Source organism: Sphaerisporangium sp. TRM90804 (assembly GCF_029846175.1).
GTDB lineage: Bacteria > Actinomycetota > Actinomycetes > Streptosporangiales > Streptosporangiaceae > Sphaerisporangium.
Genome location: NZ_JARWAC010000016.1, coordinates 344,941 through 402,611, shown reverse-complemented (window position 1 = coordinate 402,611; position 57,671 = coordinate 344,941). Strand labels below are relative to the sequence as shown.

The window sequence follows — 57,671 nt, the reverse complement described above, 5'->3', positions numbered from 1 at the left end:
GCCTAGACCCGCCCCAGGTAGGCGAGCACGGCGAGGACCCTGCGGTGGTCGTCCGGGGCCGGATCGAGACCGAGTTTCCCGAAGATGCTGGAGATGTGCTTCTCCACGGCCCCCTCGGTGACGTTGAGGCGCGCGGCGACGGCGTTGTTCGAGCGGCCCTGCGCCATCAGCCCCAGGACCTCCGACTCCCTGGAGGTCAGCGCGTCGAGGGGGTGCCCCCGGCGCCGCCGGCTCAGCAGCTGCTCCACCACCTCGGGGTCGATGACCGTGCCGCCGGCCGCGACCCGCCGGACCGCGTCGAGGAACTCGCCGACGTCGGCGACGCGCTCCTTCAGCAGGTAGCCCACGGCCGCCGCGCCGCGGCCGATCAGCTCGGTCGCGTAACGCTCCTCCACGTACTGGGAGAGCACCAGCACGGGCAGGCCGGGCCGGATGGAGCGGGCGGCCAGCGCCGCCTTGAGCCCCTCGTCGGTGTGGGACGGCGGCATCCGCACGTCCACGACGGCGAGGTCGGGCTCGTGCTCGCGCACCGCGTCGACCAGCCCCGGGCCGTCGCCGGCGGCGGCCACCGTCTCGATGCCGCCGTCGGCGAGCAGCCTGATCAGCCCCTCCCGGAGCAGGACGGAGTCCTCGGCGATCACCACGCGCACCGCGCCCGCCCCCTCAGCCCACCGCCCGGTCACCATTCGTACGGTAGCTCGGCGCGGATCAGCGTGGGCCCGCCTTCGGGGCTCCGGATGATAAGCGCGCCGTCGATGGTGGCGGCGCGGTCGGCCAGGCCGGCCAGCCCGCCGCCCGGGCGCGCCAGCGCGCCGCCCACGCCGTCGTCCCGCACCTCGACGACGACCCGCTCGTCCTCACGGGCCACGCGCACCGACGCCTGGGTGGCCGCCGAGTGCTTGGCCATGTTGGTGAGCGCCTCGGCGACGATGAAGTACGCGATGCTCTCGACCGCGGCCGGCGGCCGGGTGGTGATCTCCACCGTGACCTCCACCCTGACCGGCGCGCGGGCGGCGAGCGCCGACAGGGCGGCGTCCAGCCCCCGGTCGGTGAGGATGGCTGGGTAGATGCCGCGCGCCAGGTCGCGCAGCTCGGTGATGGCCGCCTTGGTGCCCGCGTGCGCCTGCGTGAGCAGCTCCCGGGCCTCCTCGGGGTCGGAGTCGAACTTGGAGCGGGCCCTGCCCAGATCGAGGACGACCGCCAGCAGCCGTTGCTGGGCCCCGTCGTGCAGGTCGCGCTCGATTCTGCGCCGCTCGGCCTCGGCCGCGTCCACGCCTCTGGCCCGGCTCGCCCGCAGGTGGGTGACCCGCTCCTCGTCGCCGGCTCCGAGCAGCGCCACCGCCAGCAGCCCGTGCAGCCAGCCCATGGCACGCACGACGTAGAGCGTGACGATCGTGAGCAGCGCACCGACCAGCACCCACGGCAGCGACTCGGGGATGGTGTCGATCACCAGCCGCTCGGTGATCGACGTCGGAACACCCAGCAGCACCAGGATCGGCTGACCGAGGAGACCGGCCGAGCAGATCCACAGGACCACCGTCACCCCGGCCTCGACCATGCCCAGCGGGAACAGCAGGAGCAGGTAGCCGAGATCCTTCCAGGTGGCCGGGTCGCGGAACAGCCAGCCGAGCTGGCTCATCACCCCCGAGATCGGCCGCGGCCGGTACGGGTCCGGGATGGCGACGCCCAGGGCCAGCCGCAGGAGGCGGCGCTCAAGCATCGCTCCCGCGCGCCATAGGAGCATCGTGAGCACCAGCAGCGGCAGGCCGACCCACACCCCGAAGAGCACCAGCGAGACCGGGACGGTCACCGCCAGCACGACGAACCACACGAATCCGGTGACGGACGCCAAGATCAGGTAGGGGGCGGTGCGCCACGTCATCGGGTCGACCAGCAGGCCCAGCGGCCCTCGGGGGCCGAACGGCACACGTAGTCGTAACGGTGCGCGCCCCGGTGCCGCCGCCTCGGCAGTCATGCTTCCCCTCCCGTCGAGCCCTCACCCGGGCGCGTTCGGTGGAACCGCTGAGACCGTGACGTGGGCCGGACGGCTTGAAGCCTGCCAAGCCCGCGCGCCCGGCGCCATGGGGCGGGCGCCAGTGCCCGGGGGTGGGGGTAGCCCCACCCCCGGGCATGACAGAAGGGCGAGGCCCACGGCCCCGCCCTTCCGCCGGGCCCGCGCCGGGCGCGGGCCCTCATGCGTCGATGCCGCCCTCGCGCTAGTCGCGCTCGGAGCTGACCGTCGTCTTCTGCACCTGCAGCAGGAACTCCGCGTTGGACTGGGTCTCCCGCATCTTCTCCAGGAGCAGCTCAAGCGCCTGCTGCATGTCGAGCGCGTGCAGCACCCGGCGCAGCTTCCAGACGATCTGCAGCTCGTCCTTGGACATCAGGATCTCTTCCTTGCGGGTGCCGGACGCGTCGACGTCCACCGCGGGGAAGATGCGCTTGTCGGCCAGGGAGCGGTTGAGCTTCAGCTCGGCGTTGCCGGTGCCCTTGAACTCCTCGAAGATGACCTCGTCCATCTTGGAGCCGGTCTCCACCAGCGCCGTGGCGAGGATCGTCAGCGAGCCGCCGTTCTCGATGTTGCGGGCGGCGCCGAAGAAGCGCTTGGGCGGGTACAGCGCGGTGGAGTCGACACCACCGGACAGGATGCGTCCGGACGCCGGGGCCGCCAGGTTGTAGGCGCGGCCGAGGCGGGTGATGGAGTCGAGCAGCACCACGACGTCGTGGCCCAGCTCCACCAGGCGCTTCGCGCGCTCGATGGCGAGCTCGGCGACGGTGGTGTGGTCCTCGGCGGGGCGGTCGAAGGTCGAGTGGATGACCTCGCCCTTCACCGACCGCTGCATGTCGGTGACCTCTTCGGGACGCTCGTCGACCAGGACGACCATCAGGTGGCACTCGGGGTTGTTCCTGGTGATCGCGTTGGCGATCGACTGCAGCACCATCGTCTTGCCGGCCTTGGGCGGGGAGACGATGAGGCCGCGCTGACCCTTGCCGATCGGGGCGACCAGGTCGATGATCCTGGTCGTCAGGATGTTGGGGTCGGTCTCCAGGCGCAGCCGCTCCTGCGGGTACAGCGGGGTGAGCTTGGAGAAGTCGGGACGGTTGCGCCCCTGCTCGGGATCCATGCCGTTGACGGTGTCGAGCCGCACGAGCGCGTTGAACTTCTCGCGCCGCTCGCCGTCGCGGGGCTGGCGCACGGCGCCGGTGATGACGTCGCCCTTACGCAGGTTGTTGCGGCGGATCTGCGCCAGCGAGACGTAGACGTCGTTGGCGCCCGGCAGGTAGCCGCTGGTGCGCACGAACGCGTAGTTGTCGAGGATGTCGAGGATTCCGGCGATCGGGATGAGGACGTCGTCGTCGCCGATCACGGGCTCGTTGCTGTCGAAGCGGTCGCGGCCCCGGCGGTTGCGCTCCCTGAACCGGCCGCGGCGGCCACGACGGTCGTCGTCGCCCTGCGGGTCGCGGGACTGGTCGCCGCGGGACTGGTCGCCGCGCGACTGCTCGCGCACCTGGTCGCGGCCCTGGTCGCGCACCTGGTCGCGGCTCTGCTCACGACCCTGGTCGCGGTCGCGGCCCTGCTCACGGCGGGCGTCGCCGGCGTCGGCGGCGCGCTGCTCCGGACGGCTGTTGTCGTTGCGGTTGTCGGGGCGGTTGTCCCCGCGGTCGCGACGGTCGCCGCGTCCGCGGCGCTCCCCGCGCTCGCGGCGGGACTCGCCGCGCTCGGGCCTGCCCTCGGCCTGACCGGGGTCGGCGGCGGGAGCGGAAGCCGCGGCGGGAGGTGCGGAGACGGCGGCGGGAGCCTGCTCGACGGGCGGCGCCTCCACGACGGGGGCGCGCTCCTCGCGGGGCTCTACGACGGCCTCGACCGGCGCGGGACGGGAACGTTCCCTGCGCGTGCGGGCGGGGCGCTCGGCCACCGGCTCGGCGGTCGCCACGGGCGCCGCGACGGGAGTGGGCTCAGCGGGTGCGGAGGAGGGCGCGCCTTCGGAGGCCACGCCCTGCTTCTCCTGGATGGCCGCGATGAGCTGGCTCTTGCGCATGCGCCCGATCCCGCTGATGCCGAGGCTCGACGCGAGAGCCTGCAGCTCAGGGAGCACCATGGCGGACAGGCCGGTGCCGGAGCGACGGCGCGGCCGGGCCGCGGCACGGGTGGGGGTGTCGCCGGCGGTCGGCGGCACTGCGCCGGAGGCGTCGGAGAGGAGTTCGGTGGTGTCGCTCAACTAAAAGGTCCTTCCCAGGGGTCGGGCGCCGGCCATGATCAGCGAGGCGTCCCGGTGGTTCGACCCGGCGGGACAGACCGGGTCGGGCTGGACGAATTTCCAAGGTGTCGGGAAGCCGGTGCGTCGAACCGGCACAGAGCCGTCACCGTAGAGATTCGCGAGCCGTTGGGGGCCCGGGGGTCGCCCCCCGGCTGGTTACCGCCGCCCAGATGTCGATGTGATTCGAACGCGCATGTCCCCGATTACGCCGCTTCTCGACGCGCCAACCGGATGTGGACCAACCGGAGGCGATGGATTCGGGAAGCCCGCTGTGCGGCTCACGTCTTGCGACGAGAGGCGCGACCCAGCGATGTATGGCTGACAAGCACGCACCCGCAACGGGGGCATCTGGTGCGGCTATCAGCCTAACATCACCAGCGCACACTGCTATTCCTTGAGGGTCGAAGATGCATCAGCGTGTCTCGGGAAAATGACGCGCGCACCAGACTGGTCGACGTCCAATGGCTGGATGTGCCAGTCACTACCCGCTTTCGACGCGATCAAATCATGGGTATCCGCTGCTCCGAGCGCCAGCACCGTGGGCCCGGCCCCCGACACGACGGCGGGAACCCCCGCCTCGCGGAGACGTTGTACCAGCTCCGCGGTCCGCGGCATGGCAGGCGCGCGGTAGGCCTGGTGCAGTCGGTCTTCCGTGGCGGCGAGCAACAGCCCCATCTCGGGCCGCTGGGTAAGGGCCGCGATGAGCAGGGCCGCGCGTCCGGCGTTCGCCGCGGCGTCGGCATGCGGCACGTCCTTCGGCAGGAGCCCGCGCGCCTCCTCGGTGGAGAGCCGGGTTCTCGGCACACACACCACTGGTCGGACGCCCCCATGCGGGCTCAACTTCAGCTTACTCGGATTTCCCGACAAGTCGCTCCATGCGATGGTAAGGCCGCCAAAGAGACAGGGGGCGACGTTGTCGGGGTGCCCCTCCATCTCGGTGGCCAGGGCGAACACCTCGTCGTCGGACAGCCCGGGGGCCGCCAGGGCACGGGCGGCGAGGATGCCGGCGCAGATCGCCGCCGAGGAGGAGCCGAGGCCGCGCGCGTGCGGGATGCGGTTGAGGCACCGCAGGCGCAGGCCTGTCGGCTGCGGCACGCCCGCCCGCTCGAAGGTGGCGCGCATCGCCCTGATGATCAGATGGCCCTCGCCGGTGTCGAGCTCCCCCGCGCCCTCGCCCTCGACGCCGACCTCGACGGCGGGCGCGCCGGCCGGCTCGAAGACACTCGCCTCGACCTCGTCGTACAGGCACAGCGCCAGGCCGAGGGAGTCGAAGCCCGGGCCGAGGTTGGCGCTGGTCGCGGGCACGCGAACGACGACGGTGCTGCTGGATGACATTCGTACCTCGGTTCGGTGCGGGCGTCGCGGCGGGTCAGGCGAGTTCGAGGGCGCCGGCGGCGGCGAAGGCGTCGACGGGGATCGTCACCGGTGTCGGGGCACCGGAGATCGCCCAGTCGGGATCCTTTAGGCCGTTGCCGGTGACCGTGCACACCACACGCCGCCCCGGGGTGACCAGGCCCTGCTCGTGGGCCTGGAGCAGGCCCGCCACGCTCGCGGCCGAGGCCAGCTCGACGAACACGCCCTCCTCTTGGGCCAGCAGCTTGTACGCGGCGGCGATGCGGCGGTCGGTGACGGCCTGGATGACGCCGCCGGACTCGTCGCGCGCGGCTTCGGCGAGCTTCCAGGAGGCCGGGTTGCCGATGCGGATGGCCGTGGCGATCGTGTGCGGGTGGGTGACGGGGGCGCCGTTGACGATGGGCGCGGCGCCGCTGGCCTGGAACCCGAGCATGCGCGGGGTCTGGGTGGCGACGCCGTCGGCGGCATACTCGCGGTATCCCATCCAGTACGCCGAGATGTTGCCGGCGTTGCCGACCGGGATGCAGTGGATGTCGGGCGCGTCGCCCAGGGCGTCGACGATCTCGAAGGCCGCGGTCTTCTGGCCCTGCAGGCGGTGGGGGTTGACGGAGTTGACCAGCGCGATGGGGTAGTTCTCCGCGAGCTTCCGCGTCATGTCGAGGCAGTCGTCGAACGAGCCGTCGACCTGGATGAGCTTGGCGCCGTGCACGAGCGCCTGCGCCAGCTTGCCCATGGCGATCTTGCCCCGGGGCACGAGGACCGCGCAGGTGAGCCCGGCGCGAACGGCGTAGGCCGCGGCGGAGGCGCTGGTGTTGCCGGTGGAGGCGCAGATGACCGCCTTAGCGCCCATTTCGAGCGACTTGCTGATGGCGACGGTCATGCCGCGGTCTTTGAAGCTGCCCGTGGGGTTGAGGCCCTCGACCTTCAGGTGGACCTCACAGCCCGTGAGATCGGAGAGGCGCCTCGCGGGGACCAGCGGCGTGCCGCCTTCGAGCAGGGTGACCACGGGGGTCGTGGCGGTCACGGGAAGCCGGTCACGGTACTCCTCGATCAGCCCACGCCATGCCCTCAACATCGCTGCTCCTCCCGCGCCCGGCCCGGCGTGACGCGTTCTCGACGGCGCGTAACTCGCCGGTCCACGACCAGCGGTATCAGATCCCGAGTCTACGGCCGCCACCGCCCCCGCCGTTCCGTTGTCCACAGGATGGAACCCGGCCGGGCGCCGAGGGGTCGTCCCAGCACTCACACGAAGCTCCCAGATTCCTTGTATAGGGTCGAATCGCCGGCCGCGAACGATGCGAAAAGGACATCGATCATCTCGACCTCCCCCCCACGGGCGGAGCCGGAGGCCACCCGCCTCCGCGAGGCCGGAGGTCCGTGGGGGAGGTGTGGACTTGCTTCTCATGGCTGAAACCAGGAGCTCCGGCTCCAGCGGACGGGAGCCTGGCGGCGTGCACGACCGGCCCAGGCTCCGCCACAACGACTACTCGCCGCTCGTCCCTCCCCCGCTCGGGGGCTGGACGCCCACCCTGACGGTCAGCGTGGTCGTCCCCGCGCACGGCGCGCAGCACCGCCTCGACCTGACGCTCGCCGCGCTCGCCGCGCAGACCTACCCGTCGGGCCTCATGGAGGTCGTCGTCGTGGACGACGGCAGCCGGCCGCCGCTGCGCCTGCCGGAGATCCGCCCCGAGCGCACCCGCCTGGTGCGGGCCGCGCCGGGCGGGTGGGGGGCCTCGCACGCCCTCAACAGCGGCGTCACGCTCGCCGAGGGGGACGTCGTCCAGCGGCTGGACGCCGACATGGTCACCGGCCGCGAGCACATCGAGGCCCTGATGCGCTGGCACCACCTGGCCGACTACCTGGTGACGATCGGCGCCAAGAGCTTCGTCGAGGAGCCCGAGCTGACGCCCGCCCAGGTGCACGCGGGCGTGCGCGCGGGCGCGCTGGACACGCTGTTCGACCTGGAGCGGGCGGTGCCGAGCTCCACCGAGGCGACCATCCGGCGCCTCGACGGGCTGCGGGCGAGCAAGAACCCCTACCACGTGGCCACCGGGCCGACCGTGTCGTTCCGCCGCGCCCTGTTCCACCGGCTCGGCGGGTTCGACACCGACGTGCTGCGGGGCCAGGACACCGAGTTCGCCTACCGGCTGGCCATGAGCGGCGCCGTCTTCGTCCCCGACCCGGAGGCCCGCGCCGTCCACCTGGGCCTGCCCGCGCAGCGGGTCGACGGCGACGCGATCGTTCGCGTGGTCTCCCCGTTCCTGGCCCACCGCGTGCCGCTCCGCCGCGACCTGCGCAAGGAGCCGGGCCGGCGCTGGAAGGTGCCGTACGTGGAGGTCGTCCTGGACGCCGCCGGCCGCGGCGAGCCCGAGGTGCGGGCGGCGGTGAGCGCGGCGCTGAGCGGCAGCGTCCCAGACGTGCGGGTCACGCTCACCGGCCCCTGGGCCGAGCTGCCCGCGGGCCGTCACCCCCTGCTGGGCGACCCCGGCTTCGAGGCCCGCCTGATCCGCGAGCAGTTCCAGTACGACGACGCCGTCCACCTGGTCTCCACCCCCGCGCCCGACGCCGCGCCGGTCCCGTTCCGCTACACCGGCCCGGTCGACGTGCCGCTGGGACGCCGTTCCCTGGAGCTGATGATCAAGGCGGTCACCGAGGACCGCTCGGGGCTGCTGCTGGTCGGCCTGCCCGGCGGCCGGACGGCCCGCCTGGAGCGCACCGACGCCGTGAACCGCGCCCGCCTGCTCGCCGGCCCCGGCGAGGACCTGACCGAGGTCGTCGCCCAGACCCACGGCGTGCGCCGGGCCCAGGCAGCCGAGTTCTGGCCTCCCGCCCCCCAGCGCGGCGACGCCGCCTCTTCGGCCCGCCGCGCGGCGGCGGCGCCGCAGGACCAGCCCGCGGCCGGGCGGGGCGGCACGGCCCCGCAGGCCCCGGGCCCGGCGAGCGCAGCCCCGGCGTCGTCGCGATCGGCCCGGGACGCGCTGATGAGCCGGCTGCGATCGGCCATCGGCGGACGCTGACCGCCGGTCGCCGCCGGCGGCGGCGTCGCGTGGCCCCTCCGGCGGATCGATCGTCAGGGACTCTCGGTGCCCGGCGCCACGGGCTCGCCGTCGGCGCCCGGCGGGCGGGCGCGCCTGGCGGAGATCTTCTTGATCGCCGCGCGGAGCCGGCCCGCCTTCAGGGCGGCCACCTCGCGGCGCAGGGTGCCGACCTCGCGGCGCAGGTCGACGGCCGACTTGCGCCAGCGCCCTGACTCCTCGCGCCACTTGGCCACCTGGCCGCGCAGGCGCTCGGCCTCCTTGGTCAGCCGGACGACCTCGGCCTCGGTCTCCAGACGGGCGCGGTAGGCCGCCCTGCGCCCCTTGCCCGGGGCCGCCTCGGAGGCGGGGACGAAGCCCCAGGTCTCGCCGTCGGTCCACAGGCTGCCGTAGACGTCGTCGACGACGTCGTCCAGGGTGTCGCCGCGCCCGGCGACCAGCGCCGCGCGGGCGAAGGCGGCGCGGCGCTCCAGCCGGGCGGCGACCACGCCGCCGGCGCCCTCGGCGAGCAGCACCTCCACCAGGCCGTGCTCGCCGTCCACCGCGAGGTCGAGCAGCCGGGCCAGGGTGTCCTCCCCCGGCACCCAGCCGGCAGGCAGCCGCAGGCGGAACGGCGCCAGGCGCCCGGTCTCGGCCGGCGTGGCGCGCACGCGCCCCTCGTGGGCGTAGTGGGCGTGGATGAGCGTGAGGTCGAGGTGGGGGTCCTTGAGCGGCGCCCGCCGTTCGGGGACGAGGGTGTCCCAGGGGCCGACCAGCAGCACCGAGACGTCGGGCACGGTGCCGGCGAGCACGGCGTCCACGGTGGCGCGGGTGTCCTCGTAGCCGGCGGCCTCGACGACGACCTCCAGGTAGGGCACCTTCCACTGCCGGGTGGGATGGGTGCGCAGCCACCGGTACTGCGGGACGCGGTCGCCGATCGTGGCGTGGCTGACGCGGTCGATGAGCTGCTTGTCGCGCATGCGCATCGACGGCCCCAGGTGGTAGCCGCGGGCGCGCGGCTCGGGGACGAAGACGGCGCCGGCCTGGGCCAGCCGGTACCCCATCTCGGTGTCCTGCCCGAGGACCAGGTCCTCGTCCATGGGGCCGGCGTCGTCCAGGAGTCGCCGGCTCACCGAGGTGGCGCCGCCGACGTGCAGGCTGAAGGCGCGGTTGGCCGCCCGGGTCAGGCCGTTGGTGCGCTCCACCAGGTCGACGAGCCACTCGTGGGGCTCGGCGGGCTCGAACAGCTCGGCGAGGTCGGCGGCTTCGGCCACGGCCTCCGGGCCGGGCGGCGTGCGGGCGGTGAAGCGAAGGTAGCCGGTGACCACCAGGTAGGGGGCCAGGTGGTGCCAGCGCATGTGCGCCTCGACCTCGTGCCGGTCGGGGACGACGTCGGAGTCGAGCCAGTGCACGACCTCGCCCTCGGCGGCGGCCAGGCCGGCGTTTCGGGCGTCGGCCCGGCCGGGCGTGTCGCACACGACCAGCCGGGTGCGCCGGGGACGCAGCTCCGGCAGGCGCAGGGGCGGGCTGCTGCCGTTGTCGACGACCACGACGTCCATGAGCCCGGCCGGGTAGCTCTGGACGGCGAGGCCGGCGAGCACCAGGTCGAGCTTGTCGTGGCCGTTGTAGGCGGGGACGACCACGCTGACCGTCAGGCCGGGCGTCCAGGACCCGAGCTCTGGAGGGTCGAGCACGGTGTAGTCGTTGGCGCGGATCAGGGGGGTCATGAGGCTTCCAGGATCAGGCTCGGGCGGAAGCCGCGCCACTGGTTCGCCGCGACGCGTATGAAGTGGGCCAGCGGAAGCCGCCAGGTGTGGTCTTCGGCCAGCGAGCGGCGCAGTACGTATCCGAGGCCCTGGGTGCGGTAGATGCGGCCGCCGGCCGCGTGGGCGGCCTTGAGGAAGTGGGAGTCCACCCCGCGCGCCACCTGCCCAAAGCCCCCTATTTCGTGAAATTTCGCCCGAGCAACGAAGATCGTACCGCCCGCGACGTGGTCGGACCACACCTCGCTGGTGTAGTCGGTGCGCCGGACGGTGAGGTCGAGCGGCTCCAGGTAGAAGAACTCGGCGGCGGTGCCGACGATGTCGGCGCCGGAGTAGTCGCGGGCCATGATCAGGTCGCCGAGGTGCTCCGGGGAGTACCAGTCGTCGTCGTCCCACTTGGCGATCTCGTCGCCGGCCGCCCTGGACGCCACCTCGTTCAGCACCGCGCCGAACGGCGTGGCCGCCTCGGCCTCGACGACGGTGATCGGGAGCGGGAAGGCGTCCAAGGCCCGGCGCACGTCGTCGTGCGAGGCCGGCACGCCGTGCAGGCCGAGCAGGACCTCGGCCTCGACGTGCCGCTGCCGCGCGATCTGGGCGAGCGCCGACCCGAGCAGGTGCGGCCGCTTGCTGCACATCACCACGCTGACCTTGGGCGCGGCGGCCGGACGCCCGGCCCGCGCGCCGTGGCGCCGCAGCCGCACGCTGTGCTCCTCCCTGCGCAGGTCGCCCACCGAGCGGAGGGACGCCTCGGCCGGGCCCGGCGCCCACGAGGTGAGCAGCCCGGCCAGCTCGGGATCGGCCTCCTTCACCCAGGCCGGCGCATCGGCGGCGTACAGCGGGACCCCGGCGGCGGCCAGCGGGAGCAGCGTCTCGATGACGCCCGCCGGAGACCCGGGCCAGCACACCCGCAGCCCGTCGAACGAGCGCAGCCGCGCCACCGCGGCGGCCGTCGGCGGCGCGCCAGACGGCTCGCCGGCGAGCACGGGCCGCCCTCCGTCGAAGGAGAGGTCGGCGGACCCTCCGGTGGGCGTGCGCACGTAACCGAGCGGGGTGGCGGCACCCTCGGACGACACCCGTCACCTCCTGCCAGGCCGATAGGCGCAGGTCAGTGGTTGTCCTCGCCTTCCACACGCATCACACTCGGCACGTCTCTGACGATGTCGAGCTCGCGCAGGCCCTCTATTGTGGCCGACAGCGCGGAGTCGGCGGCCCGGTGGGTCACGAGCACGAGCTGTGCCTCGTCGCCGTGCCCCTCCTGGCGCACGGTCTGGATGGACACGTCCTGCTTGGCGAACATGTCGGCGACCCTGGCGAGCACGCCGGGCTTGTCGGCGACGTCCAGCGACACGTGGTAGCGCGTGACGGTCTCGCCCATCGGGTGGACGCGAAGGTCGGCGTAGGTGGACTCCTGCGGCCCGTGGGTGCCCGCCAGCCGGTTGCGCGCCACGGCCACCAGGTCGCCCAGCACGGCCGAGGCGGTCGGCGCGCCGCCCGCGCCCTTGCCGTAGAACATGAGCTGCCCGCCGGACTCGGCCTCCACGAACACCGCGTTGTAGGCCTCGCGCACGCCCGCGAGCGGGTGGCTCCTCGGGATCATGGCCGGGTGCACCCGCACCCCGACCGAGCCGCCGCCGTCGGAGCGCGCGCAGATCGCCAGCAGCTTGATGACGTACCCCATCGCCTTGGCGCTGGCGACGTCGGTCGCGGTGATCTCGGTGATGCCCTCGCGGTGGACGTCGGCCGCCGTCACCCGCGTGTGGAACGCCAGGCCGGCCAGGATGGCGGCCTTGGCGGCGGCGTCGAAGCCCTCGACGTCGGCGGTCGGGTCGGCCTCGGCGTACCCGAGGGACTGGGCCTCGTCGAGGGCGTCGACGAACGAGGCGCCGCTGGTGTCCATCTTGTCGAGGATGTAGTTCGTGGTGCCGTTGACGATGCCGAGCACGCGGTGCACGCGGTCGCCGGCCAGCGACTCGCGCAGCGGGCGGAGCAGCGGGATCGCCCCGGCCACGCTGGCCTCGTAGTAGAGGTCGGCGCCGTGCTCCTTGGCGGCGCCGTGGATGACGGCGCCGTCCTGCGCGAGCAGGGCCTTGTTGGCGGTGACGACCGACTTGCCACCCGCCATGGCCGCCAGGATGAGCGACCGGGCCGGCTCGATGCCGCCGATCACCTCGATGACGATGTCGACGTCGTCGCGGGTGACCAGCCCCTCGGCGTCGGTGGTGAGCAGGGCGGGGTCGACGTCGCTGTCGCGCTTGCGGCCGAGCCGCCTGACGGCCACCCCGGCGAGCTCCAGCGGCGCGCCGATGCGGGCGGCGAGATCGTCGGCCTGCTCGTGCATGAGCCGCACGACCTGCGACCCGACGACGCCACAGCCCAGCAGCGCGACCTTGAGCGGCCCCTCGGAGCGCCCGGTTCCCAGGCGCTCGTGCCTGCCCCGCCGTTCGGCCGCGGCCGCTCCGGCGGCGCCCGGCTCCGCGGAGCCCCCAGGGGCGACGGGTTTCACACTTGCCCCCTCAAGAGGTCTTCCTCGGTGTCGCGCTGCATGATCACCCGTGACTCGCCGTCCTTGACCGCGACCACGGCGGGCCGGGGCAGGTAGTTGTAGTTGTGCGCGAGCGACCGGCAGTAGGCGCCCGTCGCCGGGACCACCAGCAGGTCTCCGGGCACGACGTCCCCCGGCAGCCAGACGTCGCGGACGACGATGTCGCCGCTCTCGCAGTGCTTGCCGACCACCCGCGACAGCGCGGGCGGGGCGTCGCTGACCCGCGACGCCAGCACGCAGGTGTACTCGGCCGCGTACAGGGCGGTGCGCAGGTTGTCGCTCATGCCGCCGTCGACGCTGACGTAGGAGCGGATGCCCTCGACGTCCTTGACCGTGCCGACCTCGTAGACCGTGACGCCGCCGGGGCCGACGATGCCCCGGCCGGGCTCGACGGTCAGGCGCGGCACCGGCAGCCCGGCGTCCTCGCAGACCCGGGCGACGATCTGGCGCAGGTTGTCGGCCACGATCTTGATGTCGGGCGGGTCGTCGCCCTCGACGTAGGCGATGCCGTACCCGCCGCCGAGGTCGAGCTCGGGCAGGATGACGCCGTGCTCCTCCTTGACCTGGGTCAGCAGCACCGCCAGGCGGCGGGCCGCGACCTCGAAGCCGGCGGTGTCGAAGATCTGCGAGCCGATGTGGGAGTGCAGGCCGACCAGCTCGAGCTGGGGCAGCGCCAGCACGCGGCGGACGGCCTCGGCCGCCGCGCCGCTGTTGAGGGACAGGCCGAACTTCTGGTCGTCGTGCGCGGTCGCGATGAACTCGTGCGTGTGCGCCTCGACGCCGGTGGTGATGCGGATCTGCACCTTGGCCCGCACGCCCAGCTCGTCGGCGAGATAGCCGACGCGCGCGATCTCGTCGAAGGAGTCGACGACGATGCGGCCCACACCGGCGCGCAGGGCGCGCTCCAGCTCGGCGTACGACTTGTTGTTGCCGTGCAGGGCGATGCGCTCGGGCGGGAAGCCGACGCTCAGCGCCACGGCGAGCTCGCCGGCGCTGCAGACGTCGAGGCCCAGGCCCTCCTGGTCGACCCAGCGGGCGACCTCCTTGCACAGGAACGCCTTGCCCGCGTAGTAGACGTCGTCGCCGGCGAACGCGGCCTTGTAGTCGCGCGCGCGGGACCGGAAGTCGGCCTCGTCGACGACGTACAGGGGCGTGCCGTACTCACGGGCGAGGTCTCTGACGTCCACGCCGGCGATCGTCACCGCGCCGTCGGCGCGGCCGGACGTTCGCGGCCAGATGGACGGCACGAGCGTATTGAGATCGGCGGGAGCCCGGGGAGGCCGCTCTTCAGGCATTACCTCGGCGTGGCGGTCACCAGCGGGATGGGCGAATCGGCTCACCCGAACGAGGCTATCCGACCCTCTGATCCCCCCGCGCCCGTTGCCCACCCTGCGAGACGGCCAACAGAAAGATCTCCCCGGCGCCCCGTCCCACGATGCGCCCGTTGTGATCGTTCGCCGCTTTTCGATCACCCTCCGTATGGGCGTTCGACTCCCCGCGACCGGACCCGATGGCCGGGCCCGATGCCCGGACCGGATGGCCGGATCCGGCGACCAGGCCGATGATCGAATCCGACGACCGGGCCCGGTGACCGGGCCGGGCGATCAGATCCTCGCCGGGGGCGGGACGCCGAGCGCCGCCATGCCCTCGGCGAGCACCTCGCGCACGGCTCGCGCCGTCCACACCCGCGCAACGTGGGTCGCGGACGGCGCCTCGTCCCCGCGCGGCAGCGCCGGAGCCCGCTCGAACGCGTCGTGGTAGGCCGCCGCCAGCCGCTCCAGGTAGGCCTGCCAGCCCGGGTCCCGGCTCTCCCGCCTGCTGGGCAGCTCCGCCAGCACCCGCAGCACCGCCCGGTCGGTCGCGTCCGCCAGCAGCTCCGGCCGGAACCCGGCGGCCCCCTCCACGCCGAGCTCACGAGCCCAGCGGGCGACGTCCCCGGCCCGCACGTACGCGTACCTGACGGCGAACCCGGGGTTGCTCCAGGTGCGCGGGAAGTCCGGCCAGGGGCCGCCCCGCTCCTCCCCCTCATCTGCGGAGCCCACCCCTGCCGCCCCCGTGCCGACGCCCGTCCCGTCCGCCTCGCGCGCCCGCTCCCCCGCGCCCGCGCGCGTGAGGATCTCCCGCACGATCTCCCCCGGCACGGCGACCTCGATCACCAGCAGCCCGTCCGCCCGGACGTCCACCTTCCGGACGCCGGGCACGGCGCGCACCCGCGCCGCCAGTTCCCCCGCCCCGCTCGCGCCGTCACCGGCCGCCGCCGACGAGACGAACGCCGCCGTCCGACCCCAGCCGCCGCGCGGCACCGGGGCCGCCCCGAGCGCCGCCGTCAGCGCCTCCACGCACATGCCCGCAGGATAGAGGCCGGGCCGGGGTGTCCGCCGTCCCGCTCGGGGGCCGATCTCGCCGGGCTACAGGGTGATGTCGAGGGCGAGGGCGAGCGGCCCGAAGTCGGAGGCGTACCCCGTGGTGGCGTCCCCCGCGTGGTGCAGGCCGATGATCTCGTTGGCCTCGTTGACCACCACGGAGCCGGAGTCCCCGGAGTTGGACCAGATGCCGTCGGGGTTCAGGCTCGCGTCGTCGATGACGTCGATGGCGATCTGCCCCAGCATCCACCACTGGAAGGCGCCGTTGGAGTCCCACACCGCGTAGCTGCCGAACAGGCCGACGACCGTGCCGAAGGTGAGCAGCGTGCGGTGGCCGCGCTTGCGCACGGTCTCGCCGAGGCGCGCGGTGCCGATGCCGGTGACCGTGCCGATCTCGGCGATCTCGCCGACGCTCGCGCCCCGCCCCTCGTCGATCGAGCAGACCGCCGCGTCCCAGAAGCCGGACACGCCGCCGCTGCCCGGCGACGGGAACAGGGCCGGGGTGTCGGGGAACCGCCAGCGCAGCAGGGTGCCGAGGCGCTCTGCGGTCGGCGGCGGGTCGGTGGTGGGCGCCGGCTGCTGGATCACGTCGCCGACGGCGAACCCGCCGCTCGTGATGTCGCCGAGCAGCACGTGGGCGTTGCTGATCGCGACCGGTTCGCCGGAGAACCCGTCCCGGAGGACGCAGCCGAGCGTTCCGGTGGTGGCGAGCCCGCCCACGATCTCCCGGCGGCCCAGCTGGATCCCGCCGAGCACGGGGGCGTGCTTGCCGGCGTCCGGGGTGACGGCCTCGGTGATCGGCGTCCCGGCCACCAGGATGACCGGGAAGCCGGCGAAGCTGCCGGGCAGCCCGCCCGGCGGGTCGTCCGGGTCGGTGACCAGCAGGCGGATGGCGGGCTCGCCGAACGGGTCGAGCCCGATGTCCATGCCGTTCACGCCGTCGAGCGGCAGCACTTCGGCCCCGAGGGCGGGAAGGGCGTCCACCATTTCCTGGGGTATGTCCATTTCGCACCTGTCTCGTGTAGGTCGTTGGGATGGGCGGGGCCCGGCTCACCGCGGGCGCAGGTCCTCCACCTCGATGGACACCGCGCGGTCGTTCCAGTCGGCGGGCAGTTCGACGACGTCGCCGAGGAACTCGGTGGACGCGCCGGTGAACCCGGGCCCGTCCCAGAGCCGGACGAGCATTCCCGACGGGATGAGCAGCGCGCCCAGGTGCCCGGCGCCCAGCGGCGTGCCGCCGAGGTCGGGGTAGCGGCCCGGCTTGAGCACCAGGGCGCGGAGCGTCCACGCGAAGTCGAGCGCCACGATGTGGTCGACCCGCGGGGGCTGGCCGGCCGCCGGGAAGATCACGAGCGAGGAGATGCGGTCGTTCCAGTCCATCGGCACGGCCGGCACGTCGGTGGTGAAGTCGATGAACGCGCCCTGGAACCAGGCGTGCTCGTACGCCCTGACCGCGAGACCCTCCGGCACCTTCAGCGAGCTGATCTGGTCGTTGCCGACGAGGATCTGGCTCTTGGCGTCGTCGTACCAGCCGGGCGCGAGCACCTGCTTGCGGCCGGGGATGCCCTGCCACGGCTCCATCTGGTAGTCGGCGTGCGTGTAGATCTCCACCTGCGCGCTGGAGTGCAGCAGCCGTTCGGGGATCGCCAGGCCGTCGGGCAGGACCAGCGGGAAGAACTCGGTGTCCCCGGCCCCGTGGGAGATGACGCGCCGCACGTGGCGGTCGAGCGCGTTGAGCTGCTCGGTGATCGCGCGGCTCCAGCCGTTCAGCACCGCCGAGGCCGGCGGCGACTTGAAGTACTCCGGATGCAGCAGCACCAGCTCGATGTCGTTGCGGATGGTCATGATCTGCAGCCGCTTGCGCATGCAGTCCTCCAGGACCTCACGCGCCTGCTCGATGTCGAACGGGCTCGGCTGGTCGGGGAACACGAGCGTCTCGTACGACGCCGCCTGCACCGAGTACGCCTTCGGGCTCTGCTGGACCGCGGTGGCGAACGTCCGCAGCCGTTCCATGACCGTCTCGATGGTGCCGGTGTAGGAGACCTGCTCGCCCGACCCGCCGCGCTGGTAGGTGGTCACCCTGATCTCGGACCGCTGACGCAGGGAGGAGATCTTCGTCTGCAGGTCGGAGTTGATCGAGCCGCCCGCCACGATGCCGTCGAACCCCGCCTTGAGCGCGACGCCCAGCGACCGCTGGTCCTCCTGGCTCTGCGACGTGATCGACAGCACCGCGACGTACTCGCCGCCGCTCTTCACCCCCCGGATGAACAGGTCGCCGTACCGCTTGCGGAACGTCTCCTGCTCGCCCTTGCGGACCAGCTCCTTGGCGTCCTCGACGGGAGTGGGGGCCTCGACGCGGGTGAACGCGTTCTGGATGTCGGCGCGCGCCATGAGGAACGTCGACTGGGAGTTGAACTTGGACTCCTCCGCGAACTTGAACTTGCCCTCGCCGCTGAACAGCCCGTACCTGCCTTCGGCGCTGACGCTGATGCCGAGCGACTCGTACATCTGCTCGCTGGAGTAGATGAGCGCCGTGTCGTACCGCGCCTCCATGCCGGAGTCGCCGTCCGCCGACACCACTCCCCCATAGGTCACCGCGGCCAACGACCCGACCGCCCCCGTGAGATCGTTCAGCCCCAGCCCCAGGGCCATCCCATCCATGAATGGGACCGTGCGCTGCGTATCTGCCATACCCCGAGGCAACCGCACCCCCGCCCAAGACCACATGAGTAAGGCCCTACTCACTCCCCGGCCGGGACCCGCTCCCCGGCCTGTGGGAAGGCTCCCCGTCTCGCAAGTGGGCCTCGCTACGCTCGGGCTGTTCTCCTAACCCCGAAGACAGACCCGTCCTGCCGACGAAGCCCGCAGCGCTTCGATACGCCGGGAACGAGGCCCGATCAAGGACAGCGGAAGATCACCCAGTCCGCCCGTCATCACTGGGCCTGTGGTCTCCCGCCGAGCAGATTCTTCTCCCAGAGCTCACCCAGCGGATACAGCGCCAGCCAGTCGTGCAGTCGTCCAGGATCGAGGCGATCGAAGGTGGACGAGTCACCCAGACCGCTCGACCACGACGAGGTCGTCCAGCGCGAACTGGTTCGTCAGCGTCACGGACTGGGTTGCGATGAGGACCTGGCGATCGCGTGAGGCGGCTCGCGACATGTCGGCCAGGTGGACGGTGGCGTAGGGGTGCAGGCCCAGTTCGGGCTCGTCCAGCACCACGAGGTGGGGGAGGCCTGGCAGGGTGAGCAGCTATGTAACTGGCGTACTCCGTTGGCAGGTCGCCATACGCCTGCCACCAGCCCTTCTTCCGGGCGTCCCGGGCGAGGTCGACGATCTCGTCACGCCGGTTCGCCGGAGGAGTTGGGATGAGGCCGAGCGGGCGGCGGCAGACCAGGTGGATCAGACGGAGCCCGCGTGGGCCGTCTGGTACGGCGTCGGCAGCCGTCGGTTTCATGCCATCGCCACGTGGCCGACGCCCGTTCCCGTGACCGTGGTGGCCCGTTCGGTCGACGAACTACGGGTGTCGATGCGCGAGGCGGAGTTCGTGGGCTCGCCGGTTGGAAACGTCGGTGCGCGACCGACGCCCCTTCACGGAGCACGCCGATCCCCCGCACCCCTTTCGGAAGGAGTCTCGATGACCGCGCCCCCTGACGGGCTTCGCACCGTGGCATGGGACGTTCCGCACGACCTGGCGGTCATCAGCGATGTTCGAGGCAGAGTCAGGGAGAGGCCCATCGGCTGGGGGCTCGAAATCCTGGTCGACGACGTCGTCCTCGTGGTCGGCGAACTGCTCGGCAACGCCGTCTGCCACGGGACGCCACCGATTCGGCTTTCCCTATGGGCGACGCCCGAAGACCTGTGCCTCAGGGTCACCGACCACGGCGGGGAACTGCCCCGACTGGCTCGGGGGTTATCGGTGAGCGAGGGGCGGAGCCCCCTGGGAGGTACAGCCCGAGCCGGAGTGCGCGCAGCGCGCGGAGGCGAGGCCCATGCCTTGGCGGGGGACGCGCTTGGGTCAGAGCATGATCTGCAAGGGCGTCGAGTCTGGGAGGAGGTGGGCGGAGGTGAGGAGGTGGGGGGTGGGGGTGGGGCGGGTTCGGGTGTAGTTGTGGCGGTCGGCGGAGTAGACGCGGATGCCGTCCGTGCGGCATTGACGCATGAGGGTCTCGTCCCAGTCTTCGGACAGGTCGGCTATGCCCAGCGCGGTCAGGGTCTGGCGGCGGGCCAGGACGGTGCCGCCGGTGACCTCGGGGAGGAAGCGGTGCTCGGCGCCGGGCTGGCGGAGCAGGGTCGCGCCGGTGGACTGAATGTGGGTGTAGAAGGACGCCTTGCCGATGATCTCGGCGTCCACGGCGGTGAGGTAGGCGGCGAGGTCGGCCAGGTAGTGCTCGCCGTACCGGTCGCGGGGGTCGAGGACGGCCACCAGGTCGCCGTCGGCGAGGCGGAGGGCGCGGTCGAGGGCGGCGCCCCGGGTCACGGGCTCGCGGGCCTCGCGGACGGTCAGCTCGCCCTTGTGGACCGCCTGGGCCGCCTTCTCCACCACGGCGCCGTCCAGGCCTTCGGCGACGATCACCAGCTGGCCGGGGCGGCGGGCCTGGTGGCGCAGAGCGGCCAGCAGGTTGTCCAGCTCGGCCTGCCCGGTGACGGCCGCGATGGCGGTGATCTCCGCGGTGTTCCGCACGGACGGGACGCCGATCCAGTCGAGGATGGGGTCGAGCAGCGGGGTCACCGGGACCGACGCCCGCCAGGCGTGGTGTGCCTCCGCGGTGCGCTCGGCCTCGGCCGCGAGGTGGGCGGTGACGGCCTCGGCCGTCCGGCGCAGCGCCTCTTCGTCCGCCTCGACCGGTGCGGTGAGCCGCATGACGGGGGTGCCGCAGGCTGCCAGCTCGGCCAGCGTCCTGGCCTCGGCGTCCGGGCCGGCGAGGACGAGCGACACCGACCGGTAGGCGATCAGCAGGTCGTCGTAGGAGGCCTTCCCGTCGATCAGCGGCCGCCATCCGAGGTCCGCGGGCGGCGCCCCCCGCAGCACGGTCCCGAGCAGCCCGACCCCGGCACGGCCGTTCGCCACCGGCAGCGGGCCATGGGACGCGGCACCGCCGTTGGCCTGCGTCGCGGGGTCGAGACCCGGCCGCGCCGTGTGGGAGGCGGCGCCGGATGCGGCGTCCGGCGATGTCCCGGGAAGGCCGGGCGTGGCCTCGGACGCGGTCTCGGCGGTGGGGGCCGGCTGCGCCGTGGGGGCCGGACGGGGCGCCGTGGGGCGTGGGGCGGCGGGGATGAGGTTGTGGACTCGGGGTTGGACGGCGTGGGGGAGGACGGCCACGCGGTCGTGACGGAGGGCGGCGCGCCACTCGCGGGCCCGCTGTTGGGAGGTGGCCAGGACGTGGTCGAAGTACCCGGCCATCGGGACGCTGACGGACACCGGGCCGCCGGAGTGCCAGAAGACCGTGCGGATGCCTCTGCGGCCGCACTCCTCGACGAGGTCGCGCAGACCCCGGGAGCGGCCCGCCAGCTCCTCCAGCCAGCGCCCGCCGTTGCCCTGGCGGGGGCCGGGGCGCACCGACTCCACGAAGAGCAGGTGCGGGCGGTGCTCGTCCAGCATCTCCCGCCAGTTGTCGGGGCCGAAGTTGGTGACCTGGCGCCACTCGTACCGGAACAGGGCCTCCGACTGGCGGTCCACGATCGCCGCGACGGTGAGGTACGGCCGGGTCAGCGGGCCCTTGGGGACGACGAAGCCCTCGGCCATCGCGGTGGACACGGCCGGTCCGGACGGCTCGGGCACCGCCGGGGCCACCGGCTCGGCCTCGGCCGGGGGCGGCACGGGTGAGAAGTCCGAGCGCTTGGGGGCGGGACGGCGGGACACCGGGCTCTTGAGCGTGCGGGCCACCTCGCCGGGGTTCTTGGTGTGGATGGCGTCGCCGAGCCGGGACCACCGGCTGCCCTGGACGCCCTCCAGCCGCCACTGGGCGACCTCGGTCTGGTAGCGCTGCTCGGCCAGGTTCCGGGCGAGCAGGGCCGTCCGCTTCTCGACGGCCTTCAGCCGGGCCTCGGCCTCGCGCCGCCGGGTGACCGCCTCCGCCTCCGACGCGGCCGCCTCGGCGAGCCGCCGCTGGTAGTCCTCCAGCAGCCGGGCGAGCTCGGCGGCGCCGGCCGCCGCCGCCACGGCCGCCTGCAGGGCCTGCCGGGTGCTCTCCAACTCATCACTCATGCCATCACCGTGTCCCCAGAGGTCGGGAGCAAGGATAGTCACACATCCCGGCCGACCATCTCGAACCCATACAAGTCCGTACACTCAGGCTGGTGTCCGCCTGTGGGCGGTTCCGCGACGCCGAGGGAGAGGTTCCGTGCGCAACGGGGAGTGGCCGCGGTACGCGGCGCGGCCGTACGTCTGCGGCGCCATGGGGGCCTACGACCCGGCGCGGCTGGAACTGCTGACGAAGGCCGGCCCGTCGGTCCACCTCGCGCACCGCTCGCCGGGCGCGGCGCTGTTCGCCTCCACGCCGCTGGCCCCCTACGCGGGGACGGCCACCGGCGCCGTCGAGCCGCCGCCGGGCGCCGGTGGCGGGCCGGGGCACACGTCAGCGGCTTACGCGGGGACGGGCGCGGACGCGGGACCGGATTACGCCTCGGCGCCTCACGTCGGGACGAGCGCGGGCGCGGGGCCGGGACATACCTCGGCGACTCACGCGGGCGCGGGGCCGGGCGCAGACGCAGGGCTCGGGCTCGCTTCGGCGGGGCGGACGGCCACGGGCGGGGTGAGCTTCGCCTGGGGGGAACGGCGCCCGGAGGGGGCCGCCTCCTGGCTCGCCGTGGCCGAGACGTGGGAGGCGCCGGGCCTGATCGACGCGCCCGGCGCCGTCACCCTGCACACGGGCGCCTTCGGCCTGGTCGACGTGTACTACCTGGACGACGGGGACGCGATCTACTTCGCGGGCGCCATCGAGCCGCTGCTGGCGCTGGCGCGCAGGCCGTACGAGGTCAACTGGGACGCCTGGGCGGCCATCCTCAAGCTGACCTACCCGCTGCTGGAGGACACGCCCTACCGTGAGATCCGGCGGCTGCCCGGCTCCACGGCGCTGGTCTGGTCGCGCGAGACCCGGCGCGTGAGCGTGGACAGGCGGGCGCCGCGCTGGGTGCGCGAGGAGCCGTTCGACCGGGGCGTCACCGGCGGGGACATGGTGGCCCTGCTGCACGAGGCGCTCAAGCCGTTCGACGACCGGCCGGTGCTGGTGCCGGTGAGCGGCGGCTACGACTCCCGCCTGCTGGCCTCGATCGCCGTCGCCCGCCGCATGGACGTGCGGTCGTGGACGACCAGCCCGGACGACGGCCTGGACAACGACCTCGACTTCGCCCGCTACGTGACCCGCGAGCTGGGCATCCCCCACCGCGTCGTGCCGCAGGACGCCGCCGACCACCCCGCCGAGGCGCGGTGGGCCGCCCGCAGGCTGGAGTACCTGACCAGCCACCACGCCTGGTACTCCCCCTTCGCGCGCGAGGTGCACAAGGAGGGCAGGCCCGTCGTGGACGGCCTGGCGGGCGGGCCACTGATGAAGAACTTCCTCATCACCGCCGACGCCGTCGGCGCCGGGTCCACCGCCGACCGTCAGGCCGCCCTGCTGGCGGCCCTGGCGACCGGCGAGCCGCACCTGCCCATGCTGTCTGATCAGGCCCTGGCCTTCATGGACGACCGGGTCGGCACGGCGTTCGCGCGGGCCACCTCGATGCTGCGCGGGCACCGGTCGGAGCTGCCGCTCAGCGTCCTGCACACCCGCACGGCGCGCGGCATCGCGCGCTCCCCGGTCAACCTGGTGGGCCCGGAGGTCACGCCGGTCTTCCCGTTCCTGCACCCCGACCTGTTCGACGCCGCGCTGTCGGTGCCCGTCGACCGCAAGGAGGGCGGCCGGTTCTACCAGGAGATCCTCCGGGCCGCCAACCCCCGGGTGGCCGCGCTGCCGACCACCAACGGCGCGCTGCCGCACCGCAGGGTGCCGCTGCGCTCGGGCGGGCCGGCCGCCCGCGAGTGGAACCACCGGATGCTGGTCAACGCGGCGCGGGTGCCGGGCCTGCTGTCGGAGCCGATGCTGGAGGTCGTCGGGCGCGGCCCGGACGCGCTGACGGACTTCGGATCGTGGAACTCGCGATTCTGGCTGCGCGGCCTGGTGCTTTTCGGCTCCTGGATCGCGGACTACGGGGACGTACTGGGCGATCTCACCCCGCCGTGGGCGGAAACCCCCTGAGGCCTTCGCGGGCCACGGAAAGACCTCGCGGGCGCCGTCCACGGTCCGGCGTGACCCCCGCCTGACCTGGCCGGACACGGACAGTATCGGGTGGTTTACGCGGGCATTCCCGCAGGCGCCGGCGAATACGCGGCCCGCACCCGCCGACGGCGCCCGGCCGGATTCGCGCACGCTCCGCGGGCTGCTAATGTTCCGCGAAACAGCGCCGTAATCACGCTGTCACCGAGACACCCCTTCGGTGCGGCGGCGGGCGGGAGTCGCAGGGATGACGGCTCCGGCGGCGCGAGCCCTCCTTGCACACATACCGCCCTCCCCTTTTATGCGAGCGAACTATGAGCGCTTCACCATGCCCGGACTCGGTGTCCGAGGACTTCACCTCGTCCGACCCCCGGTGGTACAAGCGGGCCGTCTTCTACGAGGTGCTGGTGCGCGGCTTCCGCGACTCCGACGGCGACGGCACCGGTGACCTGCGCGGCCTGATCGAGAAGCTCGACTACCTCCAGTGGCTGGGCGTCGACTGCCTGTGGCTGCTGCCGCTGTACGAGTCGCCGCTGCGTGACGGCGGGTACGACATCGCCGACTACATGAAGATCCTTCCGGAGTTCGGGCAGCTCGCCGACTTCGTGGAGCTCGTGGAGAAGGCCCACGAGCGGGGCATGCGCATCATCACCGACCTGGTGATGAACCACACCAGCGACCTGCACCCGTGGTTCCAGGCCTCCCGCCACGACCCCGAGGGGCCCTACGGCGACTTCTACGTGTGGTCGGACGACCCGGCCCGCTACCCGGACGCGCCGGTCATCTTCGTCGGCGCCGAGGACTCCAACTGGACGTACGACCCGGTGCGCGGCCAGTACTACTGGCACCGGTTCTTCCACCACCAGCCCGACCTGAACTACGAGAACCCCGACGTCCAGGACGCCATGCTGGAGGTCCTGCGCTTCTGGCTCGACCTCGGCATCGACGGCTTCCGCCTGGACGCGGTGCCCTACCTGTTCGAGCGCGACGGGACGGCCTGCTCCGGCCTGCCCGAGACCCACGCCTACCTCAAGCGGGTCAGGGCCGAGGTCGACCGCCTCCACCCCGACCGCGTGCTGCTGGCCGAGGCCAACGGCTGGCCCGAGGACGTCGTCGAGTACTTCGGCGACCCGACGACCGGCGGCGACGAGTGCCACATGGCGTTCCACTTCCCGCTGATGCCGCGCATCTTCATGGCCGTCCGCCGCGAGACCCGCGAGCCGATCTCCGAGATCATGTCCCGCACCCCCAAGATCCCCGACGGGGCGCAGTGGGGCATCTTCCTGCGCAACCACGACGAGTTGACGCTCGAGACGGTGACGGAGGAGGAGCGCGACTACATGCACGCCGAGTACGCCAAGGACCCGCGCATGCGGGCCTACCTCGGCATCCGGCGCAGGCTCGCCCCGCTGCTGGACAACGACCGCGACCAGATCGAGATGTTCACCGCCCTGCTGCTGTCGATGCCGGGCTCCCCGGTCATGTACTACGGCGACGAGATCGGCATGGGCGACAACATCTGGCTGGAGGACCGCGACTCGGTGCGCACCCCCATGCAGTGGAGCCCCGACCGCAACGCCGGCTTCTCCAGCGGCGACCCCGGCCGCCTGTACCTGCCGACCATCATGGACCCGATCTACGGCTACCAGGCCGTCAACGTCGAGGCCCAGATGAAGAGCGGGGGCTCGCTGCTGCACTTCACCCGCAACCTGCTGGCCGTGCGGCGGCGGCACCCGGTCTTCGGCACCGGCGCCTACACCGAGCTGTGGTCGCCGAACTTCCGCGTGCTGGCGTTCGTCCGCGAGGAGGGGGACGACGTGATGCTGTGCGTCAACAACCTGTCCAAGCACCCCCAGCCGGTCGAGCTCGACCTGCGGCGGTTCGCGGGCATGGTGCCGGTGGAGTGCCGGGGGGAGATCCCCTTCCCGGCCATCGGCGAGCTGCCCTACCTGCTCACCCTGCCCGGCCACGGGTTCTACTGGTTCTCCCTGACCCGCCGCTGAGCCGCGCGCCCGTCCCGGCGGCCCCCGCCGGGACGGGCGCGTGAGCCCACCGGGCGCGTGAGCCCACCGGACGCGTGAGCCCACCGGACGCGTGAGCCCACCGGACGCGTGGGCCCGCCGCGCAGGCCCCCTCAGCGGGGGGTGACCGGGATGCGGGCGCGGGCGGCCTTCCTGGCCGGGATGAGCGCGACCAGCAGGGCGGCCCCGACGGCCACCAGGACGGCGAGCAGCAGGGTCAGCGGGGCGGGGGCGCGCCCGATGCCCGCGCCGATGCCGCTGGCCGCCCCCTGCAGGTCGATCAGGCCCGAGGAGACCAGCGCCCCGGCCGCGGCGCCGGCGCCCACCCCCAGCACCACGAGCAGGCCCGTGCCCGTCACCAGCGTGGCCATGACCTGGCGCGGGGTGAGCCCCATCGCCTTGAGCACGGCCAGGTCGAGCGCGTGGTCGCGCAGCCCGAGCGCGCTGGCGGTGAGCAGGTTGGCCAGGCCGATCAGCGCGAGCACCACCACCAGCGCCACGATGATCACCCGGATGACCGAGAGCCGGTCGGCCAGGCTGACCGCCTGGGAGACCTCCAGCGCCTCGCCCTGCAGCCGCGAGCGGACGGCCCCGGGGTCGGCGCCCTCGCGCAGCACCAGGCCGTAGAACTGCGGCGGGACGGCGTCCTTGGGCGCCAGGCTGTCCAGCGCCACCGACAGCACCTCGCCGTCCTGCTCCGGCTCCAGCACCCGGCCGACGATGCGCACGATCAGCGGGGTGCCGCCGATCGTCAGCCGCGTGCGGTCGCCGACGCGCACGTTGAGCAGGTCGAGCAGCCCCTGGCCCGCGACCGCCTCGCCCCGGTCGCGGAACAGGCGGCCCTCCACGACCGCGAACGGGTAGGGGTCGCTGACGGTGCCCAGCGCGCGGGCCCGCACGGTGCGGGTCTGCCCGGGCACCAGGGCGTCCACCTCCGTGCCGGGGAAGGCGGCCACCACGTCGGGGTCGGCCAGGGCCACGCGGTGGGCGTCCTCGGAGGTCATCATCCCGGGCCGGACGGTGAGCGCGGCGGCCTGGCCCACCTGCTCGGGACGGTCGCGGAAGTCGTCGAGGGTGGCCCAGTAGCCGAGCCCGATGGTGATCATCATCATCGGGATCGCCAGCCCGAACGCCGTCAGGAGCGCCGGCAGCCTGCGGGTGAAGGCGTCCCTGGCGCCGAGCACCAGCGCGGGCGGCAGCCGCACCAGGAAGGCCAGGCGGGCGGCCCGCGACAGGTGTCCGCGGGGCGGCGCGGCGGCGGCGGGCAGCGGGGGCGTGCGTCCGCCGCGCCAGGCGGGCAGCCAGACGGCCACCAGCACGACCAGGGCGGTGCCGAAGGCGATGCCCAGCAGCGGGGCCGACGACAGCGGCACGACGACGGTCTCGGCGAGCGCGTAGACGGTGATCAGCCGCCCGCAGAGCACGCCGAGCGCGATGCCGAGCAGGCCGAGGCTGCCGTGCTCGACGACGAGCATGCGCACGACCTGCCGCCGGGTGAAGCCGAGGGACTTGAGCGTGGCGATGTCGCGCCGCTGGGACAGGATGCGCCCGCCGGTCGCGTTGGCGATCGCCAGGACGGCGGCCACCAGCCCGGCCGCGCCGAACAGCCCGAGCAGCACCCCCAGCAGCCGGTTGTCCAGCTCCATGGACGCCCGCACCTCGTGCCAGGTGGACACGCGCTGCACCTGGCCGGCGAGCTTGGTGATCGCGCGCTGCGCGACCAGGGCGGTGGCGTCGGGATCGGCCAGGCGCAGCCCGGTCACCGACTCGCTCCGTGCGACCTTCGGCTCGACCTGGGCGAGGGTCTGCGGCAGCGTCCACACCAGGCCGGGCGCCCACTCGGGGTAGAAGCCCTGGTCGCCGCTCTCGGCCGTCCCGGCGACCGTGAGCGTGTGCGTGGCGCCGTTCAGGCCGACCACCGAGAACGGGCCACCGGGGCGCAGGCCGAGTGCGCGGGCGAACGAGCGCTCCACCACCACGCCGCGCGGGTCGCGCGGGTCGAGCCAGCGGCCCTCGCGCATGAGCGGGCGGCCCACCGACGGCGGGACGGCGGGGGTCTCGCGCAGCGCCACCGGCGTCTTCTTGCCCTCCTGGGACAGGGTGGCCGGGGCGCTGCGGTACGGGCCCGCGAGGTCGGCGACGCCGTTCAGCGTCCTGAGCGTCGCCGGGTCGGGGGCGTCCTTGGTGTGGATCCACACGTGCGCGCCGTTGCCGCGCTCGAACAGCCCGCGCCAGGGGTTGGTGCCGTCCTCCAGCAGCGTGGCCGCGGTGATCAGCGCGGTGACGATGCCGGTCACCGCGAGCACGGCGAGCAGCGCCTGGACGCGCCGCGCCCGCAGGTCGGCGCGGATCCACCGCACCTCGGCCGGGTTCACCGATCAGCCTCGCAGCTCGACGACGTCGCCGGCGCCGCTCTTGGGGCGGCGGCGGGCGGACAGGACGGCGCCGTCGTCGACGATCTGGCCGTCGAGCAGCGTGACCACGCGGTCGGCCAGCCCGGCGACCCGGGCGTCGTGGGTGACCAGGACGATCGTCTGCCCCTGGCGGTGCACCTCGCCGAGCAGGCGGAGCACGTCCTTGGTGTTGCGGCTGTCGAGGTTGCCGGTGGGCTCGTCGGCGAGCAGGACCTGCGGCTGGTTGGCGAGCGCGCGGGCCAGGGCGACCCGCTGCTGCTCCCCGCCGGACAGCTGGGCGGGCGCCGCGTCGGCCTTGCCCGACAGCCCAAGCTCGCCCAGCAGGTAGTCTCTGCGCTCGCGCGCGTGCTTGGGCGAGGCGCCCACGAGCAGGGCCGGCAGCTCGACGTTGTCGGCGACGGTCATGTTGTCGACGAGGTTGAAGAACTGGAACACGAAGCCGATCTTCTGGCGGCGCAGCAGGGCCCACGCGCTCTCGCCGAGGGTGTCGGCGCGGGTGCCCTCCACCCAGATCTCGCCGCTGGTGCGGGTGTCGAGGCCGCCGAGCATGTGGACGAGCGTGGACTTCCCCGACCCGGACGGGCCCATGACGGCGACGAACTCGCCCGGCCGCACCGTGAGGTCGACGCCGCGCACCGCCGGCACGGGAAGGCCGCCGGTCTGGTAGATCTTCACCAGGTTCACCGTGCGCAGCGCCGGCGGCGTGCTCACCATGCTCATCGGCTCTCCTTGCGTACATGCGCCCCGCGTCGTCGCGGGGTGGCTCAGCTCGTCACGCCAGGTCCTCCTGGCAGCGTTCGAGCCAGTCGAGATCGGCCTGAAGGTGCAGCATGGCGCCTTCGATGAGGAGCTGCGCGGGGCGGTTGTCCTGGTCGGTCCGCTGGGCGAGTTCTACCAGATCGCGCATGATGCCGAGGTAATGTCGGCGCTGCCGGTTGATCAGCGCCATGCGGTCGGCGATGCCGGTCATGGGGGCGAGCACCAGTTTCATGAAGAACTCGTCGCGCACCCGCGGCCCCTCTGTGGGCTCGTCCACCCATTCGAGAAGGGCTTCGCGGCCCTCGGCCGTGCAGAAGTAGACCTTCTTGTTGGGACGGTTCGACTGCTCGACGTCGACGCTGCGCACCAGGCCGTCCTTCTCGAGGCGGCCGAGCGTCACGTAGATCTGCCCGATGTTGGGCGAGGGGTAGGCGTCGCCGAAGATCTGCTCAAGAGCCTGTTTCAGCTCGTAGCCGTGGGCAGGTTCCTTGGCCAGGAGCGCCAGCAGCTGGAGCCGCACGCTCCACCTCCCTCGGGCAAGTTACCTGAGTGTTACACGACCATCCGTTGACGTTCACATTACCGTCATGCATAACATGAATGCATCTACATAACACGCATGTAACCCAAGAAATACCTGGAGGACACGTGCGGCGCCTCGCCCCGCTACTGCTCGCGGCCCTGCTGGCCGCCGGCTGCGCGGGCCTGGGCGAGGCCGACACCGGGCGCGTGCCCGGCAACGACGGCACCGGCCCGATGACCTTCGCCACCGGGCGCGACACCACCGCCTACCTCCAGCCGCTGATCGACACCTGGAACCGGGCCCACCCCGGCGAGCAGGTGACGCTGCTGGAGCTGCCGGAGGCCGCCGACGAGCAGCGCGCGCAGATGGTCGCCAACCTGCAGGCCAGGAGCGAGCGCTACGACGTGCTCGGCCTGGACGTGGTGTGGACGGCCGAGTTCGCGGACGCCGGCTGGATCGTCCCGCTCGACCGCAGCATGTTCCCGCTCGACCGGTTCCTGGCGCCCGTGGTGGACACCGCGGTCTACCGCGACAAGCTGTACGCGGTGCCGTACTCCAGCAACGCGGGGCTGCTCTACTACCGCAAGGACATCCTGGACGCCGAGCGCCTGCAGCCGCCCAAGACCTGGGCCGAGCTGCGCGACCAGGCCAGGCGTCTGGGCAGGAAGTACAAGCTGGACGGCTACGCGGGCCAGTTCCTGGCCTACGAGGGCCTGACGGTCAACTTCGCCGAGGCGGTGCAGTCAGCCGGCGGCGAGATCCTCAGCCCCGACGGCACCGGGGTCGCGCTCGACCTCGGCACCGCGCGGACCGGCCTGGACTTCCTGGTCGGCGGCCTGCGCGAGGGCTGGATCCCGCAGGAGGCGCTCTCCTACAAGGAGGAGGAGTCGCGGCTGGCGTTCCAGGAGGGCCGGCTGCTGTTCGCCCGCAACTGGCCGCACGCGTACGGCCCGGCCACCCGGTCGGCCGTGGGCGGCAAGTTCGCGGTGACGCGGCTGCCCGGGCTCGACGGGCCGGGGTCCAGCACGCTCGGCGGGCTCAACCTGGCCATCAGCGCCTACTCCAAGCACCAGAAGTCGGCCCTGGAGTTCATCCGGTACTTCACCGGCCTGGAGAACCAGCGCCGGGTGCTGTCCGAGGGCTCCTTCCCGCCGGTGTGGTCGGAGCTGTACGACGACCCCGGCATGATCAAGCGTCATCCGTATCTCCCGGTGCTCAAGCAGAGCATCATGTCTGCCCGGAAACGACCGGTCAGCTCCCAATACGACCAGGTCAGCCTGGTGATTTCGAGCGGCGTCTCCGACGCGCTCAACCTCAGGAAACCGAGCGACGAGACCGTCGCCACCCTGAAGCAGGAACTCGGCGAGATCGTTCGCCGTCCCTAGGCGAGGGCGACCCCCTCACCGCCTATAGCGCCCGATCACCCCTCATCCTCAACATCCTCATCAAGATCACAATTCATCGCACATTCGGGGCCTTCACCAGGAGGTAGCACCATGCGTGGCAGAACGACGACGGCGGCGGTCGCGGGGCTCATGCTCGCGCTCGCCGCGTGCGGGGGCCAGTCGAACGAGGCCCAGCCCTCGGCCAGCGCCAGCGCGCCGGCCGCCAAGCCGTTGCAGGGCACGACCCTTGAGGTCGCGGCCAAGTGGACCGCCGAGGAGCAGGCCAACTTCGAGAAGGTGCTCACCGCCTTCGAGGAGAAGACCGGCGCCACGGTCACCTACGCCTCCACCGGCGAGGACACCGGCGCCTATCTCGGGCCGCGCATCCAGGGCGGCAACCCGCCGGACGTGGCGATCCTGCCGCAGCCCGGCCTGGTCCAGCAGTACGCCGACCAGGACGCGCTCAAGCCGCTGACGCCGGAGGTCCAGACCCAGATCGACCAGAACTACACCCCGTACTGGAAGGACCTCGGCTCGGCCGGCGGCCAGGTGTACGGCGTGCTGGTGAAGGCGGCGCACAAGTCGCTGATCTGGTACCGCACCCCCGCCTTCGAGGACGCCGGCGCGCAGCCCGCGACGACCTGGGACGAGCTGGTCGGCACGACCGCCCAGTCCCTGGCCGACTCCGGCACCCCGCCGTTCGCGCTCTGCGGCGCGTCGGGCTGGACGCTGACCGACCTGTTCGAGAACGTCTACCTGTCCACCGCGGGCCCGGAGAACTACGACAAGCTCTCCAAGCACGAGATCCCGTGGACCGACCCCTCGGTGACGGCCGCGCTGGAGAAGATCGGCCAGCTCGTCGGCAAGAAGGAGTTCCTGCTCGGCGGCGCCTCCGGCGCCCTGCAGACCGACTTCCCGACCTGCGTCACCCAGGTCTACGGCCAGAAGAAGGCCGCCATGGTCATCGAGGCCGACTTCGTGGCCGCCTCGGCCGCCCAGTCGGGCGCCAAGATCGGGGAGGACGCGCAGATCATGCCGTTCCCGAAGGCCGGCGACACCGCCCCCGTCGTGCTCGGCGGCGACATCGCGGTGGCGCTGAAGGACTCCAAGGGCGCCATGGCGCTGCTGGCGTACCTGGCCTCGGCCGAGGGCGGCGCGGTGTGGGCCAAGCTCCCCGGCTACCTGTCCCCCAACCGCAACGTCTCGCCGGACAACTACCCCGACGCGCTGACCAAGCAGCTCGCCCAGACCATCATCTCGGCGGGCGAGGACGTCCGGTATGACATGTCCGACCTGGCGCCCAGCGCCTTCGGCGGCACCGACGGCAAGGGCGAGTGGAAGCACCTGCAGGACTTCGTGCGCAACCCCTCGGACATCAAGGGCACGCAGGAGAAGCTCGAGGCGGACGCCGCCAAGGCCTGGAAGAAGTAGGAGCGGCGGCCGTGACCGATCGGTTGGACGGCCCGCAGACCCCGCGCGGCGACGGCGACGCCGTCGCCCGCGGGGCCTCCCCCGGACCTGACGAGACCCCCCCGGGCGCCCAGGCGCCCACCGCCACCCACCCCGCCCTGGCGGACGTCGCCTCCGGCGAGGACGGCTCCACCAGCGGCGCTCCCCCCGCGGTCGCCACCGGCCAGGCGGCCGGCAAGGTCGCGTACGGCGCGTCGGGCGTGCTCGGCCCCTCCCCCAAGATCGCCCTGTTCTTCCTGCTGCCGGCGTTCGTGCTGCTCGGAGCCTGGGTGATCTACCCGATCGTCTACTCGATCTGGCGCAGCCTGTACGACGCCGGCGGCGGCGGCTTCGTCGGGCTGGAGAACTACGGGGCGATCTTCAGCGACCCCAGCACGCTGACCACGATCAGGAACAACCTCATCTGGGTCGTGGTGGCCCCGAGCCTGGTGACCGTGCTGGGCCTGATCTTCGCGGTGCTGACCGAGCGGATCCGCTGGGCCACCGCGTTCAAGCTCATCGTGTTCATGCCCATGGCGGTGTCGCTGCTGGCCTCCGGAGTCATCTTCCGGCTGGTCTACGAGCAGGACCCCGACAAGGGCGTCGCCAACGCGATCATCACCTCGGTGCACGACGTGTTCGCGTCCAGCAGCGGCTACCCCGGCGCACGGCCGCGCGAGAACGACCAGGCGCCCGTGGCCGCCGACCAGGGCGCCGTCGTCACCAAGCAGCCCGCGCAGGCGGGCCAGCAGGTGATGATCCCGCTGGTCGGCCTGCGGCCGGACGCGCTGCCCGACGACGCGGCCGGCGCCAAGCAGGCGTCCGCGACGCCCGGGGGGCTGGCCGGCACGGTGTGGCTCGACTTCACCCCCGGCGGCGGCACGGTCAACCAGATCGACGGCAACGAGCGGGGCATGCCCGGCATCACCGTGGAAGCGGTGTCCGGCGGAGCGGTCAAGGGCACCACCACGACCGCCCCCGACGGCACCTTCCAGTTCGCCGGCCTGCCCGAGGGCTCCTACGAGGTGCGGCTGCCGCAGTCGAACTTCTCCGCGCAGTTCGGCGGGGCGAGCTGGCTCGGCCCGGCGCTGATCACCCCGGCGATCATCGGGGCGTTCATCTGGGTGTGGGCCGGGTTCGCCATGGTGCTGATCGCGGCGGGGCTCTCGGCCATCCCGCGCGACGCCCTGGAGGCGGCGCGCATCGACGGCGCCACCGAGTGGCAGGTGTTCCGCCGGATCACGATCCCCCTGCTCTCCCCCGTCCTGCTCGTGGTCCTGGTGACGATGATCATCAACACCCTCAAGGTGTTCGACCTGGTCTTCGTCATCGCGCCCGGGTCGGTGCAACCGGAGGCCAACGTGATCGCGCTGGAGATGTGGCGGGTGTCGTTCGGCGGCGGCGGGAACCAGGGGCTGGGAAGCGCGCTCGCGATCTTCCTGCTGGTGCTGGTGCTGCCGTTCATGGCGATCAACATCCGGCGGTTCCGGAGGGAGCAGTCATGACGACGCTTACGGCCGCGCGCCCGGACACGGGCGACGCCGCGGGCGCGGTGCGCCGCAGCCCCCTGGGGCGGGTGGTGGACAAACTGGGCGGCGGCCTGGTGCAGGTCGTCCTCATCGTGCTCGCGCTGTTCTGGCTGCTGCCGACCCTCGGCCTGCTGGTGGTGTCGCTGCGCGGCGACGCCGACAACAACTCCAGCGGCTGGTGGACGTTCTTCACCAAGCCGGCGCAGCTGACGCTCGACAACTACACGAACCTGCTGGCCAGCGGGTTCACGTCGTCGTTCTGGAACACCGTGGCCATCACGGTGCCGACGACCGTCCTGGTCATCGGCATCGCGGCCATGGCTGGCTACGCCTTCGCGTGGATCGAGTTCCCCGGCCGCGACGGGCTGTTCCTGGTGGTCGTCGGGCTGCTCGTGGTGCCCATCCAGATCGCCCTGATCCCGATCGCCAAGCTCTACGGGTTCTTCGGCATCTTCGGGTCCATCCCGGGCGTGGTGCTGTTCCACGTGGCCTTCGGGCTGCCGTTCGCCATCTTCCTGCTGCGCAACTTCTTCGCCGGCATCCCCAAGGAGCTGCTGGAAGCGGCGCGCATGGACGGCGCGAGCGAGTGGAAGATCTTCTCGACCGTGGTGTTCCCACTGGCCAAGCCTGCGATCGCCTCGCTGGGCATCTTCCAGTTCCTGTGGGTGTGGAACGACCTGCTCATCGCGCTGGTCTTCGCCGACACCGGGGCCCAGCCGATGACCAAGGCGCTGCAGTCGCAGATGCGCCAGTTCGGTACCAACGTGGACATCCTCGCGCCGGGAGCCTTCCTGTCACTGATCATCCCCCTGGTGCTCTTCTTCTCCTTCCAGCGCTACTTCGTCCAGGGCCTGCTCGCGGGCTCGGTGAAGTAGCCCCGATTCGCCGGGGCGCCCGTCTCGCGGGGGCAGGCGGGCGCCCCGGCGAATCCGTTCACGATCTTCTTCCGGCGCTTGGCCCGTTCCGGTTCGCCCGCGGGCCCGCGCGACTAGGATCCCGGCATGACCGGTCGTCCATTACACGAAGTCGTCGAAGCCGGGTGGGCCCAGGCCCTGGAGCCCGTGGGCCCGCGGGTCTCCGCCCTGGGCGACTTCCTCAGAGGCGAGATCGCCGAAGGCAGGCAGTACCTCCCGGCGGGGCCCAACGTGCTCAGGGCCTTCCAGCAGCCCTTCCACCAGGTGCGGGTGCTCATCGTCGGGCAGGATCCCTACCCGACCCCCGGGCACGCCGTCGGCCTCAGCTTCTCGGTCGCCCCGGACGTCCGCCCGCTGCCCGGCAGCCTCGTCAACATCTACAAGGAGTACGCCGCCGACCTCGGCCTGCCGCCGCCGTCCAACGGCGACCTCACGCCGTGGACCGAACAGGGCGTGCTGCTGCTCAACAGGGTGCTCACCGTCGCGCCCGGCAAGCCCGCCTCCCACCGCGGCAAGGGGTGGGAGGAGGTCACCGAGCAGGCCATCCACGCGCTGGTCGCGCGTGGGGAGCCGCTCGTCGCCATCCTGTGGGGCCGCGACGCCCGCTCGCTCAAGCCGATGCTCAAGCACGTGCCGTCCGTGGAGTCTGCGCACCCGAGCCCGTTGTCGGCGCGCAACGGCTTCTTCGGCAGCCGGCCCTTCAGCCGGGCCAACGCCCTGCTCGAACAGCAGGGCGCCTCGCCCATCGAGTGGAAACTGCCCTGACCGCCCGCCGCGGGGGCAGGCGTCCTACGGCTGCCCCCCGGCCTCGCGCAGCGCCGCGCCCACGAGCGCGCGGGCCTCGTCCTGCACCCGCGCCAGGTGCCCGGAGCCGTTGAACGACTCCGCGTAGATCTTGTAGACGTCCTCGGTGCCCGAGGGCCGGGCGGCGAACCAGGCGTTCTCGGTCGACACCTTGACGCCGCCGAGCGGGGCCCCGTTCGCGGGCGCGGTGGTCTCGATCTTGGTGACCGGCTCTCCGGCCAGCTCGCCGGCCGTGACGTCGTCGGCGGACAGCCGCCCGAGCACCGCCTTCTCCTCCCGGCTCGCCGGGGCGTCCACCCGCGCGTAGGCGGGGTCCCCGAACCGCGCGGTCAGCCCGGTGTACAGCTCGCTGGGCGATTCGCCGGTGACCGCGATGATCTCCGCGGCGAGCAGGGCCAGGATGATCCCGTCCTTGTCGGTGGTCCACACCGAGCCGTCGCGGCGCAGGAAGGACGCGCCCGCGCTCTCCTCCCCGCCGAAGCCGAGCGAGCCGTCGAGCAGGCCCCCGACGAACCACTTGAACCCGACCGGCACCTCGTACAGGTCGCGCCCGAGGTCGGCCACCACTCGGTCGATCATGCCGCTGCTGACCATGGTCTTGCCGACCCGCGCGCCCTGCGGCCACCCGGGCCGGTGGCCCCACAGGTAGGAGATCGCCACGGCGAGGTAGTGGTTGGGGTTCATCAGCCCGCCGTCGGGGGTGACGATGCCGTGCCGGTCGGCGTCCGCGTCGTTCCCGGTGGCCACCTGGTACTCCGAGCGGCCGGCGATCAGGGAGGCCATGGCGTACGGCGAGGAGCAGTCCATCCTGATCTTGCCGTCCCAGTCGAGCGTCATGAAGCGCCAGGTGGGGTCCACGGCCGGGTTGACCACGGTGAGGTCGAGGCGGTGCCGCTCGGCGATCTCGCCCCAGTAGGCGACGCTCGCGCCGCCGAGCGGGTCGGCGCCGACGCGCACCGAGGCCCCGCGGATCGCGTCGAGGTCGAGCACCGACGGCAGGTCGTCGACGTAGGAGCCGAGGAAGTCGTACCGCCGCGTGGTGGCGGCCGCGATCGCGCGGGCGTAGGGGACGCGCCGGACCTCCTTCAGGCCCCCGGCGATCAGCGCGTTGGCGCGGTCCTGGATCCACGAGGTGGCGCCGGTGTCCGCCGGGCCGCCGTTGGGCGGGTTGTACTTGTACCCACCGTCCCTGGGCGGGTTGTGCGACGGCGTCACCACGACGCCGTCCGCCAGGCCGGTGGCGCGCCCGCGGTTGTGGGCGAGGATCGCGTGGGAGACCGCCGGGGTGGGGGTGTAGCCGTCACGGTCGTCGACCAGCACGGTGACGTCGTTGGCGGCGAAGACCTCCAGCGCCGTGACCCGCGCGGGCTCCGACAGGGCGTGGGTGTCGACGCCCAGGAAGAGCGGGCCGTCGACGCCCTGCAGGGCCCGGTACTCGCAGATGGCCTGGGTGGTGGCCAGGATGTGGTCCTCGTTGAAGGCGGTGGCGAGCGAGGAGCCGCGGTGGCCGGAGGTGCCGAAGGACACCCGCTGCCCGGGGACCTCCGGATCGGGGTGCAGGGCGTAGTACGCCGTCACGAGACGGGGCACGTCCACCAGATCGGATGCCTGCGCCTGCGTCCCAGCGCGCTCGTGCGCCATCAGAACTCCTCGTCCACGCTCGTCACGGTCGGGGGCCGACTACCCCGGTCTTTCGCATTCCACCGGTTTCCGGGGCATGTGGCGACCCATGGCTGATGCTACTCACCTCGGCTATTGCGGTGGGAGGTGCGTCATTCGCGTTGAACAGCTGGTTTGACCCAGTTTGTAAGGGGGCTTTCCAGTAGGATCGGGACGGCGGTGGACCGGCCGGATCCGCGACGACCGGCCGCTCCCATTCCGGCGCCGGACGCCTGGTCCGGCGGCCTGTCCGGGCCGTGGCCCGATCGCGACCGTGGTCGCCGGACGGAGGAGGACGCGTTGAGCCGAGAATCTCCGGACGGCTTCGACCCCACCACGCCGAACTCGGCGAGGATCTACGACTACATGCTCGGCGGCAAGGACAACTTCGCCCCCGACCGTGCCGCGGCCGAGCAGATCATGAAGGCGTTCCCCGAGGCCCGCCAGGCCGTCCGCTACAACCGCGTGTTCCTGGTCAACGCCGTCCGGTACATGGCCGCCGAGGAGGGCATCCAGCAGTTCGTCGACATCGGCGCCGGGCTGCCGACGCAGCCCAACGTCCACGAGGTCGCCCGGGCCGTCCATCCCCTCGCGCGCACGGTGTACGTCGACAACGACCCCGTGGTGTGCGTGCACGGGCGTGCCCTGCTGGCCAACACAGCCACCGTCGCCATGATCCACGGCGACCTGCGCAAGCCCGAGGACCTGCACGACCAGATCTCCCGCACCGGCCTCATCGACTGGGACCAGCCCGTGGGCATGCTCATGGTCGCGGTGCTGCACTACCTGGCCGAGCCGGAGGAGCACCTGAACCGCCTGCGCGCCATGATGGCGCCCGGCAGCCACCTGGCGATCAGCCACCTGTCGTCGGTCGAGGAACGGACCCCCAGCGCGAACCGGCTGAAGGAGATCTACGCCAAGACCAGCACGCCCCTCGTCCCGCGCACGCCGGAGGAGGTCGACGTGTTCTTCGGCGACTTCGAGCGCGTGGACCCCGACCGCTACGCCACCGAGGACGTCCTGCCGACCTACAGCAGACTCGGCTTCGGCGCCGTCGCCCGCAAGCCCTGACCCGGCCGGCTCGCGGCCGGGTTCAGCGCGCGACCTCGCGGGCGGCGTCGGCCGCCTCGGCGACCGCCGTCGCGACGTCCAGCACGGGGTAGACGACGTGGCGGACGACGCGTGAGGCGTCGGTGACGAGGATCAGCCGTTTCATCCTGAGGGTCTGGCCGATCCTGAAGGTGGGCAGGCGCAGGGCGGCGGTGAGGCGCAGGTCCATGTCGGACAGCAGGGGGAAGGCGATGTCCTCCGCGCGGGCGAAGACCGCCTGCTCGTCGGGGCGCTGGGTGCTGACGCCGCGGACGGCCACGCCGTCGGCCGCCAGGGCCGGGGCCGCCTGGCGGAACAGGCGGTTCTCCAGCGTGCAGCCGACCGCGCCGGGGACCGTGTCCCAGCCGGGCGGCAGGGGGCCGGGGATGCCGGTCGCGGGGTAGGCGAACAGGATCGTGGCCCGCGCCGCCGCGACGACGTCCACCTCCGCCGGCGTCCCGCCGAGCCCCGCGCCGGAGATCGCGTCCTCGCGCCCGGGCGCTCCGGAGCGATCAGTGTCGCGCCCGGGGCCGCCGGAGCGGACCGTGTCGCCCGTGGGTGCGCCGGAGGGGGCGGGGACTCGGGTGGGGGGCGTCGTGGCGGGGAGGCGGAGGGGGGACGGGATGGGCGTGCCCAGGAGGGCGTGGACGCGGGCGGACTCGGCGCTCTCGGGGGCGGCGCTGCCGGTGAGGGAGCCGTCGGCCAGCAGCCAGCGGTCGCCCCAGTCCTGCATGGCGATGAGGACGGGGGCCAGGGCCGCGCCGGTGGGGGTCAGCACGTACTCGTGGCGGGTGGGGCCGGTCTGGTAGGGGCGGCGTTCGAGCACCTCGTGGTCGACCAGGTGCCTGAGGCGCTCGCTGAGCACCTTGCGCGAGACGCCCAGCTCGGCGAGCAGCTCCTCGAAGCGGTGGTGGCCGCGGGTCACCTCGCGGACGATCAGCAGGCTCCACCAGTCGCCGACGACCGCGGCGGCCTGCGCGATCGCGCACCACAGATCCCGGTCACGTAGTTCACGACCCATGCGCGAACTTTACACCCGCGTCGGTCTCTGATAGGAACTCATCAGTTCCCAAAGGAGACTGACTATGCCCACGCCCCCGCCCGCGGTGACCGTCGCCTGGGCGACCTTCCACAGGACCTGGTCGGTCACCCGGCGCGCGTACCCCTGGTCGTACTTCGTCGGGACGCTGATGCTCGGCGTCTTCACCGTGGGCCTCGCCCACCTCGGGCTGGAGGCGATCGGCGGCGGGCGGGTGGCGGCCAGCTTCGCCGCGGCGACCGGCACGGCCGACTACCTCGGGTACATCACGGTCGGCGCCGCGGCCTTCATGTTCACCACCCACGGCATCCTGTGGGTCGCCAAGGCGCTGATCCAGGAGCAGCGCGAGGGGACACTCGGAGCCCTGCTCGTCACGCCGCCTGGCCGGCTGCCGTACCTGGCGGGGTTCACCGCCTTCGCCTACACCGCGATCGCCCTGGAGGTGACCGTCCTGGTGGCGTGCGCCCGCGTCCTGGGGGTGCGCCTGGAGTCGACCGGCCCGCCGGACGCGCTGCTGGCCGTGCTGGCACTCGGTGTCGCGGTGTTCGGGATGTCGGCGGTGCTCAGCGCCGTGATGATCATCGCGGGCGAGGCGCACATCACCCAGAACACGCTGTTCTTCGCCATCGCCCTGCTGTCGGGCTTCACCTTCCCGCGCCAGGACCTGCCCGCCGTCCTTCGGTGGGCCGGCGAGCTGGTGCCCACGACCGCGGCGATGGACGTGGTCAGGGGCGCCTTCACCACGGGCGCCGGGGTGTCGCCCGGCCGCCTGGCCGCGGCCCTCGGGCTCGGCCTCGCCTACGCCGTCGCCGGGCTGCGCTGGCTTCCCCTCGCCGAACGGCACGCCATGCAGAGGAGCTACTGATCATGATCAGGACGGACGACCTGCGCAAGGAGTTCCGCACCCGCCGCACCACGGCGGTGGCGGTGGACGGGCTCACCCTGGAGGTCCCGCGAGGGCGCGTCACCGGCCTGCTCGGGCTGAACGGCGCCGGCAAGACCACGACCATCAAGATCATGGCCACGCTGCTCCACCAGACCAGCGGCACCGTGCGCGTGGACGAGCTCGACCCGCTGCGGCAGCCGGACGCCGTGCGCCGCAGGATCAACCTCATCGCGGGCGGCGAGCGCATGGTCTACGCCCGCATGACCGGCCGGGAGAACCTCTGGTACTTCGGCCGCCTCTACGACGTGCCCCGAGCCGTCCTGCGCGGCCGCGTCGAGGAGCTGCTGGAGCTGGTGGGGCTGACCGCCGCCGCCGACACGACGGTGGAGCGCTACTCGCGCGGCATGGCCCAGCGGCTGTCCATCGCGCGCGGGCTGGTCAACGACCCGGCCTACCTGCTGCTCGACGAGCCCACCCTCGGACTGGACGCGCCGATCGCGCGCGACCTGCGCCGGCTGGTGGCCCGGCTGGCCCGCGAGGGCACCGGAGTGCTGCTCACCTCCCACTACCTGACCGAGGTCGAGGAGCTGTGCGGGCACGTGTACGTCATCGGCGAGGGCAGGCACGTCACCGCGGGCAGCCCGGCCGAGCTCACCGCGCGGGCCGGCTGTCACCGCACCGTCCGCATCCGGCTGGCCGAGCGGTCGCCGGGGGTCGAGGCCGCCGTGGCCGCCTTCGCCGCCCGGCTCGGCACGGACGCCGGGCTGGAGCCGGCCGACGACGGAGGCGTGGTGGTCTCGCTGAGCCACCCCGACGACGTCGCCGGCCCGCTCGCCATGGCCGTCGTCGCCGCCGGAGGCACCCTCGCGGGCCTGGAGGTGGCCGAGCCGTCCCTGGAGGACGCCATCCTGGCCCTCGCCGACGCCCCCCGCCTGGTCACCGCGTGATGGCGTCACGGGCCCACGAGACCCCGCCGTACCGCCTCGGGGACCTCTCGCGGGGCGCGACGGCCGGTCCACGGCAGGAGGAGCCCCCGTCATACCGCCGGACCGAGGCCGTCTGGCGGGCCGCGGCGGCCGGCCCACGGCGGGAGTCCGCGCCGCACGGCCGTGCCGGGGCGTTCTCGCGGCGCGCGGGGGCCCATGATCGGATGGCCCCCCGGCCGCACGAGACGCTGCTGTACGGCCTGGGCGGGAAGCCGGGGCGCGGCCGGGAAGGGACCGGGCCTCGCGCGTTCCGGAGGGGCCGGGCGCTGCGGCACGCGGGGCGGGTCTTCGCGGCGGAGGCGCTCAAGCAGCACCGGCGGATCTTCGGCGGCAAGCTCGTGGTCTTCTCGATGCTGATCTGGCCGCTGATGCAGCTCGCGGCGACGTACTACACCGTGCGCCCGCTGGCGGCGACGCCCGGGATCGCCGGGCGGTGGCCGCTGGCGGCCGACCCGGAGCGGCTGCTGGCGTTCCTCGCCACCGGCGCGCTCGGGTTCACGTTCTTCTTCTCCCTGGTGCAGTCGGCCTGGCACTTCTCGTTCGAGCGGGTCACCGGCACGCTGGAGCTGCTGTTCCTGTCGCCGGCCAACCGGCTCGCCATCGTCGTGGCCAACGGGTTCGGCGCCCTGGTGCAGAACGCGTGGCTGTTCACCTGCTTCACGGTGGCCATGTTCACCGTGCTCGACGTGGCGCGCGTGGCCCACCCGGGGATGTACGCCGTCGTGCTGCTCGCCGTGCTGGTGCCCGCCGTCGCGTGGGGCGCGCTGCTCAACAGCCTGTTGATCTTCTCCCGCGACTCGGCCTTCCTCTACACGCTGCTCGACGACCCCATGTGGTTCGCCGCGGGCGTCCGGCTGCCGCTGTTCGCGCTGCCCGGGTGGATCAGGGCGGCGGGCTCGCTGCTGCCGCTCACCGGCAGCCTGGCGGTCGTCAGGGGGGCGCTGCTGGACGGGCAGACGCTCGGGCAGCTCACGCCCGCCCTGCTGTGGGTGGCCGCGCTGTCGGCGGCCTGCCTGCTCGGGGCCGTCGCGGCGCTACGGCTCGGCGAGGCCCGGGCGCAGCGCACCGGGCGGCTCCGGCTCTTCTAGCCGGGCCCGGCGACCCCCCCGCACGGGGACGGCGCGGGCCGGCGACCGGCGGGGACCGGCGGGCGGGCGCGGGCCGGGGGCCGGGAGCGGGGCGCGGTCAGCCGGTGCCGTCCAGGTGGCGTTCCAGGGACTCGACCTTGGTGGTCATGGCGTCGTGGGTGTCCCGGCGGACGTCTGCCTTCAGCACGAGGCTGACCCGCGGGGCCACCTCCGCGACGGCCTCGACGGCCCGCCGCACGACGTCCATCACCTCGTCCCACTCGCCTTCGAGCGTGGTGAACATGGCGTCGGTGCTGTTGGGCAGGCCGCTGTCACGGACCACCCGCACCGCGCGGGCGACCGGCTCGGACACGCCCTCGCCCACGCCGAGCGGGGTCACGGAGAAAGCAATGATCATTCACTCATTGTCCAGGCCGCCGATCGGCGCCGGGTAACCGGGGATGGGCGTGCGCGCCTTCCAGGGGGCGTGCACCAGCGGCGCGGGCACGCCGGCCAGCTCGGGGACGTGGCGCCGTACGTAGTCTCCCGCCGGGTCCAGCTTCATGGCCTGGCGCAGCGGGTTGAGCGTCCGGTTCGGCCGGGTGTCGTTGCCGGTGCCGGCGACCCACTGCCAGTTGCCCCAGTTGTTGGGAATGTCGGCGTCCAGCAGCAGGTCGGCGAAGTGGTCGCCGCCCACCCGCCAATGGATGCGCAGCCTCTTGGTCAGGTAGGAGCCGACGATCAGGCGGGCGCGGTTGTGCATCCACCCCTCGGCGCGGAGCTGGCGCATCCCGGCGTCGACGATGGGGATCCCGGTCACGCCCTCGCGCCACGCGTCGGCGGCGAGCTCGTCGTCGCGCCAGTCGACGTCCCGGGGCCGGTAGTCGCGCCGCGGCAGGTCGGGGAAGGCCAGGGCCACCTGGTAGTAGAAGTCGCGCCAGCAGAGCTGACGGACGAACTCCGGCCCGCCCGGGAGCCCCTCGGCCCGCGTCACCACCTCCAGCGGCGACACGCAGCCGAACCGCAGGTACGGGCTGAGCATCGACGTCCCGTCCTCACCCAGATCGTCGTGGGCGTCGGGGTAGTCGGCCAGGCACAGCTTGAGCCACAGCTCCAGCCGCCGCCGCGCGGCCGTCTCCCCGCCGGGCGGGTTCCCGTGCGGCCTGCGCGGCACCTCGGGCAGCTCTCCGGGGTCGACGCCCTCGGGCAGGGGGACGAAGGAAGGCGCGGGGAGCACCAGCCGCCGCTCGGCCCCCGACCACACCCGCCAGTAGGGCGTGAACACCCGGTAGTGGTCTCCCCCGAGCGGCGTCAGCTCGCCGGCCGGGACGACGGTGAGCCCGGGGAACGTGCGGAACTCCAGGCGCCGCTCGCCGCACGCGGAGGCGAAGCGCCGCTCGCGCCGCCGGGCGTAGGCGCTGACGTCGGCGGAGACCCAGATCGCCTGGGCCCGCACCTCCCACGCCAGCTTCACCGCCTCGGCCACCGGGTCGCCCCGGCGCACCACCAGGTCCGCGCCGAGGTCGCGCAGCGTGGAGCGCAGATCATCCAGGGCCTCGGCGAGGAACCCGCCGCGGTGGTGCGGCGCTATGGCCTCGTCCACGACGAACAGCGGGACGACGGACCGGGCCCGCGCGCACGCCGTGGCCAGAGCGGGGTGGTCGTGAACCCGCAGATCTCGGGTGAACAGCACGATGACTGTGTCCACGTAGAGTTCTTCGGGCACTCCACGGCGCGCGGTTGCGTCCGGCCGTGGGGGGCCGCCCGAAGGAGGGGGTGGGATGCCGCCCGGTACGGACGGCCCCCGCCATCGCCCTGCGCCTGCCAGGCTGTACGTCGGCCTCCCCCGTCGCCTCGACGGGGGGTGCGGAGGGCGCGGACCAGGAACGATCGGATGGATGATCACAGCGAGGTGACGGCCGGCGAGTCCGGCGACCCGGGCGACGACGGTCCGAGCTACGGCATCGGGGCGGTCGCTCGCCGGCTCGGCGTCCCCGCGCCCACCCTGCGAACCTGGAACCTGCGCTACGGCATCGGGCCGAGCCGTCGCAGCCCCGGCGGGCACCGGCGCTACGACGCCGCCGATCTCGTGCGCCTTGAGACGATGAACCGGCTGATCAAGGCCGGTCTGCCGCCCGCCGAGGCGGCGCAGGCGGCCCTCAACACCCGGGGCGCGGCGGCCCCCCTGCCGGAGGTGGGCGCCGGCACCCCCGCGCGCGTGGCGAGCAGCGCCGTCCTGGCCAGGGCCGCGCTCAACCTCGACGCGGTGGCGGTGGTCGAGCACCTGGACGCGGCGCTGGCCGCGCACGGGGTCGCCTGGACGTGGGAGCGGCTGGCCCTGCCGGTGCTCGACGCGATCTGCCGGCGCCAGGAGACCACGGGCGCGGGCGTGGAGATCGAGCACCTGTTCTCCGAGCGGCTGCTCTCGGCGCTGAGCCGGCTCACCGGCCGCCCCGCCGACCCCGCCCACCCGCGCCCGGTGCTGCTGGCGTGCGCCGAGGACGACCAGCACAGCCTGCCGGTGTACGCGCTGGCCGCCACGCTCACCTCCGCGCACCGCCTGGAGACGCGGGTGCTCGGCCCGCGCACGCCGTACTCGGCGCTCGGGGACGCCATGCGGCGCCTCGGCCCGGTTGCGGTCTTCGTCTGGTCGCAACTGGAGGCGACCGGCGACCCTGCGCCGCTCCAGCGGCTGCCGGTGCTGCGCCCGGCGAGCCGGATCGTCCTCGGCGGCCCCGGCTGGGGCGACCGGCGCCCGCCGGCCGGGGTCGCGCGCGCGCACTCGCTGGCCGACGCCGTCACGCAGGTGCTGGCCGCGCTCGGCTAGCGCGTCCCCGTCCCCACCCGGTCGCGCCACCGTTTCCGCCGTGCCGCGCGAGCGGCCCGTCAGCGCGCCGCCGGGCCTGTTCGCGGTCTCGCCCGCATGCCATCGCGACGTCGATCTCTTTGGGGAAGGCCTGTCCCGGATTTGGGCCGACCGGGTTGCGCCACGCCGTTCGACTTCGCTATGAATAGGTTTTGAATAAGTTTTCTGCCGGAGGAGGCTCCCATGGAGAGCACGCTCGGCACCCGGCTTGCCGAGGGCCACGAAGACGCCCTCGCGGAGTGCTACCAGACGTACGCGGCCCTGGTGGCGGGCTACCTGCGCAGGCTGGTGCCGCCTCAGGACATCGACGACGTGCGTCAGGTCGTGTTCTCGGAGGTGTGGCGCTCGGCCCACCGCTACGACCCCGGCCGCAGCTTGGAGGCGTGGCTGCTGGGCATCGCCCGCAAGCGGGCCATCGACCACCTGCGGGTGCGCACGCTCACGACCGTCCCGCTGGACAGCGTGGCCGAGCCCAGGGACGGCGACGGCCGCGACACCGCCGACGCTTTCGGCAGCCGCGACCAGCTCCGCCGGGCCCTCGCCATCCTGCCCGGTCCGCAGCGCGAGGCGATCGAGTTGGCCTACTACGGCGAGCTCACCCAGCGAGAGATCGCCGAGCGCCTCGACGTGCCGCTCGGCACCGTCAAGGCCCGCACGGCGCGCGGCCTGCGCAAGCTGTCGGCCGTCCTCTCGCGGACGGCCGCCTGACCTCCCGGCGGGCTCCCGGCCCGCCCCCGGGCGCTCGCGAGCGTGGCTCCCGCGCCCGTAACCCCCTGCTCCGCCACGGGTTCCGGAAAGGTATGCAAATCAACCGGTAGCCCGGTTATAGCGGTCGCATCCCGGGTCTTCGCGGTCCTGGTCCGCTAGGCTCGCCGCTGTCCTGCCGTGTCTCCTCGCCGGGGAATTCTGCGGGCCGGGCGCGGCTTCCACGACCGAAGGAGCACAGATGAGGACGGGACTTTCCGTCCGCGCGTCGCTGGCCGCTCTCGCCACGGTGCTCGCCCTCGCCGCCTGCGGCTCGGGCACCGAAGCGCCCCGGCCCGCCACCGGGGGTGGCCTGGAGAAGGCCGAGCTGACGATCGGCATCGTGCCGGTGCCGTCGTCCGCGCCGCTGTTCATCGCGCAGGAGAAGGGCTTCTTCCGGCAGGAGGGCCTGACCGTCGAGACCGAGACCATCCAGGCGCCGCAGGCCGTCATGCCGAAGATCCTCAACGGCAGCATGGACGCCTTCCTGACCAGCTACGTCTCACTGATCACCATCAGCGAGTCCGGTGCCGCCAAGCTGAAGATGCTCGCGCAGTCGCAGGAGGCCGCGCCCGGCGTCAACGGCGTCGTCGTCGCCGGCGACTCCCCGCTCAAGGACGTGAAGGACCTGCGGGGCAAGAAGATCGCGGTGAACGTGGTCAAGGCGCTCGGCGAAGTCAGCGTCAGCGCGCACCTGAAGGCCAACGGCCTGACCCCGGGGGACGTCAGCTTCGTGCCGGTGCCGTTCGCCGAGCACCTCACCCAGCTTCGGGCCGGCACCGTCGACGCGGCGTGGACCACCGAGCCCTACATCTCCGCGGCCAAGAAGGAGCTCGGCGCGCGCCTGCTCGTCGACACCCTGACCGGCCCCACCGAAGGGCTCCCGCTCGACGGCTGGGCCGCCACCGCCGACTGGGTCGCCAAGCATCCCAAGACCGCCGCCGCCTTCCAGCGGGCGATCGGCAAGGCGCAGCGCATCGCCGCGAGCGACCGCGCCGCGCTCGACAAGGTGATCCCCACCTTCACCCAGATCCCCGCCGAGGTGGCCGCCACCATGGCGCTGGGCCGGTTCTCCACCTCGCTCGACCCCTCCCGCGTCCAGCGCGTGGCCGACCTGTTGCAGGAGTTCCAGGTCACCAAGGGCAGGGCCGACGCCACCACCCTCGTGGCGACCTCCCCGCGGTGACCGGCCGAAGGGCACTTCGCGGCGCGCTCGGCGCCGCGGGGTTCCTTCTCCTGATGGAGGCCCTGGGCCGCGCGGGGGTGATCGACACCTACACGCTGCCGCTCGTGTCCTCCATCCTCGCCGGGGCGGCCGGGCTGCTCGCCGACCCCGGCTTCCTGGCCGGGGTGGGCGGCACGCTGTCGTCCTGCGCGGCCGGGCTGCTGCTCGCCTGCGCGCTGGCGGTGCCGTCCGGGCTGGTGATGGGCACCCTGCCCGCGGTCGACCGTGCCGTACGTCCGCTGGTGGAGTTCCTGCGGCCGATCCCGTCGGTGGCGCTGCTGCCGCTGGCGATGTTCCTGTTCACCAGCGGGGAGCAGGGGAAGATCGCGCTGGTCGTCTACACGTGCTGCTGGCCGCTGCTGATCAACACGATGTACGGCATGCGGGACGTCGACCCGCTGGCCAAGGAGACGCTGCGCAGCTTCGGGTTCGGGTCCCTCGACGTCGTGCGGCGGGTCTCGCTGCCGAGCGCGGCGCCGTTCATCGCGACCGGCGTGCGCATCGCGGCGTCGGTCGCGCTCATCGTCGCGGTGAGCGTGGAACTGGTCGCGGGCGGCGACGGCATCGGGACCTTCGTGAGCGACGCCGCCGCGGGCAACCGACGCGACCTCATGATCGCTGCCACGCTGTGGACCGGCGTGATCGGCCTGCTCGTCAACACCCTGCTCGCCGCCACGGAGCGCCGCGCCTTCCGCTGGCACCACACGCGCTCGTCTCAGGAAACCCCGTGACCCGCCCCGCCGGCCGCCCGCGGCGGCCCATCTCTCGGGTGAACCGCCCCGTGCGCCCCGACCGGACTGGCGCCGCGCGGCGGGTCGCCTCGCGGGCGGCCGGGCTGTGGATCGTGCCGGTGGCGCTGCTGGCGTGGGAGGCGGCGACCCGGGTGGCCGCGGCCGTCTACTTCCCGCCGCCGTCGCTGATCGTGGTACACCTGCACGAGCTGTGGTTCTCCGGCCCCGCCGGCCGGGCGTTCCTCACCGAGGACGCCGTCGACCACCTGCTGCCGAGCCTGGCCCGCGTGGTGGTGGCCTGGGTGGCGGCGTGCGTCGCCGCCGTCGCGCTCGGCGTGCTGCTGGGCCGCTCCCGCCTGCTGGGCGACGTCACCGAGCCGCTGATCCACTTCTTCCGTTCGGTGCCGCCGCCGCTGCTCATCCCGATCTTCATGACCATGACCGGCGTCGGCACGCCGCTCCAGATCACGGCGATCGTCTTCGGCGTGGTGTGGCCGGTCCTGCTCAACTCCCTGGACGGGGCCCGCCACGTGGACCGGCGGTACCTGGACACGTGCCAGGCGTTCGGCCTGTCCAGGACCATCCGGCTCACGAGGGTCATCCTGCCGGCCGCCGCCCCGAAGATCTTCGCCGGCCTGCGGCTCAGCATCGGCCTGGCCCTGATCATGATGATCATCTCCGAGTACATCGGCAGCACCGAGGGCGTCGGCTACCGCATGCTCGTCGCCCAAGGACAGGTCGACATCCCCTCCATGTGGACCGCCATCGTCATCCTCGGCCTCCTGGGCCTGCTCTTCAACGCCGCCTTCCTCCACGTCGAACGCCGAGCCCTCGCCTGGCACAGCGGCGCCCACGACACTCCCTGACGCGCACCGGCTCCCCGCCGCACCCGGCGCCGCCCTCACCGCCCCCACGACCCGCCGCACCGGCGCCGTCTAAGCGATTCCACAGCGGAGCGGCGGGGGAACGACCCGCCGCACAGGCTTCCCAGCCACCCACACAGGGCCACCCCACCTCCACCGACGACCCACTGAGGTTTCGAGGCGGGGGCGTGGTCAGGGGTGGGGGCGGAGGATCGCCAGGGAGGTGGGGGGGAGGGTGAGGCCGGGGGTTCGGGTGATCTCGGGGGTGGAGGCCAGGAGGAGGTCGGCCGGGGGGAAGGGGATGGTGACGGGGGTGTCGCCGAGGTTGGCCACGACCCTCAGGGCGCCTCGGTGCAGGACGATCCAGCGGGACCGTTCGTCGAAGTCGGCCGCGACGCGGTCGAGGCGGGGGTCGGCGAGGTCGGGGTGGGCCTTGCGCAGGGCGATGAGGTCGCGGTACCAGCGCAGGAGCTCCTCGTGGCCCGGGGAGGACGGCTCGTCCCAGTCGAGCTTGGAGCGGTGGAAGGTGGCGTCGTCGGAGGGGTCGGGCGCCATGGCGCTCCAGTCGTCGTAGCCGAAGTCGGCGAACTCCCGCTGCCGCCGCTCGGCCTCGCCCTGCTTGAGGTGCGGCTCGACGTGGTCGGTGAAGAACAGGAAGGGCGAGCCGGCCCCCCACTCCTCGCCCATGAACAGCATGGGGGTGAACGGCGAGGTCAGCAGCAGGCCCGCACCGATCTTGAGCTGCTCGGGCGGGATGCGGTCGCCGGCCGCGCGGTTGCCGATCTGGTCGTGGTTCTGCAGGCAGCAGACGAAGCGGTGCCCGGGCACGGTGCGGCGGTCGACCGGGCGGCCGTGGGTGCGCGCGCGGAAGGTGGAGTACGTGCCGTCGTGCAGGTAGGCCGAGGTGAACACCTTGGCCAGCACCTCCATCGACCCGAAGTCGCAGTAGTAGCCGTGCCGCTCCCCCGTCACCGCCGAGTGCAGGGCGTGGTGCACGTCGTCGTTCCACGCCGCCGCCAGGCCGTAGCCCCCGGCCTCGCGCGGGGTGACCAGGCGCGGGTCGTTGAGGTCGGACTCGGCGATCAGCGTCAGCGGCCGGCCCACGGCGGCCGAGAGGGCGTCGACCTCGACCGCCAGTTCCTCCAGGAAGTGCACCGCACGGCTGTCGACCAGCGCGTGCACGGCGTCCAGGCGCAGCCCGTCGATGTGGTAGTCGCGCAGCCACTGCACGGCGTTGCCGACGAAGTACCGGCGCACCTCGTCGGAGTCCCGGCCGTCGAGGTTGACGGCCTGGCCCCAGAACGACGCCGCCGACTCGTTGAAGTAGGGGCCGAAGGGGGCCAGGAAGTTGCCCGACGGCCCCAGGTGGTTGTAGACGACGTCCAGCAGCACGCCGACGCCGGCCCGGTGGCAGGCGTCGACGAAACGCTTGAGCCCGTCGGGGCCGCCGTACTCCTCGTGCACCGCGTACAGGTCGACGCCGTCGTAGCCCCAGTTGTGGCGGCCGGGCACCGGCGGCACGGGGAGCAGCTCCACGAAGTCGACGCCCAGCTCCACCAGGTGCCCGAGCCGGGCCGCGGCGGCGTCGAACGTGCCCTCCTTGGTGAAGGCGCCGACGTGCAGCTCGTAGATCACCGAGCCGGGCAGGGCGCGCCCGCGCCACGCCTGGTCGCCCCAGGCGAAGCGGTCGTGGTCGTAGACGCGGCTCGGCCCGAAGATGCCCTCCGGCTGCCAGCGTGTCCTGGGGTCGGGGAGGGGATCCCCTCCGTCGAGGCTGAAGGCGTAGTCGGTGCCGTGCCCGGCCCCGGGCACCTCCGCCGACCACCACCCGTCGCCACGGGGGGTCATCTCATGACGGCGCGCCCTGTCGATCTCGACGTCGACGCGGCCGGCGGCCGGTGCCCACACCTCGAACATGTCTCTCCCCGAAGTACCCCTGAACGTGACGAACGCGACGAGTGACCGCGCCGGCTATCCCCTTTCCAGCATGGCGACGGGATAACGCGCGAGCAGGTGCCCGAGCGGGATGCGCCCGGTGTGCACCGTCTCGGTGAGCAGCTCGTGCCACCGGCCGTGGGGCAGGGTGAGGGTCTCGGCGCCCCAGCCGCCGCGCCGTTCGAGGCCTGCCGGCAGCCGCGTGGCGACCGCGACCGCCCGGTCGCCCCGGGCGAAGGCGACGGCGTGCTCGCCGGCCACGCCGGTGGACCGGGTGTCGAGCGGCACGTACGGCAGCGCGGGATCGAGCCGGGCGCGCAGCCGCAGCGCCGTGGTGGTGACCCGCATCTTGTCGGCGTCCCAGCTCCCGCCGCGCGGGTGGGCGAGCAGCGAGCGGCGGTAGGCGAAGTCCACCGGGCGGCGGTTGTCCGGGTCGACCAGGGAGAAGTCGGTCGTCTCGCTGCCCTGGTAGACGTCGGGGACGCCCGGCATCAGGATCTGCACCAGCTTCTGGCCGAGGGAGTTCACCCGGGCGTAGCGGTCGACGCGCTCGGTGAACGCGGCGACGGACGGGCCGCAGGTGTTGATCGCCTCGGCGGCGAAGTCGCGCAGCCCCCGCTCGTACGCCGGGTCGGGGTTGATCCACGAGATGGAGGTCTTGGCCTCCCTGGCCGCCTTGTGCAGGTAGTCGGTGAAGCGCTCCACGCTGATCGGCCAGGCGGCCATGAGGTTCTGCCACGCGAGGTAGTCGAGCCGGGGGTCGAAGGACGCCAGCGCCGACCACTCCGCGACCGCCTCGGCCCACTCGGCCGGAAGCTCCGACAGCACGGCCAGGCGCGCGCGAACGTCCTCCGAGCGCTTGGTGTCGTGGGTGGACAGCGTGGTCATCGTGGAGGGCGGCAGCTCGGCGACGAAGGCGTGGAACTCCTCCGGCGAGACGCCGAAGCGGTCGGGCTCGCCGCCGACCTCGTTCAGGCACGACAGCGGGTACCAGCGGTACAGCGCGGTGTCCTCCACGCCCTTGGCCATGACGGGCCCGCAGTTCTGCTGGAAGCGGGTGACGGTCTCGGCCGGGCCGTGCAGCACGAGGTCGGCCGCGCGCCGGACGGCGTCGGGGTCGGCGCGACCGGCGGCCACCTCGGCGGCCTCGCGGATCAGCCGGACGCTCTCGGCCGGCGGCTCCTCGCCGGGCACGACGTAGGCCCGGTAGACCGGCATGGCGGCGAGCAGCTCGGCCATCGCCGCGCGCAGCTCGGGGGCGTCCCTGGTGAGCCGGTCGAGCTCGCTGCCGAAGAACTGCGCGAGCACCTGCTTCTTGGCCTCGTAGACGACGACGTCGTAGTCGCCGGTGACCCCGGTGTGCTTGACGAAGGTGTCGATCAGCCGCTCGGACCCCGCGGGGTCGACGAACAGCCGGGTCACCATGTTGAGCACCTCGTACCCGGTCGTGCCGTCGACCGGCCAGTCGGCGGGCAGCCGCTCCTCGCCGACGAGGATCTTCTCGGCCACCGTCCACACCGGCGCCCGCTCGCGCAGCCGGGCGAGGTAGCCGCGAGGGTCGGCCAGCCCGTCGGGGTGGTCGACGCGCAGGCCGGTGATCAGGCCCTCGGCGACCAGGGAGAGGATCAGCTCGTGCGTGGCGTCGAAGATCTCGGGGTCCTCGACCCTGAGCCCGATCAGCGACGAGACGTCGAAGAACCGCCGGTACCCCGGCCCGTTGCGCCACGGGACCAGCCGGTAGTGCTGCTCGCCGAGCCGGCCGCCGCTGCCCGGCCGCACCGGGAACTCGTGGTCGAAGTAGCGCACGACGTCGCCGTCGACCACCACCTCCGACTCGACGTCGGCGCCGTCGCCCAGCACCGGCATCGCCACCGTGCCGTCGGACCAGTCGATGTCGAAGTACCGCGCCGCGGGCGAGCCCGGGCCGTCCCTCAGCGCCTCCCACAGCCGCGGGTTGCCGGACTCCGGCACCGGAACGGTCATGTGGTTGGGCACGATGTCGGCCACGATGGGAAGCCCCATGGCCGCCAGCTCGCGCAGCCGCTCGATACCGCCGAACTCCGCCCGGACGCGGGTGTGGTCGGTGACGTCGTACCCGTGCTGGGACGACGGCGCCGCCTGCAGGATCGGCGAGAGGTACAGGTGGCTGACCCCCAGCTCGGCCAGGTAGGCGACGAGGCCGGCCGCCTGGGCGAACCCGAACTCGGGGGTGAGCTGGAGGCGGTAGGTGGCGGTGGGCCGGGTCGCGGGGACCGTCGCCGGTTCCACGGACGTCGCTGGCTTCACGGGTTCGGTCACGTAGGGGTCCCTTTCCGAAGGTCGGCCGGGCGGCGGGGCGCGCGGCTCCCCGCCGGAACGGAGCGGGCGCTCCGGCGGGGCCACATGCCCCGCCGGAGCAGGATCAGGCGCGCCGCAGCACGCGCACCGAACGGCCCGCCACCGGCACCTGCTCGCCCGGGCGGTAGAGCTGGGAGTCCACGAAGATCGGCTCGGCGGTGTCGATCTCGGGGAGCCAGGCGTCGCCGTACCCCTTGGGGATCGTGAAGGGGATGGTCTCGTGGTGAGCGTTGAACATCAGCAGGAACGAGTCGTCCACGATGCGCCGCCCGCGCCGGTCGGGCTCGGTGATGGCCTCGCCGTTCAGGAAGACGCACAGCGACTTGGCGTACCCGTTGTGCCAGTCGGCGTCCTCCATCTCGCCGCCGGAGGGGGTGAGCCAGGCGATGTCGGACAGCTCGTCGCCGGACCCGCGCACCGCGCGCCCGAAGAAGAACCGCCTGCGGCGGAACACCGGGTGGTCGCGGCGCAGCCGGGCGAGCCGCTGCGAGAACTCCAGCAGCAGCCAGTTCTCCCGGACGTCGGACCAGTCGACCCAGCTGATGTCGTTGTCCTGGCAGTAGGCGTTGTTGTTCCCGCGCTGCGTGCGGCCCAGCTCGTCGCCGTGCGACAGCATGGGCACGCCCTGGGACAGGAACAGCGTGGCCAGGAAGTTGCGCTTCTGCCGCTCGCGCAGGGTCTCCACCGCGTCGGACGCGGGCCCCTCCTCGCCGCAGTTCCACGACCGGTTGTCGTCGGTGCCGTCGCGGTTGCCCTCGCCGTTGGCCTCGTTGTGCTTGTTGTTGTAGGAGACCAGGTCGCGCAGGGTGAAGCCGTCGTGGCAGGTGACGAAGTTGATGGAGGCGGCCGGGCGTCGGCTGTCGTCCTGGTACAGGTCGCTGGAGCCGGTGAGCCGGGAGGCGAACTCCGGCAGCGCGGCCGGCTCGCCGCGCCACATGTCGCGGATCGTGTCGCGGTAGCGGCCGTTCCATTCGGTCCACCGGGGCGGGAAGTTGCCCACCTGGTAGCCGCCGGGGCCGACGTCCCACGGCTCGGCGATCAGCTTGACCTGGCTGAGCACGGGGTCCTGCTGGACGAGGTCGAAGAAGGCCGACAGCCGGTCGACCTCGTGCAGCTCGCGGGCCAGGGTGGCGGCGAGGTCGAAGCGGAAGCCGTCGACGTGCATCTCGATGACCCAGTAGCGCAGCGAGTCCATGATCATCTGCAGCGTGTGCGGCGAGCGCATGAGCAGGCTGTTGCCGGTGCCCGTGGTGTCCATGTAGTAGCGCTGGTCGTCGTCGACGAGCCGGTAGTAGGCCTCGTTGTCGATGCCGCGCATGCTGAGCGTCGGGCCCAGGTGGTTGCCCTCGGCCGTGTGGTTGTAGACGACGTCGAGGATGACCTCGATGTTGGCCTCGTGCAGGGCCTTGACCATCGCCTTGAACTCCAGCACCTGGCCGCCCAGCTCGCCGGAGCTGGAGTAGGCGTTGTGCGGGGCGAAGAACCCGATGGTGTTGTAGCCCCAGTAGTTGGTCAGGCCGCGCTGCTGCAGGGTGTCGTCGGTCACGAACTGGTGCACGGGCATCAATTCGACGGCCGTCACCCCGAGGCCGGTGAGGTGGTCGATGATCTCGGGGTGCCCCAGTGCCGCGTAGGTGCCCCTGATGCGCTCGGGGATGCGCGGGTGCTGGATGGTCAGGCCCCGCACGTGCGTCTCGTAGATCACCGTGTTGTGGTACGGCGTGGCCGGCGGGCGGTCGTGGCCCCAGCCGAAGAACGGGTTGACGACGACCGACTTCGGCACGAAGGCGGCGGAGTCCTCGTCGTTACGGCTGTCGGGCTCGCCGAAGTTGTAGCCGTACACGGCCTGGTCCCACTTGACGCCGCCCTCGATGGCCTTGGCGTAGGGATCGAGCAGCACCTTGGAGGGGTTGCAGCGCTGGCCCTGTGAGGGGTCGTACGGCCCGTGCACGCGGTAGCCGTACCGCTGCCCCGGGCCGACGCGCGGAAGGTAGCCGTGCCAGACGAACGCCTCGCACTCGGTGAGCGCGACGCGCTGCTCCCCGCCCTCGTCGTCGAAGAGGCAGAGCTCCACGCGCTCGCCGACCTCGGTGTAGAGCGCGAAGTTGGTGCCCGCGCCGTCGTACGTAGCCCCGAGCGGATAGGGGTCGCCGGGCCAAGTTTCGATCATGTCACCACCCGGATAAGGATTTGCCCCATGTTCCCGCGACCATGCGGCCGGGCGCAGCGGACTGGGGTCATTCACTCGCCGGCGTCGGACGGTGTGAACTCTCCAGCGTCTCGCCTCGCGCCGCGGGCGCGGGTGGCCGCCACCTACGGCGGCCGGTGTCAGGCTACTCGACACCACCGGCCACACCGGCCCCGGACACTCCCCGCGCCACCGTCACGGGCGCGCCGGACGGGCGGGCGAGGCGGGCGACCCGGCGGGCGCGGGCCGTCCGGCCGCGACCGAACCTTGACCGGCTCTTGACCGACGCGCCACCCGCGCTTGGGCGCCGCGGGGCGCCTGGCGGCCCCGATCGGAGGAGACTTGTCCGCGCAGTTCGGAGGAGCGCGACGGGCCCCCGGTACGGCTCCCGCCGTACCGGGCGGCGCCACCCCGTCGGGCTCAGGCCGCGCCCGCGGCCGGAGGCTCGCAGAAGTTGAGCAGGCCGTCGCCCTTGCACGTCGCGCAGGCCTGGCCGTCGTCGCCCGCGCCGTATCCCTCACAGGTGCAGCAGACGACCACCCGGTCGAAGCGGGGGTCTCGGTAGGTGTGCCGGGTGCGGTGCCGGGCGATGACCCAGCCCTGCACCCAGGCGAATCCGTCGATCTCGGCGAACGCGGCGTCGCTGAGCCGCCAGGGGCGGGTCACGGTCTGCTCGCGTATCAGGGTCCACAGTCCGATCCCGGCCCCGGCGAGGCGTACGTTCATCGGGGATCGTCTCCTCTCGGCTTTCGCTCCCCCGTCTGATCTCCTCCCGGCCGGCCCGCCGCCCCCCGCCGCGGCCCGTCCGGGCACGGCGCCGCGCGCGGTGCCGCCGGCCGCGCGCCGCTCGCCGCGCGGCTGCCCGTCCCCGGCACGGCCGCCGTTCGCTTGGGACTCCGATGGTGTTAGGGGCCGACGCCTTGCTCGGTTAGGGGCTAACCTTCTGTTTACCCTGGTTCGTGCCAAGAGCAACCGCCAATGGCAATTGCCACAAGACTCTGTCGGCGAGGTATACCTGGGACGATCCGCGCGGACGCAATACTCTTGCGTTGACAGCGCGCCGACGCTGGACCCGAAGCACGTGGCGGCGCCGCGTCAGGAAGAGGTGAGCGCCGATGGCCGGGGCCAATCCGACCCTGCGGCGCCGCCAGCTCGCCACCCGCCTGCGCGAACTTCGCAAGGTCGCGGGGCTGAGCATCGAGGAGGCCGCGAACCGGCTCGAATGCTCCCCGGCCAAGATCAGCCGCATCGAGACCGCCCACCGCGGCGTGATCCCCCGTGACGTGCGCGACCTGTGCCACATCTACGGGGTGGGCCAGGCGGACGCCGAGGCGCTGATGACCATGGCGAGGGAGGCCCGCCGGCCCGGGTGGTGGCAGCAGTACGAGGACCTCGACCTCGACCCCTACATCGGCCTGGAGGGCGAGGCGTCGTCGATCACGATGTACGAGACGACCACCATCCCCAGCCTCCTGCAGACCGAGGACTACGCCCGGGAGGTCATCCGCGGCTGCCTTCCCCGCATCAAGCAGGAGGTGCTGGAGGAACGCGTGGACGCCCGGCTGAAGCGCCAGCGCCTGCTCATGCAGAGCGAGCCGCCGCAGTGCGCGGTGCTGCTGGACGAGTCGGTGCTGCACCGGCACGTCGGGGGCCGGGCGGTGATGGGCGCCGCGCTCGAACGCGTCGTCGAGCTCTCGGCGCTCGCGCACGTGACCGTGCAGGTGATCCCCTTCACCGTCGGCGCGCACATCGGCTTCGACAGCATGTTCATCATGCTGGAGTTCCCCGACAACATGGTTCCGGACACCGTCTACGTCGAGTCCCTGATGGGCGACTTCTACCTCGAGAAGCCTCGTGAACTGGAACGTTTCAGAGAGGTCATCACGCATCTGCGCGCCGTCGCGCTCGACCAGCCCGGCTCGGTCGCGCTCATCGGCGAGATGAGCAGGACATACGCCGTCTAGCCCCCGCTCCCGCGCCGTCCGCGCACCGGCGGCCGTAAACAGGACACCGATGGTCTATGTCCATTGATCCAGACGTCTGACACGATAACGGCGTGCATGTGGGCCGGCCTCTTCTGCGCGCGCTGCGCGCCGCGGTCTTCGCGGCGGCGTGCGTGCCGACGTCGGCCTCGCTGCACGTGCTCGCGGGCGGAGCCGAGGTGCGCACCGGCGTCCTGGCTCTGGCGCTCGCGCTGGCCTGGGCCGGCGCGTACGCGCTCGGCGGGCGCCGGCGCGGGCGGGCGGTGCTGCTGGCGGCCTGCTTCGCGGCGCAGTACGGCGCGCACCACCTGTTCACCGCCGGCGCGGCGCCCGCCCCCTCGCTCACCGAGCCGTCCCTCCCGCTGCCCGCCGGGCACACGCACGGCAGCGCGCTCGGGATGCTGGTGATCCACACCGTGGTCGCGCTCGGGTCGAGCTGGTGGCTGGAGCGCGGCGAATCGGCGCTGGCGACCCTGCTCCACCTGGCCGTCACCTCGGTCACCGGGCTCTGGCGCCTGGTGGCCGGCCTGCTCGCGCCCTCGCTCGTGGCCGAGCGCACCGTCCGGCTCGTCCCGTGGGCCGGCGCGGTGCGCCTGGCGCACGCGTCGCTCGCGGTCGTGGTCTCGCGGCGCGGGCCGCCCGCGGCGTCTCCGTTCACAGGTCGGGCCTGAGGGCCCGACGTCCGGCCGGGCGCGCACGCCCGGCCCGAGGCCCTGGCCGATCCGGCCCC

Annotated in this window: 44 protein-coding genes; 19 read left to right on the top strand and 25 right to left on the bottom strand. The window is 72.9% G+C overall.

Annotated features, from left to right (window positions below):
- Positions 1 to 2: 2 nt before the first annotated feature.
- The 5 genes from PYR91_RS22010 to thrC all read right to left on the bottom strand — a co-directional run bounded on the left by PYR91_RS22010 (position 3) and on the right by thrC (position 6,687).
- Complete coding sequence (locus PYR91_RS22010; protein WP_279782354.1) at positions 3 to 650, bottom strand: response regulator transcription factor; 648 nt, start codon at positions 648 to 650, stop codon at positions 3 to 5.
- 29 nt (positions 651 to 679) lie between these two features.
- Positions 680 to 1,975, bottom strand: a complete 1,296-nt coding sequence (locus PYR91_RS22005) for a sensor histidine kinase (RefSeq protein ID WP_279782335.1) — start codon at positions 1,973 to 1,975, stop codon at positions 680 to 682.
- A 241-nt stretch (positions 1,976 to 2,216) separates the two neighbouring features.
- The gene (gene rho / locus PYR91_RS22000) at positions 2,217 to 4,220 is read right to left on the bottom strand and encodes a transcription termination factor Rho (protein WP_279782333.1); all 2,004 of its coding nucleotides are present in this window, start codon (positions 4,218 to 4,220) and stop codon (positions 2,217 to 2,219) included.
- Between the two features lie 426 nt (positions 4,221 to 4,646).
- Positions 4,647 to 5,594, bottom strand: coding sequence for a homoserine kinase (gene thrB, locus PYR91_RS21995; RefSeq protein ID WP_279782332.1), 948 nt, complete (start codon positions 5,592 to 5,594; stop codon positions 4,647 to 4,649).
- Between the two features lie 34 nt (positions 5,595 to 5,628).
- Positions 5,629 to 6,687 carry a threonine synthase gene (gene thrC, locus PYR91_RS21990; protein ID WP_279782331.1) on the bottom strand — a complete coding sequence of 353 codons (1,059 nt, stop codon included), beginning with the start codon at positions 6,685 to 6,687 and terminating at the stop codon, positions 5,629 to 5,631.
- Positions 6,688 to 7,015: 328 nt separating this feature from the next.
- Here thrC and PYR91_RS21985 point away from each other — a divergent pair, with 328 nt between their 5' ends.
- The gene (locus PYR91_RS21985; protein ID WP_279782330.1) at positions 7,016 to 8,629 is read left to right on the top strand and encodes a glycosyltransferase; all 1,614 of its coding nucleotides are present in this window, start codon (positions 7,016 to 7,018) and stop codon (positions 8,627 to 8,629) included.
- A 53-nt stretch (positions 8,630 to 8,682) separates the two neighbouring features.
- On the opposite strand, the gene PYR91_RS21980 is transcribed toward PYR91_RS21985, so the two are convergent.
- From PYR91_RS21980 to PYR91_RS21940, 9 genes are all read right to left on the bottom strand, one after another.
- Positions 8,683 to 10,353, bottom strand: a complete 1,671-nt coding sequence (locus tag PYR91_RS21980; RefSeq protein WP_279782329.1) for a glycosyltransferase family 2 protein — start codon at positions 10,351 to 10,353, stop codon at positions 8,683 to 8,685.
- A complete protein-coding gene (locus tag PYR91_RS21975; protein ID WP_279782328.1) occupies positions 10,350 to 11,462 on the bottom strand; it encodes a glycosyltransferase in 1,113 nt (370 codons plus the stop codon). Before PYR91_RS21975 ends, PYR91_RS21980 begins: the two co-directional genes overlap by 4 nt.
- Positions 11,463 to 11,494: 32 nt before the next feature.
- Entirely contained in the window at positions 11,495 to 12,808 is a 1,314-nt protein-coding gene (locus tag PYR91_RS21970; RefSeq protein WP_279782353.1) for a homoserine dehydrogenase, read from the bottom strand.
- Positions 12,809 to 12,888: 80 nt separating this feature from the next.
- Positions 12,889 to 14,271, bottom strand: a complete 1,383-nt coding sequence (gene lysA / locus PYR91_RS21965; RefSeq protein ID WP_279782326.1) for a diaminopimelate decarboxylase — start codon at positions 14,269 to 14,271, stop codon at positions 12,889 to 12,891.
- A 264-nt stretch (positions 14,272 to 14,535) separates the two neighbouring features.
- Entirely contained in the window at positions 14,536 to 15,276 is a 741-nt protein-coding gene (locus PYR91_RS21960; protein WP_279782324.1) for a DALR anticodon-binding domain-containing protein, read from the bottom strand.
- 63 nt (positions 15,277 to 15,339) lie between these two features.
- Positions 15,340 to 16,299 (bottom strand): hypothetical protein, encoded by a 960-nt coding sequence (locus PYR91_RS21955; protein ID WP_279782323.1) that lies wholly within the window; start codon positions 16,297 to 16,299, stop codon positions 15,340 to 15,342.
- Positions 16,300 to 16,344: 45 nt separating this feature from the next.
- A complete protein-coding gene (locus tag PYR91_RS21950) occupies positions 16,345 to 17,955 on the bottom strand; it encodes a peptidase inhibitor family I36 protein (protein ID WP_279782321.1) in 1,611 nt (536 codons plus the stop codon).
- A gap of 387 nt (positions 17,956 to 18,342) precedes the next feature.
- Entirely contained in the window at positions 18,343 to 18,513 is a 171-nt protein-coding gene (locus tag PYR91_RS21945; protein WP_279782319.1) for an AAA family ATPase, read from the bottom strand.
- A 796-nt stretch (positions 18,514 to 19,309) separates the two neighbouring features.
- Entirely contained in the window at positions 19,310 to 21,499 is a 2,190-nt protein-coding gene (locus PYR91_RS21940) for a hypothetical protein (RefSeq protein WP_279782317.1), read from the bottom strand.
- 136 nt (positions 21,500 to 21,635) lie between these two features.
- Between PYR91_RS21940 and PYR91_RS21935 the strand changes: the two genes are divergently transcribed.
- Positions 21,636 to 23,528 carry an asparagine synthetase B family protein gene (locus PYR91_RS21935; RefSeq protein ID WP_279782315.1) on the top strand — a complete coding sequence of 631 codons (1,893 nt, stop codon included), beginning with the start codon at positions 21,636 to 21,638 and terminating at the stop codon, positions 23,526 to 23,528.
- Positions 23,529 to 23,860: 332 nt separating this feature from the next.
- Positions 23,861 to 25,549: a maltose alpha-D-glucosyltransferase gene (gene treS / locus PYR91_RS21930; protein ID WP_279782314.1), complete on the top strand. Its 1,689-nt coding sequence runs from the start codon at positions 23,861 to 23,863 to the stop codon at positions 25,547 to 25,549.
- Between the two features lie 131 nt (positions 25,550 to 25,680).
- Here the strand turns inward: treS and PYR91_RS21925 are convergent, their stop codons facing one another.
- Genes PYR91_RS21925 through PYR91_RS21915 form a run of 3 tightly spaced genes read right to left on the bottom strand, consistent with a single transcriptional unit; the run spans position 25,681 to position 29,260 of the window.
- Positions 25,681 to 27,942: an FtsX-like permease family protein gene (locus tag PYR91_RS21925; protein ID WP_279782312.1), complete on the bottom strand. Its 2,262-nt coding sequence runs from the start codon at positions 27,940 to 27,942 to the stop codon at positions 25,681 to 25,683.
- A 3-nt stretch (positions 27,943 to 27,945) separates the two neighbouring features.
- On the bottom strand, positions 27,946 to 28,695 hold the full coding sequence (locus PYR91_RS21920; protein ID WP_279782352.1) for an ABC transporter ATP-binding protein: 750 nt from the start codon (positions 28,693 to 28,695) through the stop codon (positions 27,946 to 27,948).
- A 58-nt stretch (positions 28,696 to 28,753) separates the two neighbouring features.
- On the bottom strand, positions 28,754 to 29,260 hold the full coding sequence (locus tag PYR91_RS21915; protein WP_279782311.1) for a PadR family transcriptional regulator: 507 nt from the start codon (positions 29,258 to 29,260) through the stop codon (positions 28,754 to 28,756).
- Between the two features lie 128 nt (positions 29,261 to 29,388).
- On the opposite strand from PYR91_RS21915, the gene PYR91_RS21910 reads away from it, so the two are divergent.
- From PYR91_RS21910 to PYR91_RS21890, 5 genes are all read left to right on the top strand, one after another.
- The gene (locus PYR91_RS21910; protein WP_279782309.1) at positions 29,389 to 30,648 is read left to right on the top strand and encodes an ABC transporter substrate-binding protein; all 1,260 of its coding nucleotides are present in this window, start codon (positions 29,389 to 29,391) and stop codon (positions 30,646 to 30,648) included.
- Positions 30,649 to 30,759: 111 nt separating this feature from the next.
- A complete protein-coding gene (locus tag PYR91_RS21905) occupies positions 30,760 to 32,079 on the top strand; it encodes an ABC transporter substrate-binding protein (RefSeq protein ID WP_279782308.1) in 1,320 nt (439 codons plus the stop codon).
- A gap of 239 nt (positions 32,080 to 32,318) precedes the next feature.
- Positions 32,319 to 33,602, top strand: a complete 1,284-nt coding sequence (locus tag PYR91_RS21900; RefSeq protein WP_279782350.1) for an ABC transporter permease subunit — start codon at positions 32,319 to 32,321, stop codon at positions 33,600 to 33,602.
- Positions 33,599 to 34,501 (top strand): carbohydrate ABC transporter permease, encoded by a 903-nt coding sequence (locus tag PYR91_RS21895; protein ID WP_279782307.1) that lies wholly within the window; start codon positions 33,599 to 33,601, stop codon positions 34,499 to 34,501. Before PYR91_RS21900 ends, PYR91_RS21895 begins: the two co-directional genes overlap by 4 nt.
- Positions 34,502 to 34,627: 126 nt before the next feature.
- A complete protein-coding gene (locus tag PYR91_RS21890) occupies positions 34,628 to 35,305 on the top strand; it encodes a uracil-DNA glycosylase (RefSeq protein ID WP_279782305.1) in 678 nt (225 codons plus the stop codon).
- A 24-nt stretch (positions 35,306 to 35,329) separates the two neighbouring features.
- Here PYR91_RS21890 and pgm read toward each other — a convergent pair whose 3' ends face one another.
- Positions 35,330 to 36,985, bottom strand: a complete 1,656-nt coding sequence (gene pgm / locus PYR91_RS21885; RefSeq protein WP_279782304.1) for a phosphoglucomutase (alpha-D-glucose-1,6-bisphosphate-dependent) — start codon at positions 36,983 to 36,985, stop codon at positions 35,330 to 35,332.
- Positions 36,986 to 37,303: 318 nt separating this feature from the next.
- Between pgm and PYR91_RS21880 the strand changes: the two genes are divergently transcribed.
- Positions 37,304 to 38,074: an SAM-dependent methyltransferase gene (locus tag PYR91_RS21880; protein ID WP_279782303.1), complete on the top strand. Its 771-nt coding sequence runs from the start codon at positions 37,304 to 37,306 to the stop codon at positions 38,072 to 38,074.
- 22 nt (positions 38,075 to 38,096) lie between these two features.
- Here PYR91_RS21880 and PYR91_RS21875 read toward each other — a convergent pair whose 3' ends face one another.
- Positions 38,097 to 39,113 (bottom strand): winged helix-turn-helix transcriptional regulator, encoded by a 1,017-nt coding sequence (locus PYR91_RS21875; RefSeq protein WP_279782301.1) that lies wholly within the window; start codon positions 39,111 to 39,113, stop codon positions 38,097 to 38,099.
- Between the two features lie 64 nt (positions 39,114 to 39,177).
- On the opposite strand from PYR91_RS21875, the gene PYR91_RS21870 reads away from it, so the two are divergent.
- The 3 genes from PYR91_RS21870 (at position 39,178) to PYR91_RS21860 (ending at position 42,091) form a co-directional block, all read left to right on the top strand.
- A complete protein-coding gene (locus PYR91_RS21870) occupies positions 39,178 to 39,996 on the top strand; it encodes an ABC transporter permease (protein ID WP_279782299.1) in 819 nt (272 codons plus the stop codon).
- Positions 39,997 to 39,998: 2 nt separating this feature from the next.
- Positions 39,999 to 40,964 carry an ABC transporter ATP-binding protein gene (locus PYR91_RS21865; protein ID WP_279782297.1) on the top strand — a complete coding sequence of 322 codons (966 nt, stop codon included), beginning with the start codon at positions 39,999 to 40,001 and terminating at the stop codon, positions 40,962 to 40,964.
- A 203-nt stretch (positions 40,965 to 41,167) separates the two neighbouring features.
- Positions 41,168 to 42,091 (top strand): ABC transporter permease, encoded by a 924-nt coding sequence (locus PYR91_RS21860; RefSeq protein WP_279782295.1) that lies wholly within the window; start codon positions 41,168 to 41,170, stop codon positions 42,089 to 42,091.
- Between the two features lie 97 nt (positions 42,092 to 42,188).
- Here PYR91_RS21860 and PYR91_RS21855 read toward each other — a convergent pair whose 3' ends face one another.
- Positions 42,189 to 42,488, bottom strand: a complete 300-nt coding sequence (locus tag PYR91_RS21855; RefSeq protein ID WP_279782293.1) for an MTH1187 family thiamine-binding protein — start codon at positions 42,486 to 42,488, stop codon at positions 42,189 to 42,191.
- The gene (locus tag PYR91_RS21850; RefSeq protein ID WP_279782292.1) at positions 42,489 to 43,778 is read right to left on the bottom strand and encodes a deoxyribodipyrimidine photo-lyase; all 1,290 of its coding nucleotides are present in this window, start codon (positions 43,776 to 43,778) and stop codon (positions 42,489 to 42,491) included.
- A 186-nt stretch (positions 43,779 to 43,964) separates the two neighbouring features.
- Between PYR91_RS21850 and PYR91_RS21845 the strand changes: the two genes are divergently transcribed.
- The 5 genes from PYR91_RS21845 (at position 43,965) to PYR91_RS21825 (ending at position 48,502) form a co-directional block, all read left to right on the top strand.
- Positions 43,965 to 44,897 carry a MerR family transcriptional regulator gene (locus PYR91_RS21845; protein ID WP_279782290.1) on the top strand — a complete coding sequence of 311 codons (933 nt, stop codon included), beginning with the start codon at positions 43,965 to 43,967 and terminating at the stop codon, positions 44,895 to 44,897.
- A gap of 222 nt (positions 44,898 to 45,119) precedes the next feature.
- The gene (locus PYR91_RS21840) at positions 45,120 to 45,644 is read left to right on the top strand and encodes a sigma-70 family RNA polymerase sigma factor (RefSeq protein ID WP_279782288.1); all 525 of its coding nucleotides are present in this window, start codon (positions 45,120 to 45,122) and stop codon (positions 45,642 to 45,644) included.
- A 238-nt stretch (positions 45,645 to 45,882) separates the two neighbouring features.
- Positions 45,883 to 46,866 (top strand): ABC transporter substrate-binding protein, encoded by a 984-nt coding sequence (locus PYR91_RS21835; RefSeq protein WP_279782286.1) that lies wholly within the window; start codon positions 45,883 to 45,885, stop codon positions 46,864 to 46,866.
- Positions 46,863 to 47,636 (top strand): ABC transporter permease, encoded by a 774-nt coding sequence (locus PYR91_RS21830; protein ID WP_279782284.1) that lies wholly within the window; start codon positions 46,863 to 46,865, stop codon positions 47,634 to 47,636. The genes PYR91_RS21835 and PYR91_RS21830 overlap by 4 nt, the downstream gene beginning before the upstream one ends.
- Positions 47,637 to 47,674: 38 nt before the next feature.
- A complete protein-coding gene (locus PYR91_RS21825) occupies positions 47,675 to 48,502 on the top strand; it encodes an ABC transporter permease subunit (protein WP_279782282.1) in 828 nt (275 codons plus the stop codon).
- A 189-nt stretch (positions 48,503 to 48,691) separates the two neighbouring features.
- Here the strand turns inward: PYR91_RS21825 and treZ are convergent, their stop codons facing one another.
- From treZ to PYR91_RS21805, 4 genes are all read right to left on the bottom strand, one after another.
- Entirely contained in the window at positions 48,692 to 50,416 is a 1,725-nt protein-coding gene (treZ, locus tag PYR91_RS21820; protein ID WP_279782280.1) for a malto-oligosyltrehalose trehalohydrolase, read from the bottom strand.
- A gap of 54 nt (positions 50,417 to 50,470) precedes the next feature.
- A complete protein-coding gene (treY, locus tag PYR91_RS21815; RefSeq protein ID WP_279782279.1) occupies positions 50,471 to 52,732 on the bottom strand; it encodes a malto-oligosyltrehalose synthase in 2,262 nt (753 codons plus the stop codon).
- Positions 52,733 to 52,835: 103 nt separating this feature from the next.
- Positions 52,836 to 54,941 (bottom strand): glycogen debranching protein GlgX, encoded by a 2,106-nt coding sequence (glgX, locus tag PYR91_RS21810; protein ID WP_279782277.1) that lies wholly within the window; start codon positions 54,939 to 54,941, stop codon positions 52,836 to 52,838.
- A 438-nt stretch (positions 54,942 to 55,379) separates the two neighbouring features.
- Positions 55,380 to 55,685: a hypothetical protein gene (locus PYR91_RS21805; protein ID WP_279782275.1), complete on the bottom strand. Its 306-nt coding sequence runs from the start codon at positions 55,683 to 55,685 to the stop codon at positions 55,380 to 55,382.
- A 389-nt stretch (positions 55,686 to 56,074) separates the two neighbouring features.
- On the opposite strand from PYR91_RS21805, the gene PYR91_RS21800 reads away from it, so the two are divergent.
- Positions 56,075 to 56,923 (top strand): helix-turn-helix transcriptional regulator, encoded by an 849-nt coding sequence (locus PYR91_RS21800; protein ID WP_279782273.1) that lies wholly within the window; start codon positions 56,075 to 56,077, stop codon positions 56,921 to 56,923.
- Positions 56,924 to 57,021: 98 nt separating this feature from the next.
- Entirely contained in the window at positions 57,022 to 57,612 is a 591-nt protein-coding gene (locus tag PYR91_RS21795; RefSeq protein ID WP_279782271.1) for a hypothetical protein, read from the top strand.
- Positions 57,613 to 57,671 lie beyond the last annotated feature (59 nt).

Excerpts from the sequence above, each read along its gene's own strand:
- PYR91_RS22005 (WP_279782335.1), bottom strand. The coding sequence starts at position 1,975 with ATGACTGCCGAGGCGGCGGCACCGGGGCGCGCACCGTTACGACTACGT.
- thrB (WP_279782332.1), bottom strand. The coding sequence starts at position 5,594 with ATGTCATCCAGCAGCACCGTCGTCGTTCGCGTGCCCGCGACCAGCGCC.
- thrC (WP_279782331.1), bottom strand. The coding sequence starts at position 6,687 with ATGTTGAGGGCATGGCGTGGGCTGATCGAGGAGTACCGTGACCGGCTT.
- PYR91_RS21985 (WP_279782330.1), top strand. The coding sequence starts at position 7,016 with ATGGCTGAAACCAGGAGCTCCGGCTCCAGCGGACGGGAGCCTGGCGGC.
- PYR91_RS21980 (WP_279782329.1), bottom strand. The coding sequence starts at position 10,353 with ATGACCCCCCTGATCCGCGCCAACGACTACACCGTGCTCGACCCTCCA.
- PYR91_RS21960 (WP_279782324.1), bottom strand. The coding sequence starts at position 15,276 with ATGTGCGTGGAGGCGCTGACGGCGGCGCTCGGGGCGGCCCCGGTGCCG.
- PYR91_RS21955 (WP_279782323.1), bottom strand. The coding sequence starts at position 16,299 with ATGGACATACCCCAGGAAATGGTGGACGCCCTTCCCGCCCTCGGGGCC.
- PYR91_RS21950 (WP_279782321.1), bottom strand. The coding sequence starts at position 17,955 with ATGGATGGGATGGCCCTGGGGCTGGGGCTGAACGATCTCACGGGGGCG.
- PYR91_RS21940 (WP_279782317.1), bottom strand. The coding sequence starts at position 21,499 with ATGAGTGATGAGTTGGAGAGCACCCGGCAGGCCCTGCAGGCGGCCGTG.
- treS (WP_279782314.1), top strand. The coding sequence starts at position 23,861 with ATGAGCGCTTCACCATGCCCGGACTCGGTGTCCGAGGACTTCACCTCG.
- PYR91_RS21920 (WP_279782352.1), bottom strand. The coding sequence starts at position 28,695 with ATGGTGAGCACGCCGCCGGCGCTGCGCACGGTGAACCTGGTGAAGATC.
- PYR91_RS21905 (WP_279782308.1), top strand. The coding sequence starts at position 30,760 with ATGCGTGGCAGAACGACGACGGCGGCGGTCGCGGGGCTCATGCTCGCG.
- PYR91_RS21895 (WP_279782307.1), top strand. The coding sequence starts at position 33,599 with ATGACGACGCTTACGGCCGCGCGCCCGGACACGGGCGACGCCGCGGGC.
- PYR91_RS21890 (WP_279782305.1), top strand. The coding sequence starts at position 34,628 with ATGACCGGTCGTCCATTACACGAAGTCGTCGAAGCCGGGTGGGCCCAG.
- pgm (WP_279782304.1), bottom strand. The coding sequence starts at position 36,985 with ATGGCGCACGAGCGCGCTGGGACGCAGGCGCAGGCATCCGATCTGGTG.
- PYR91_RS21875 (WP_279782301.1), bottom strand. The coding sequence starts at position 39,113 with ATGGGTCGTGAACTACGTGACCGGGATCTGTGGTGCGCGATCGCGCAG.
- PYR91_RS21870 (WP_279782299.1), top strand. The coding sequence starts at position 39,178 with ATGCCCACGCCCCCGCCCGCGGTGACCGTCGCCTGGGCGACCTTCCAC.
- PYR91_RS21865 (WP_279782297.1), top strand. The coding sequence starts at position 39,999 with ATGATCAGGACGGACGACCTGCGCAAGGAGTTCCGCACCCGCCGCACC.
- PYR91_RS21860 (WP_279782295.1), top strand. The coding sequence starts at position 41,168 with ATGGCCCCCCGGCCGCACGAGACGCTGCTGTACGGCCTGGGCGGGAAG.
- PYR91_RS21855 (WP_279782293.1), bottom strand. The coding sequence starts at position 42,488 with ATGATCATTGCTTTCTCCGTGACCCCGCTCGGCGTGGGCGAGGGCGTG.
- PYR91_RS21845 (WP_279782290.1), top strand. The coding sequence starts at position 43,965 with ATGGATGATCACAGCGAGGTGACGGCCGGCGAGTCCGGCGACCCGGGC.
- PYR91_RS21840 (WP_279782288.1), top strand. The coding sequence starts at position 45,120 with ATGGAGAGCACGCTCGGCACCCGGCTTGCCGAGGGCCACGAAGACGCC.
- PYR91_RS21835 (WP_279782286.1), top strand. The coding sequence starts at position 45,883 with ATGAGGACGGGACTTTCCGTCCGCGCGTCGCTGGCCGCTCTCGCCACG.
- treZ (WP_279782280.1), bottom strand. The coding sequence starts at position 50,416 with ATGTTCGAGGTGTGGGCACCGGCCGCCGGCCGCGTCGACGTCGAGATC.
- glgX (WP_279782277.1), bottom strand. The coding sequence starts at position 54,941 with ATGATCGAAACTTGGCCCGGCGACCCCTATCCGCTCGGGGCTACGTAC.
- PYR91_RS21805 (WP_279782275.1), bottom strand. The coding sequence starts at position 55,685 with ATGAACGTACGCCTCGCCGGGGCCGGGATCGGACTGTGGACCCTGATA.
- PYR91_RS21800 (WP_279782273.1), top strand. The coding sequence starts at position 56,075 with ATGGCCGGGGCCAATCCGACCCTGCGGCGCCGCCAGCTCGCCACCCGC.